Origin of the sequence: Pantoea sp. B65 (assembly GCF_047308185.1) — a bacterium.
GTDB lineage: Bacteria > Pseudomonadota > Gammaproteobacteria > Enterobacterales > Enterobacteriaceae > Erwinia.
The window spans coordinates 261,265-318,662 of record NZ_JAHXPU010000023.1; the positions used below are offsets into that span (position 1 = coordinate 261,265).

Genomic DNA, 57,398 nt, shown 5'->3' on the forward strand with positions numbered 1-57,398 from the left:
AGCGGCTGCCAAAGCGCTGGAAGAGTTCCCACGTTTCAACAGTTCGCTGTCGGAAGATGGCCAGAAACTGACGCTGAAGAAATACATCAATATCGGTGTGGCAGTTGATACACCTAACGGTCTGGTAGTTCCGGTATTCCGTGACGTCAACAAGAAAGGTATTGTTGAGCTGTCGCGCGAACTGGCGGTGATCTCGAAGAAGGCCCGTGATGGTAAGCTGACTGCTTCTGATATGCAGGGCGGTTGTTTCACCATCTCCAGCCTTGGCGGTATTGGCGGTACGGCATTTACCCCAATCGTCAATGCGCCGGAAGTGGCGATCCTCGGTGTGTCTAAATCATCGATGAAGCCGGTCTGGAACGGTAAAGAGTTTGTACCGCGCCTGATGCTGCCTCTGTCACTCTCCTTCGACCATCGGGTGATCGATGGCGCAGCGGGTGCGCGTTTTGCCGCTTACATCGGCACCATCATGGCTGATATTCGCCGCCTGGTGATGTAAGTTAACCGGCCGGCGCCTGTGCCGGCCGCAGCATAGGTTCCCGGATGGGAAGTGACATCCGGGAAACCAAGCGGTTTGCAGTCTGTTAACAATTCTGTAAACTCGTGCGATGAATATGTCCCGGTGGAACAAGGGCAATAATAAGAACGTCTGACCCGCCGGATCGCTAATCAAAGAGGTCATGATGAGTACAGAGATTAAAACTCAGGTCGTGGTAGTTGGGGCTGGACCTGCAGGTTACTCTGCAGCCTTCCGTTGCGCTGATTTAGGTCTGGAGACCGTCATCGTAGAGCGTTTCAGTACCCTCGGTGGTGTTTGTCTGAACGTCGGCTGTATCCCTTCTAAAGCGTTGCTGCACGTCGCGAAAGTGATTGAAGAAGCGAAAGCGCTGGAAGAACACGGTATCGTTTTTGGTAAGCCAACGACTGATATCGACAAGATTCGTACCTGGAAAGAGAAAGTCATCAATCAGCTGACCGGTGGTCTGGCGGGGATGGCGAAAGGCCGCAAAGTAAAAGTGGTCACCGGTCTGGGTAAATTCACCGGTTCTAACACGCTGGTGGTTGAAGGTGAAAATGGTGCGACTACCATTAACTTCGACAATGCCATTATCGCTGCGGGCTCACGTCCAATTCAGCTGCCATTTATCCCGCATGAAGACCCACGCGTTTGGGATTCTACCGATGCGCTGGAACTGAAACAGGTTCCTGAGCGTCTGCTGGTGATGGGCGGTGGGATTATCGGCCTGGAAATGGGTACCGTCTATCATGCGCTGGGTTCGAAGATCGACGTGGTTGAGATGTTCGACCAGGTGATCCCGGCGGCTGATAAAGACGTGGTGAAAGTGTTCACCAAGCGTATCAGCAAGCAGTTTAATCTGATGCTGGAAACCAAAGTTACTGCGGTAGAAGCTAAAGAAGATGGCATCTACGTAACGATGGAAGGCAAAAAAGCGCCTGCAGAGCCACAGCGTTATGATGCGGTACTGGTTGCTATCGGTCGTGTACCAAACGGTAAACTGCTGGATGCCGGCCAGGCGGGCGTTGAAGTTGACGAGCGCGGCTTTATCCGCGTCGACAAGCAGATGCGCACCAATGTACCGCATATCTATGCTATCGGTGACATTGTTGGTCAGCCAATGCTGGCACACAAGGGTGTTCACGAAGGCCATGTTGCGGCAGAAGTGATCTCCGGTAAGAAACACTACTTCGATCCGAAGGTCATTCCGTCTATTGCTTATACTGAGCCAGAAGTTGCCTGGGTCGGTCTGACTGAGAAAGAAGCCAAAGAGAAAGGCATCAGCTACGAAGTTTCCACCTTCCCGTGGGCAGCTTCTGGTCGCGCCATTGCTTCTGACTGTGCAGACGGTATGACCAAACTGATTTTCGACAAAGAGACGCACCGGCTGATCGGTGGCGCGATTGTCGGTACTAACGGCGGCGAGCTGCTGGGTGAAATCGGTCTGGCGATTGAGATGGGTTGTGATGCGGAAGATATCGCCCTGACCATTCATGCGCACCCAACGCTGCATGAATCTGTTGGTCTGGCGGCTGAGATTTTCGAAGGTAGCATTACCGACCTGCCAAACCCGAAAGCGAAAAAGAAATAACTTTTCGTTTCCGGCTGAAAACGGCTCCCTTTACGGGGGCCGTTTTTTATTCCGCTGGCAAATCCTGAAATTGAAAGTCAGCGTCGCGCTGATCTACACTTCCTGTATCAGATCGGGGGTAAATTTACTGTATAACGGATAGTTATTACTTCCCCGTCCTGCCACTTCAATTGTCTGGCCACGAAAAGCATGGTTATTACCGTCAGCACTGTCACCTTTGGTAATTAATACACTGAAGCTTGCGGTTAATTCGGCAATACCGGCGACCTGCGGCAGAGACGGACCATAACGGCTGGTAAAACCGGCCTGTAACGCCGGCTCTTCACCAAAGGTGGTGGTATTTAAATGGCTGATACCGGTAAGCGCGATAAACTTACCGCTGTTATGCTGCTGCTGATAATGCTCAATCACCCTGCTGGCATAAAAGTTTTGCATCGCGGGATGATCAAAATGATCGGCGTTATCGCCAGGCAGATAAGCATTCTGTCGGTTGGCCGGCATATAGGTCTCTTCTTTTAATGCCGTGGCGGCACAACCAATGGCGACAATGTTTATTCCTGCCTGATGCGCGGCTTCAACGACCTGACGAAAGCTGTTTTCGGGCAGGCGTTGCTCGTCATTACTGACATGTCTGTTATATTTTCTCGTGAGATCATCAAGATAACTGGCGAGCTCGTCTGGTATGGCATGGGCCGGATCGGCATACGCGTCAAGGTAATCCTGATGTAACTCTCGTATCAGATGTTCCATATACAGCGTTTTGACGCCGGCATCGGCAAATGCCTGCATATTTTTAATCAGAAACTGGTGGCACTGTTTGGTCTCGCCATTGCTGGCGAAAACCATGCCATTACCCGCCTTAGTGGTTTCACCGATCATTTCCTGCGTGTTATGAACATTCGGTACTTCTCTGGAAGAGGGCGTCCAGTGGTTGAAATACTCTTTTGCCTCCGTGAGTAGCAAGTCCCGCCGCAGGCGAATCTCTTGCGCCAGTGCCCTGATTCCGGTGTCGGAATTCGCATGGGAAAAACAGAAGTAATCATTGCTGTTCATCTCTTTTTCCAGTCTGTTTACCAGTTTGGCGTCGGTTATTTCATACCGGTCAAATTTGTTGCTGGCTTCGGCAGATTTACCGGCCGCGCTATTATGATATGCAACCACCGGAGGCGTGGTTGATGATATTGTAATATCACTCATAATTAACCCTCTTATTATTAATATGAAAGGTGTTATCAGCAGTAACGATGGTATTATCTGCAGAGAGTGGCTTGGTAACATGATGATAAATACGGATGGCTAGCCCTTCGCTTATAGTTATCGCTTAATTATATACTCTGGCTGCAGGTCTTGTAGCTGGAACTCAGCGCCCCAGAAACGTTTCGTTTCCACTTTATCCGGTGGCACAATGGTGTAGATGGTGACACTGTATTTCTGATATGGCTCAAAATGGTACTCTACCGGGATGCACTGCCCCGGCACCACTACCTTAATGGGATAATGGAGATCGTTGCTGCTCCATACCTCATGCATATCTCCATCTTTAAAAAGCTTATGTACAACGATATCCAGTATTCGTGACTGATTATTAGCAGTTACCGACTCTTTTTTAACTTTGAAGCAAGGTTGCCCATCTGTTTTAAGTGATATAATGGCGGATCTGATTGGCATTGGATGAATAAAACAACCCGTCAATATAGTGCAGCATAATATAATAGAGGTCTGTTTTATTTCCACAAGCATCTCCTGTCTCTGGGGTCGTTAAGAAACCAGATTAATATACTTTTATACTTATTAAGTAAATCAGGCCCAGCAATGCCATTGAATAATTTATTTCTTAGCCATACGTTTAAGCCAAAGTCTCTGAGAGTAAAGTAGTCAGCAATGATTGATGCTTGCTGCTCCATAGGATAGTCTGCTAAGGTATAATCGAGCGGTAATGAGTATTTGTATTCTACTGCCCAACTTATCAGGCCACGCGTTCGTACATTCATGCCCATTTGATATTGCCAGACATGTGTCATCTCATGGATAAACCACCACTGGTATTTATATGTGTCATCCTGACTTTTAGTAAAATCTTCCTTATAGTGTTTCGTTGGCCAGTACATTTCACCATTCGGTGTCACGGCGGTATCCGCATTTTGCAGCCCAAAGGGAAAGTAGCCGCCGTGATGAACTCTGACCCGGCGGTAATCAATGGCATTCTGAAATAATGATCCGGATATGTTTATTTCTCCATGCGTCAGGCGGCGGGAAGTTCCTTCTTCCGTGATCATCGTTTTTATCTCCCTGAAGTGATGTTCTGCAGGAATAATAGCACAGGTAAAATTTAATTAAGAGTGGAATAACAGAAAAGTGTGATGGTTATTTAAAAAATATCTGATAATTATTTTTAGAGATATAATTTTACTGGAATGTATTTATACAGAAGGCATCGCCTCCCGCAGCTGACTAATAGCGGATTAAAATCACTGACCGAATTTACGCATATACAGCTGTTTCATACCCAGGCTTAGCCGGGTATAACCTGGCAGCCGGATTTACTCTGGCTGCAGATCTTGTAGCTGGAATTCAGACCGCCAGAAGCGCTTGGTTTCTACTTTATCAGGCGGCACCATCGTGTAGATGGTGACGCTGTATTTCTGATAAGGCCGAAAATGATAGCCGACCGGAATGCATTGTCCTGGGATGACCATTTTTATCGGAAATTCGTGCTGACGTTCACTCCATATCTCGTGCATATGACCGTCCGCAAACTCTTTATTGACGACAATGCTGAGTATGCGAGACTGATTATTCGCCGTGACCGACTCTGTTTTTATTTTAAAACAGGGTTGTCCGTCGGTTTTTAGCGAGGTGACAGCGGTTCTGAATGGCATTGGATGAATAAAACAACCCGTCAATAGACAGCAAGTTAGGGTAATTATCGCTTTTTTCATTTCCACCGGCTTCTCCTGTCTTTTGGGTCGTTAAGAAAAAAGATCAATGTTTTTTCATATTGATTAACCAGGTCCGGTCCAATAATTCCAGTGAATAATTTACTATCATTCCATTTGTTAAATCCGAAGTTTGTAAGGATATAGTAGTCGGTAATTATCGACGCCTACTGCTCCATAGAGAAATCAGCCAGAGTACACTATGGCATTCTGAAATAATGATCCGGATATATTTACTTCTCCCAGCGTCAGGCGGCGGGAAGTTCCTTCTTCCGTGATCATCGTCTGTATCTCCCTGAAGTGATGTTCTGCAGGAAAAATAGCACGGGTAAAATTTAATCAAGAGGGGAGTGACAGAAAAGTGTGATGGTTATTTAAAAAATATCTGATAATTATTTTTAGGAATATAATTTGACTGGAATGTTTTTATACGGGAGGCATAGCCTCCCGTAGCTGACGAATAGCGGATTAAAACCACTGACCGAATTTACGCATATACAGCTGTTTCATACCCTGGCTGAGCAGGCAATAACCCAGCAGGATCGTCAGTAGCCATGGGAAGTAACTCAGCGGCAGCGACTGCAAACCAAACCAGCTATTGATCGGTGAAAACGGTAAACCAATCCCGATTATCACCACCAGCAGCGTGGTCAGCATAATTGGCCATGTGGCGCGCGCCTGGATAAACGGAATCTTCTGGGTGCGTAACATATGGACAACTAAGGTTTGTGATAACAAGCCTTCAATAAACCAGCCGGACTGGAACAGTGCCTGATGATCGGCACTGTGGGCGCCAAAGATATGCCACATTAACGCGAAAGTGGCGATATCAAACACCGAGGAGGTTGGCCCCATCCACAGCATAAAGCGTCCGATGTTTTTGGCATCCCATTTGCGCGGTTTGCGCACAAATTCTTTATCCATTTTATCCCATGGCAGCGCCAGCTGGGAGATATCATAAATCAGGTTTTGCAGCAGCAACTGAATCGCCAGCATCGGTAAAAAAGGAATAAAGGCGCTGGCGACCAGGATTGAAAAGACATTACCAAAGTTAGAGCTGGCGGTAATATTGAGATATTTAATAATATTGCCAAAGGTCTGGCGACCCACCATAACGCCTTGCTCCAGTACCAGCAGGCTCTTTTCCAGCAAAATAATATCTGCTGATTCTTTAGCGATATCCGTCGCGCTGTCGACAGAAATACCGACGTCCGCCGCGCGCAGCGCCGCAGCATCGTTAATGCCATCGCCAAGGAAGCCGACGGTGTGCCCGTTTCCCTGCAGCAGGGTAACCACCCGCTCTTTTTGCGACGGGGTCAGTTTGGCAAAGATGGTGTGCAGCTCAACCCGTGACTTCAATTGTGCATCGCTAAGCTGCTCGATCTCATCACCCAGCAACGGCACACCAGGGTCCAGCGCTAAATCCCGGCAGATTTTTGCCGTGATCAGCGGGTTATCACCGGTCAGCACTTTAATCTGCACGCCATTATCCTGCAGGGCGCGAATGGCCTCCGCCGCACTCTCTTTCGCCGGATCGAGAAACGTCAGCATGCCGCACAGGATTAAGTCACGCTCATCGTCGGGCGTCAGGCGCTGGTGCCAGCCGCGCGCTTCCAGCTGACGCGTGGCGATTAACAGTACACGGTAGCCCTGCTGATTAAGCTGCGCCGCGCGCTGCATAATTTCTTCACGCCAGCGCTGATCCATCGCCACCACCTGATCGCCCTGCTGCAGATGGGTGGCGATCGCCAGCATCTCTTCTACCGCCCCCTTACAGATCAACTGGTGCTGCCCCTGGTCATCACTCAGGGAAACGGAGAGGCGACGTCGGGTGAAATCGAACGGTAATTCATCGACTTTGCGCAGATTATGCGGTAAATCATCATGCCGACGGGCAAACTCCAGCACCGCGCGGTCCATCAGATTTTTCAGTCCGTTCTGATGAAAACTGTTCAGCCACGCCAGATGCAACACCTGACGGCTGGAGCGGCCGAAAATATCCAGATGATGCTCCAGCGCAATATGGTCCTGCGTCAGCGTGCCGGTTTTATCGGTGCAGAGTACATCCATGGCGCCGAAGTTCTGGATGGCATTGAGCCGTTTTACCACTACTTTGCGCCGCGCCATCACCATCGCGCCTTTCGCCAGATTGGTGCTGACGATCATCGGCAGCATTTCCGGGGTTAAACCGACCGCTACCGCTACCGCAAACAGCGTGGCATCCAGCCAGTCGCCTTTGGTCATGCCGTTAATCACCAGCACCACCGGTACCATAATGAACATAAAGCGGATCAGCAGCCAGCTGACGCTGTTGACGCCACGGTCAAAGGCGGTAGGCGCGCGTTTGCCGACGATATTTTTCGCCAGCGAACCAAACCAGCTCTGATTACCGGTGGCGACCACCACCGCCGTGGCGTGACCGCTGACCACGTTGGTCCCCATCAGGCAGATATTCGGTAAACCGGGCAGGGCGCCTTCACCGATGCTGTGCGGCGTTTGCGCCTGTTCCGCAAGGCAGAACTTTTCCACCGGCAGCGCTTCACCGGTTAGTGCGGCCTGGCTGACCAGCAGATCGTGCGATTCAACCAGCTTAATATCGGCGGGAATAATATCGCCAGCTGACAGCGAGATAATATCTCCCGGCACCAGTTGTTGCTGGTTGACGTAGATCCATTGTGGTTTGTTGCTATCGTTATGACGGCGGCGGGTGGTGACCTGAGTACGCACCAGGGATTTCAGGGCATCAGCCGCTTTATTGGTACGGAACTCCTGCCAGAAACGCAGCACGCCGCTCAGGGTGACCATCGCCAGCATAATGATTACGCCGGTCAGATCGGTTTCTTCACCGCGCTGTGCGGGCAGCCAGTAGTCGGTGAAGAAACTGATACCAGCGAGTCCCACCAGCACAAAAATAAACGGGTTGTTAAAGGCCATTAGCAGCTGAATCATGGCATGGGGCGCTGTTTCCTGGGCGACCTGATTCAGACCAAACTGCTGCAGACGTGCCTCTGCCTGCCGGCTACTCAGTCCCTCCGGGCTGGTATTCAGGGTGGCAAAAGTGCTGTCGAGGCTGACCTGTGCCTCATTGGCGATCGGCCACTCTTTGCTGCGGTTTTTAGCCTGGCGGGGCGCTTGTTGCGCGATATCGATCATCTGAGTCATCTCTGATTACTCCAAACAGTGCGCACGGCAACCTCTCACAAGGCGAGATCGTCGTGAAAAAAATGAGATGCGTTGCAGATGGGAAAGGAACTAGCTCACTGCTCCCTCGCAACGCGGATTACGTTGCGTACTGGGGTGCTCGTCCATAGGGACTCCTTAATTATCAGTAGCTGATAATGGTAAAAGCGTGAAAAACGGCATCGCTAACCCACCGCAGTGCCAAAGGCGCAGCAGCGAGCAGGGGGGCATCAGCCCGGAGGAAAAAGGGTATGGGTAAAGTTCAGCATTTTGATGACTCGTCTGGTTATTAAATGGAGAAGCAGACGAGTGATAACATCGCTGCTTGCCAGGGCGGCAAGCAACAGGCTTGCCTTAATTAGATCGATGACTGTCCAAAAAAGGTTTCTCCAAAAGAATTTGCGAGACGCACTATACAGCCGACTCGTTATGCTGTAAATCGGGCTTTCTTAACCACACTTCAACGACGTTCAATTAGTTTTTAAGTCGCTGCTGATTGTACTGCTGCAGCCAGCTAATAAAGTGGCGCAGCGGGGTGGCAAGGTATTTGCGGCCCGGATAGTAGAGCGATAAACCGCCCATCTCAATGCTGAACTCCTCCAGCAGGGCGACCAGCTGGCCCGTCGCCAGCGCCTGCCTGACCGATTCCCGATGCAGAAAGGCAATACCGGCTGCGGCGCAGGCCGCCGCGATCATCGTGTGGTCATTATCCAGAATCAGATCGCCGCGTACCGCGATCTCCAGTTGCTGTTGCTGGCGGACAAACTCCCATTTGTATAGTTTGCCGCTGGCGAACCGGCGCTGAATACAGGGGAAATGAAGCAGATCTTCCGGTTGCGCTGGCCGTCCGTAAGCGGCAATAAAATCGGGGCTGGCAACGGCAATCAGATGTAAAGCCGGGCCAAAGGGGATGGCGATCATATCCTGAGCAATCTCATTACCGTAACGTACCCCGGCATCAAACCCCTGCTCGACAATATTGACGAAGCCATCGTTGCTGGCGATCTCCAGCGTAATATCGGGATACGCCTGTTTAAACGGCAGCAGTAGATCGCTGAAGTACAGTGCTTCCGCTGCACGCGGCATATTGAGCTTTAATGTGCCGCGCGGTTCGGCACGCCAGCTATTCAGATCGTCCACCGCATCGGTAAGGTCGTTGATCGCCGGCTGGATCCGCAGCAAAAACGCCTGTCCTGCCTCGGTCAGCGCCACACTGCGTGTGGTGCGTTGCAGCAGACGCAGGCCAATACGTTGTTCCAGCTGGGTCATGGCATGGCTAAGCGTCGACGGAGTGACGTTACGCTCTTCGGCGGCTTTGCGAAAGCTCAGGTGCCGGGCGATAGCGGCGAAAATCTCCAGTTCCTGCAGGGTGGCGCGATTTTTCATATTGGTGATTTTTATTCACTAATGCACTTAATAAGCATCAATTGTTGAAAATTACCCAGGGAAGTATAACTGCTCTGTCGCCACTTAACAGGATAAACATCATGAAGCGCAGAGTATTGGGTAGTGAAAACTTTGAAGTATCAGCCATTGGCCTCGGCTGTATGGGCATGAGCTTTGCCTATGGTAAATCCGATGAGCAGCAGGCGATTGCGACCCTGCATCGTGCATTTGATCTCGGCGTCGATTTTCTCGATACCGCAGAAGTCTATGGCCCCTTCACCAACGAAACGCTGATTGGTAAAGCGTTAAAAGGGCGTGGCGGTAAGATTAAAGTGGCGACCAAATTTGGTTTCGATATTACCGAACACGGCGAAGGCTGGCAGCGGATTGTCGGGGTGAACAGCAAGCCGGAGAGTATTCGCCAGAGGGTTGAAGCTTCGCTGCGGCGGCTGGATATCGACGCCATCGATCTGCTGTATCAGCATCGAATCGATCCCGCAGTGCCGGTTGAAGACGTGGTTGGCGTCATGGCCGATCTGGTCCGTGAAGGTAAAGCACTGCATCTCGGCTTATCGGAAGTTTCCGTCGCCACCTTAACCCGCGCCTGCGCGGTGCATCCGATCAGCGCCGTGCAGAGTGAGTACTCGCTGTGGAGTCGCGATCCGGAACAGGGCATTCTGGCGGCCTGCCAGCAACTGAATGTCGGCTTTGTTCCTTACAGTCCGCTGGGACGCGGTTTTCTGTCAGGTAAAATGCCCGATCCGTCTACCCTTGATGCTGACGACTATCGCCGCGGTTTGCCGCGTTTTCAGCAGCAGGCGCTGGAACATAACCAGCGTCTGGTGCAGCAGTTAAGTGAAATGGCACTCGGTTACCACTGTTCCGCCGCCCAGCTGGCGCTGGCGTGGGTACTGGCGCAGGGCGCGCATATTGTGCCGATTCCGGGCGCGCGGCAGATTGCCCATCTGGAAGATAACTGCCGCGCGGTGGAGTTAACCCTGGCTACGGCGGATATCGCTACCCTTGATACGCTGTTCAGCCCCGGTAATGTGATGGGCGAACGTTATAACGCGCTGGAATTCTCGCTGGTGGATCATGACTAATTAAGACGCGAATTTTCCCCTTGATCAGCATCTTGCCGATGGCAGTGAATTGATGTTGTGCGCGTTTATTGATTCTGCCGCGTGGTAATAATCTTTTCCGCCATCGGTGAAGTTGATTGGCACCAGCGCCTCAAAGTGCTGCCCGCTATTCAGAATATGCACCTTGCGGGCGCAGGCGGCCTGAGAACCGAGGACATCAAGATATTCCCGGTCGCCGGCAAAGCTGTGGTTAATCACCGCTAACGGACTCAGATTCATGCGGATTAAATCCTGATTGAGTAGTTCAATCACCGCCGCCGCCGCACCCTGTGTCGCGTCGTTCTCGTGGCCAAATGCCATATAGCCATCCTCCTCAAAGCCGCTGTTATGGCACAGCCAGCCGAGTTCAATCAGTCGTTGCCGGTAGTAATTGACCTGGGCATTAATCGCATCGCTCTGGCTGTAGTCACCGGTAGCGTGCTGCAGCAGTGCGATCAGCAGGCAATTGCGAAATTGCGTGCCGGTATCAGCATTATTTGGCACGCTAATCAGCCCCTGCGTCAGCATCACTTGCTGCATCAGTTGTGAATCGACAGTCTGTGCGGTTGCCCAGGCGCTTTCGGCGACCACCAGTGGCGATAATGGCGTGGCGATGTTGTGGCTTTCATTTTCCTGGTCGCTAATCCAGCTGGTGGCCGGTGAGGCGACATTGCTAAACAGCTCTCTTACTACCTGCGGGGTGGCGGCTCCCAGCTGGTAACGTACCGTTTCGGCGGCAAGGATCTCGGAAATCGCAGGGGAGGGCGCTCGGCTGAAGAGCTCTCTCACCGCTGCCGGAGTGGCGGCTCCCTGTTGGTAGCGGTCAATTTCGCGGTTAATAATGTCGGTGATCTCCTCCGGTTCACTGGCAGTGGCGGAATGATAGCGGGCGGACAGGGCTTCCTGCTGCAGCAGAATCGCCACGTCTTTATGCTTTAATCCGCGAATCAGCCTGATCAGGCGGGTTCCCCACTCCCCCGGCGATTCATGGTCATCGCGCCGGTAGATACCGGGATTGGCCCCAGCCAGTTTCACCTGCAGCATCCGCCCGGCGGGAGAAAGTCGCGGTGTGTAAAACGTCATGCGCCCGCGCAGCGAAGAGGCATTGCATCCGGTCAGGATCATGCAATCTTCCAGCGTCAGCAGCGGCACTCGCTGCCGAAGCCGTACCGCCCAGTCAAGCGGGAGTTCGTGCTCGCTCCGGCGGTATATTCCCGGCCAGGGGGAGTCAAGGATCGCCCTGATTTTTCTGCCGGCGTCGGACAAGCCGCGGGTGAGAAACTCGGGGCGGTTTTTCAGCGATGAAGCATTTACCTGAGTAATGGCAATGGCGTCATTGCGGGTTAATTGCGGTTCCAACTCCTTCAGTTGCAGTGCCCACCGCAGTGGATTGTTGTTTATCTTCGCTGTGTACTCACTGCAGGGATCGTGATGCAGGCTGTGCAGGATTTTGTTACCGATCGCGCTTAGTTTATGGTTTCTGAATACCGCACAATTAGCCAGTGAACCGGGATTGGCGCCGGTCAGCAGCGCGGCGTCGCGGACAGGAAGCTGCTTAAAGCGCTGTTTAAGTTTTACCGCCCGCTGCACATCGTTGTTATCTGCGCCTCTGGCATATTCCCGGCCTTCAGCGCTGTTCAGAAAAGCCTGCACTTCCACACCGGCGGCAGAGAGCGGCTCATGATTAAACGCTTTAATATTACGCAGGCTCGACACCGAGGCGCCGGTAAATAGTGATGCTTCATTGCGCGATAACATTGGCCGGAGCTCTTTTAATCGCGTCGCCCATACTCTGGCTGGCTCAAACGGTTTGCGCTGGAAGTCACCGGGATGATCGGACTCGAGAATGCTCTGGATCTCGCGTCCGACTTCGCTTAAAAACAGCGTATTAAAATCCAGCTGCCGTTGTAATTGCGTCGCATCTGCGCCGGTCAGCGCCAGAATGATATGCAGGGATAATGCCGGCAGCAGTATACTGAGGCGGAATGCCCATTGTTCCAGCGTCTCGTTTTTTCTTTTCGCATATACCCGTGCCGTCAGCCGGTTTTTTCTGGCGATCCGCGCGGCAAAAGATCGCGGCGCAGCGGGCGGCTGCGGCGCGATGCGTTGCGGGCTTTGTGATACGGCAATCAGTTGCCTGGCGAGCAGGCCGCCATTGCGGCTCTCTTGCGCGCTGAACAGCTGGCTGCAAGTGATGTCTGCCGGCATGCTGTTTATCATTGCAACTCCTTTGCCGCAATCAGGTGTGGAGATTTCCGCAGATGATCATACCGCGGTGGCCCGCGCCGGGTCTGGTCGCCGAATCAGGGCTTCATAATGCTGGCCGGTATTGACGATATGCACCACGCGCGCATTTTCCGCCTGCGAACCAAGCTGTTCGGTAAATTCCTGACCGGCGGCAAAACTGTGGTTAACCACCCGTAATGGGCGTTCTCCCTGTGCCAGCAAATCGTTATTGATCATATTGATCAACGCGGCGGCGGCGCCCTGAACCTGCTCCCCATGGTTGCCAAAGGCCATATAGCCGTCATCAGTAAAACCGCTGGGATGATACTCCCAGCCAAAATAGCGCAGCCATTGTCGATAGTTATTTGCCGCTCTGGCGATATGGGCATTGATAGCCGGATTATGCAGCCAGTAATAGCCCGTGGCATGCTGCAGTAGCGCAATCAGCAGACAGTTGGCGTATCCGTCTCCGGTTGAAGAATTGTTCGGAATACGCTGGAATCCCTGATTCCTCAGTTGCCAGTCGATAAACGCCGGATCGGTCCATTGGGCGCGCGCATAGTCGTTCTCGTACCGCGGATAAACCGTGACGGGGGTAACCAGCCAGGAGGTTAACCCGGGAGCTGGACGTAGTTCGCTGCCGGCGGTTTTGGCCGCCGGGTCGGGGGGGCCTTGATTACTGAGTAACTTCGTGGCTGCCGCTCCGGGCGGCGAAGGTTTATGGCGGCGCAGTTCTCTGCGTACCGCAGGAATCGACATTCCGCTGCGCCGCGACAGCTCAAGCACCGTGAGACTGGGGTGCATTCCTCGCAGCCGCAGCATAAACATTTCCTGCGTTTCATCATCATATCTGGCGTAATGCCCGGGGATATCGGATTGCTGAATCGTCATAATGGTGTGTTCCAGCTGCGACATCCGCGTGGTATAGAACTCCGGCTCCAGGCGTAAACTATTGACCAGCTCGCCCGTCAGCTTCGCGGCATCCGCGATCGGCAGTTGCGGCTCCAGTTCACGTTTTATGCGTTTAATCCAGCTGATATTGTCTTCCTGCGCGGCTGGCTGGTAAGCGCCCGGATGTTCTGAAGCCAGTATCCTCTGGATCCGCTCACCGACCGCGGTCATGGTGCGGATAAATTCCGGGATGTTCGGCAACATAGCGGGATCCACTTTCGCCAGGATGGAGATTTCCCGATTGGAAAGCTCCGGAAGTAATTTACGCAGCCTTCTTAACCAGACCACCAGCGATTCGGTTCCTCTTTTATAGAGGCTGGCTGCCGGCGAGGCCATCAGCTGCTGAATTTCCTGCGCCCGTGCGGAAAGCTGCCACGGGGTAAATGCCCAGTTATTTTCCAGGCTGCCGAGCGGCGCGTGGGTGAGGATCGAAGCATCCGCTGCGCTCAGTTGGGGGTGCCGTTCTTTGATCCACACGGCAAAGGCGAGGTTATTACGAAACCCCGCGCGCTGGTATTCGCCGGCGGCGATCTTTTTCTGCACCTCCCTGCCGCTGGCGGACAACGGCTGGGTAATAAATTCTGATACGTTGCGCAGATTACCGCGCCGTTCGCCGGTGATTAATAAGGCATCGGTGCGCGTTAAATCGCTAAACTGGTTTTTCAGTCGGCGGGCATGCTCACGGCGACTCTCATTCTGTTGTCGGGCGTAGTCGCTCCCCGCAGCGATGACTAATTTTTGCACCTTCAGACCTGCTTCTGACAGTTTCAGATCTCTCAGCTTAATCTTCTGCAGTAGCAGGCTGAGGTCCGCTCCGCTCAGACGGGCCAGATCGCGGTGGGTAATGCCGCTGGCCAGTCTGGCGAGGCGCTTTGCATGGTCGAGCGGCGTCTGGTCGGGTTCTTTTTTATACTGGCCGGAGATGATTCTCTCCCAGGTCGCTTCGCCAACCGGCGTCAGTCCGGCGGGGATATCGGGCTGGATAGTCACCGGCGCAGGCTGGCACTGCGCCGGTGCGGGCAAGCTGAGCGGCGTTTGCCTAATCCGGGTTAGGTTACTTACCAGCATGCGTTGCCGGGCAGCTGCCGGCGGGATGTCAGCCGGTGAGCCGGAGCAGCTGCGGTGGATACTGTTGGTCATCGTTGCCACTCCATGGCGATAAGGTTTATTGTGGATTGCCAGCCAGCCAGGCCCCGTCCGTTTTTTATCGCAGGCAGATGGCGAAAATTCAACCAAAATAGCGCCATTTGTCGCTGGCGCGTGGCGACGCTGAACGGCGAACCGATAACCAAAAGTAAGTAAATACTTTATGACAAACGGTTAAAGGTTATGGTCAAATCGATAGCGCGAACCTGCCGTATGCAGGTGTGTCCGGGCCGCATGGGACCAGCGATCCGCTTGTTTATCCGGTAATTGTTGCAGCGCACCAGATAATGTTGCTTTTTTGTAAACAGATTAACAAGCGAACGAAATCCTGATATGCTGGCCCTCGCGAAACCGGGCACCTTACCCTATGCAAAACCCGGACAAGGATTGTTACTCACGTCGACGTGAAAAAAGGTGGCCGGAAAGCCAAATACAATGAGAGCGAGGAGAACGTCGTGCTAGAAGAATACCGTAAGCACGTTGCCGAGCGTGCTGCCGAAGGGATTGTTCCTAAACCGTTAGATGCTTCCCAAATGGCCGCGCTGGTTGAACTGCTAAAAAACCCACCCGCAGGTGAAGAAGAATTCCTGTCCGATCTGTTAATTAATCGAGTGCCGCCAGGCGTTGATGAAGCGGCCTATGTGAAAGCCGGTTTCCTCGCGGCTATCGCCAAACGCGAAGCTACCTCTCCTCTGGTTACGCCTGAAAAAGCGGTAGAACTGCTGGGTACCATGCAGGGTGGTTATAATATCCATCCGCTGATCGATGCCCTCGATGATGAAAGCCTGGCGCCGATTGCTGCCAAAGCGTTATCCCACACGCTGCTGATGTTTGACAGCTTCTACGACGTTGAAGAGAAAGCCAAAGCTGGCAACCCGCATGCCCGCCAGGTAGTACAATCCTGGGCTGATGCCGACTGGTATCTCTCGCGTCCGCCGCTGGCTGAAAAGATTACCGTTACCGTATTTAAAGTCACCGGTGAAACCAATACCGATGACCTCTCCCCGGCGCCCGATGCCTGGTCTCGCCCGGATATTCCGCTGCATGCGCTGGCAATGCTGAAAAATGCCCGTGAAGGTATCGAACCCGACGATGCTGGCAACGTCGGCCCGATTAAGCAGCTCGATGCGCTCAATACTAAAGGTTTCCCTCTCGCTTACGTCGGTGACGTGGTGGGTACCGGTTCATCACGTAAATCCGCCACCAACTCGGTGCTGTGGTTTATGGGCGATGACCTGCCGTTTGTGCCAAACAAGAAGGGCGGCGGTGTGGTGCTGGGCGGTAAAATTGCGCCAATCTTCTTCAACACGATGGAAGATGCCGGTGCGCTGCCAATTGAAGTCGATGTCGACAAGCTGAACACTGGCGACGTGATCGATATCTGGCCGTACCAAGGCGAGCTGCGTAACCATGACACCAATGAGTTGCTGGCAAACTTCGAACTGAAAACCGAAGTGCTGCTGGACGAAGTGCGTGCCGGTGGCCGTATACCGTTAATTATCGGTCGCGGTCTGACCACTAAAGCCCGTGAATCACTGGGTCTGCCGGTGAGTGAAGTATTCCGTGTGGCGAAAGATGTGGCCGAGAGCAGCCGCGGCTACTCGCTGGCGCAGAAAATGGTCGGTCGCGCCTGTGGTACGGCTGGCGTACGTCCTGGTCAGTATTGCGAACCTAAAATGACTTCAGTCGGTTCGCAGGATACTACCGGTCCGATGACGCGTGATGAGCTGAAAGACCTCGCTTGCCTCGGTTTCTCTGCGGACCTGGTGATGCAGTCATTCTGCCACACCGCAGCCTATCCGAAGCCGGTTGACGTCAGCACCCACCATACGCTGCCAGACTTTATTATGAACCGTGGCGGTGTTTCACTGCGCCCGGGCGACGGGATTATCCACAGCTGGCTGAACCGTATGCTGCTGCCGGATACCGTTGGTACCGGTGGCGACTCCCATACCCGTTTCCCGATTGGTATCTCATTCCCGGCGGGTTCCGGTCTGGTGGCATTTGCCGCCGCCACCGGCGTGATGCCGCTGGATATGCCGGAATCGGTACTGGTGCGTTTTAAAGGGAAAATGCAGCCGGGCATCACCCTGCGCGATCTGGTGCATGCGATCCCGCTGTATGCGATCAAAGCGGGTCTGCTGACCGTGGAGAAAAAAGGGAAGAAAAACATCTTCTCTGGCCGCATTCTCGAAATCGAAGGTTTGCCGGATCTGAAAGTTGAGCAGGCATTTGAGCTGTCCGATGCGTCCGCCGAGCGTTCTGCTGCCGGCTGTACCATTAAGCTCGACAAAGCGCCGATTATCGAATACCTGAACTCCAACATTGTGCTGCTGAAGTGGATGATCTCCGAAGGCTATGGCGATCGTCGTACGCTGGAGCGCCGTGTCCAGGGCATGCAGAAATGGCTGGAAGATCCACAGTTGCTGGAAGGCGATGCCGATGCGGAATACGCCGCGGTGATCGATATCGATCTGGCGGATATCAAAGAGCCGATCCTTTGCGCGCCCAACGATCCTGACGATGCGCGTCTGCTGTCTGAGGTTCAGGGTGAGAAGATCGATGAGGTGTTTATCGGTTCCTGTATGACCAACATTGGCCATTTCCGTGCCGCCGGTAAACTGCTGGACGCCCATAAAGGCCAGTTGCCAACCCGTCTGTGGGTGGCGCCGCCAACCAAGATGGATGCGGCGCAGCTGACCGAAGAGGGTTACTACAGCGTGTTTGGTAAGAGCGGTGCGCGCGTTGAGATCCCCGGATGTTCACTCTGCATGGGTAACCAGGCGCGTGTCTCCGATGGCTCAACGGTGGTTTCCACCTCGACCCGTAACTTCCCGAACCGTTTAGGTAACGGCGCTAACGTCTATCTGGCGTCAGCGGAGCTGGCGGCGATTGCTTCACTGCTTGGCAAGCTGCCGACGCCGGAAGAGTACCAGCAGTTTATGGCGCAGGTGGATAAGACGGCGGTAGATACCTATCGTTATCTGAACTTTGACCAGCTGGGCCAGTACACTGATAAAGCTGATGGTGTGATTTTCCAGACCGCGGTTTAATCCTGTTATGCTCTCCCCCACTTGTTGGGGGAGAGCATAAGTTCAAACCATCATCTTGCGTAAAAATCCCAGCTGACTCTCCTGCTGTAAATTCCCCAGTCGTTGCCAGATCTCTTCAAAACCGCGTAACCGTCCGCAACAATCGGCAAATTTTTGCTGCTTATCTGTCGCACTGAAAGGCTCCGTCAACGAACCTTTGGCACTCAGGCGTTGCGCGCTGAGCTGGCGGCCATCTTTCAGCATAATAGTGACAATATGCGGCAGATTGGGCTGTTCAGCTTCCTCGGCGGCACTCCAGCTGCTCATCGAAACCCGCGCCAGTTTTGCCGCATCGGCCTGCTGCCGCACCTGTTGCCGGGTAAAGTCAGCGACGCTGAGGGCGCCTTTTTCCAGCATGACCGCCACGCAGTAATTCATTGAGAAACGGGCCTGCATCTCATCCTGCGGCTGCTGATAGGCGAGGTTGCGCAGATTGGAGATGCCAACCTTAGTGGTTACCGATTCCACATCGCTGGCGCTGAACGCATGCAGCGCCTGCAGATCGGCAATGGCATCGAGAATGCGGTGCGTTGAGCCGCAGCAGGGGTGCTTTTTCGGCATTACGCCGACAGTTTCAATAATATGCAGCGGCTGCGTCAGCCAGCCCGCCATGCTTTCCGGCTGAAAACCGGCGCCGGCAAATAGCTGATAAAATCCCATTTCACCTTCAATAATATCCAGCCGGCCGGTCATCTCACTGGCTGCCAGCTGGGCAGCATCAATAGCATTACGTGCCGCCATCCCGGCATGAAACGGTTTCAGCGGGGTACCAAACTGCCCCTTTACTCCGCTGGCGAGGCTGACGGCGATGGTCAGTGCGCGGGCAATCCCGGCTTCATCAAGCCCTTTTAACCAGGCGACGCCGGCGGCGGTACCGATGCAGCCGATGGTCGACGTGCCGTGCCAGCCGGCCGTATAGTGGGCGCTGCTGACAACCTCGCCGATCAATGCCTGCGCCTGTAAACCGATCAGGTAAGCTTCAATCAGCGCGCGACCATCGCGCTGCTGTTCCAGCGCCACCGCCAGCAGCGCGGGTACCAGTACTGCCGAGGCGTGGCTCATGCCGGGGCCAAAGTTATCATCGTAATCAATGGCATGGGCAGCGGTACCATTCAGCAGGGCAATTATCGCCGCGGGCTGGCTCTCATAGTGCGCCCAGGCGTGCTGTACCGCCTGAGTGGAGAAATCGTCGCGCCCGGCATACAGACAGGCCAGGGTATCGCTAATTGCGTCTCTGGCCAGCTGACTGGCGCGGGCGCTGAACGTCGGGTGGCGCACGCACCAGGCGGCAATGGTTTCAATTACGGTCATACAACACCTCCGGCGGCAGATTCATCCAGTAACAACTGCAATAATTTCCCAATCTGAAAACGGTTCACTTCGCGGGCGGGCTGGTCGGTATCGACGCGATGCACCACCACCATATCCAGTGTTGGCAGTACCAGACAGAAATGGCCGCCAGCGCCGCGTGCGGAATAGCTGCCCGCAGGCAGCGTCGCCTCCGGCCAGGCGATGCCGTCGCGCGTTACCCACCACATATAGCCGTAGGCACCCCGATCGCCGGCGTGTGAAATCGGCGCGGTACTGGTTTTCACCCAGGCCGATGGGATCACGCTGTTGCCCTGCCACTGACCCTGCTGCAGAAACAGCTGGCCAAAGCGTGCCAGGTCGCGCGTTGACAGGCGAAACGGATAGGCGGCATGGTCAGACGCTGGACCCGGCTCCATCCAGCCATCCGGTTGCGGGCGGAAATCCTCCATTCCGATCGGGCGCGCAATTCGTTGATCGAACGCCTGATGAATATCTTCGCCGGTCAGTTGTCGCCAGGCGCTGCCAAGGGCATTAAAATCCCAGTTGTTGTAGCACCAGTTTTCACCTGGCGCGTGGCGGTGGCGCGCGGGTTTAATCCGTTTCATCCAGGCGGTCTCATAATTTGCCGGATGATAGATGCCGGAGCGCGCAGTGAGCAGATCATAGAGACAGGCCTGTTTTTCCACCTGCGACAGGCCGTCGCGATCATCAATGCCCAGTTCCTGCAGCGTCAGCGACAGATCGAAACGATCTTCCGCTACGGCGATACCGGTCAGCGCGCTAAGAAAGCTTTTGCGCATTGAGTGGCACTGATAGCGCTGGCTGAGATCGCCAGTGGCAAATACGCATTCACCGTGTTGCACTACCATCATCGCATCGGTATTGATCGTCGGCAGATAACGACGCAGTTTGCTAAACATGCTTCAACTCTCTCCTTAGCATTCACTGGCGGCGAGAAAACGCCGGGTATAGTCTTCGCGCGCATTCCCCTGGCGCAGGGCATCGGCGCTGAGCTCTTCCAGCAGCAGCCCCTGATGCATAATCGCCACCCGCTGACACAGATGGGTCACGACCGCCAGATCGTGCGTCACCATCAGATAGGTCAGATTGCGCTGTTGGCGCATGCTGACCAGCAAATTGAGGATTTCCGCCTGTACCGAGACATCGAGCGCCGAGGTGGGCTCATCCAGCAGCAGTACCGATGGTTCGATAATCAGCGCGCGCGCAATGGCCACGCGCTGGCGCTGACCACCGGAAAGCTGATGCGGGTAGCGATAACGAAAGGCATCACTCAGGCCGACGGCATGCAGTACCTCGCTGATGCGTGATTCGTGGCGATCGAGGCCGTGCAGTTGCAACGGCTCGCGCAGCGCATTCCACACCATCTTGCGTGGATGCAGCGAGGCGTAAGGATCCTGAAATACCATCTGCACCTGGCGATAAAAATCTTTATCGCGCACCGGCCGCTGCTCTTTGTTATCAAACAGAATTGCCCCCTGGTAGTCGCTGTTCAGACCGGCGAGGGCGCGCAGAATGGTGGATTTACCACAACCGGACTCACCAATCAGGCCGTAGCTTTCACCGCTGGCGAGGGTGAAGCTGACGTCGCTGACCACCTGGCGTCGCTGGCTGCCGTGGCCAAAGGCGATATTCAGATTAACCGCTTCGACACTGCGGAGTTGCGTGGGGATCGGGGTTAGGTTCATAAGACGACCCCATTACGCCAGGCAGGACCGTGCAGCCAGGCAGGGTCGCGGGTCGGGACACTGAGGGTTTCCACCGGCTGATGCAGCCGCGGCTGACTGGCGAGCAGCGCGCGGGTATAGGGATGACAGGCATGCTGCAGCCGATCGGCGCGGATCTCCTCCACCACCCGTCCGGCATACATCACCAGCACCCGGTCGCAGAAGCGTGACACCAGGTTAAGATCGTGGGTAATAAACAGCATGCCGGTATTACGGCGCGCCAGCAGTTCGTCAAGGATACTGAGCACCTGCTGACGCACGGTGACGTCCAGCGCCGAAGTCGGTTCATCAGCGATAATCAGGTCCGGTTCCGGGATCAGCATCATGGCTATCATTACCCGCTGCCCCATGCCGCCGGAAATTTCGTGCGGATAGAGCTGATAGACTTTTTCCACTTCGCGAATATGTACCGATTCCAGCATCGCCAGCGCCCGCTCGCGCGCCACGCTTCTGCTGGCCTGGCTATGCAGGCGATACGCTTCGCTAATCTGCTCGCCGATGCGCATCAGCGGATTCAGCGAAAATTTGGGGTCCTGCAAAATCATTGAAATGCGCCCGCCGCGAATGGTGCGCATCTGCTTTTCACTGGCAGCCAGCAGATCGATGGCGCCGAACTGCATTTTATCCGCCGTCACACGGCCAATTTTGGGGGTCAGCTTCAGCAGCGCGCGGCAGGTTTGTGATTTCCCCGATCCGGACTCGCCGACAATCCCCAGCTTTTCCCGTCCGACATGGAAAGAGACGTTGCGCACCGCGTGGTGATCCTGATGTGCGCCCTTAAAGATAATATTCAGGTTTTCCACCTGCAGCAGGGTGTCATTCATGACGGAGATCCATTACGTCGCGCAGGCCGTCACCGAGCAGGTTAAAGGCCAGACTGGTAAAAAGAATCGCTAAACCGGGGATGGCGGCAATCCAGCCATTGTTCAGCATAAATTCGCGCCCGGAGGCCAGCATCGCGCCCCATTCCGGACTCGGCGCCTGCGCGCCGAGTCCGAGAAAGCCAAGCCCGGCGGCGGTAAGAATAATCGCCGCCATATTTAGCGTGACGCGCACCACCACCGACGGCAGGCACATCGGCATGATATGGCGCAGAATAATGTGCCAGCAGGTCGCCCCCTGTAGCCGTACCGCCGCGATATAATCCATCTTGCGGATCGACAGGGTTTCCGCGCGCGCCAGACGGGCAATCGGCGGCCAGGAGGAGAGAGAAATGGCGATAATCGCGTTATCAATGCCCGGACCCAGTGCGGCGACAAACGCCAGTGCCAGAATCAGGCTGGGGAAGGCGAGGAATATATCCACCAGGCGCATCAGCACGGTATCCGCCCAGCCGCCAAGATAACCGGCGGTGGTGCCGATAATCAGGCCGAGTGGGGTGATGATCAGCGCGGTCAGTCCGGCGATATACAGAGTGATGCGCGCGCCATGCAGCAGACGGCTGTAGATATCGCGTCCCAGCTCATCAGTGCCGAGCCAGTGTTGAGCATCGGGTGGCTGCAGACGATTTGCCAGGTTCTGCGTATAGATATCGTGGGTGCTAAGCCAGGGCGCGAACAGCGCCGCCGCCAGCACAATCAGCAGTACCACCAGACCAAACAGCGCGGAGTGGTTGGCGCAAAAGCGCAGCCACTGTAGCCACAGCTGCTGCATCCGCGCCTGAAACGGCGAGGCGGGGACCGGCGCGCTGAGCCAGCTGCGCAGTGCTGAACGCCGCCGTGCCGGCAGCGATTTATTTACCGAATCGGTCATTGTCCCTCCTGACGCGTGCGCGGGTCGAAAATACGGTAGAGCAGGTCGCAAATCAGATTGAGCAGGACAAAAATACCGCCGATCAGCAGCGTGCAGCCGACCACCGCATTCATATCGCCAGCCAGCAGCGCATTGGTGAGGTAGCGGCCAAAGCCGGGCCAGGCAAACACCGTTTCGGTCAGCACCGCGCCTTCCAGCAGCCAGGCCCAGGAGAGCGCCACTACGGTTAAGGTTGGCACCGCCACATTACGCAACGCGTGGATCCAGACGCAGCGCGCCCAGGAGAGCCCTTTGACGCGGGCGGTGATGATATATTCCTGTGAAAGCTGCTCAATCATAAAACTGCGTACCATGCGGCTGATATAAGCCAGTGAGCTGAGGCCAAGAATCGAGGCCGGCAGAATGATATGGCCGAAAACGTTCTTAAATACCTGCCACTTACCCGCCAGCAGGCTGTCAATCAGCCAGAAGCCGGTCACCGGCTGCAGATCGAATTCATAGATAAAGTCGATACGTCCCGGTCCGCCGATCCAGCCAAGTGAGGCATAGAACAGCAGCAGCCCCATCAGTCCGAGCCAGAAGTGCGGCGTGGAATAACTGAGTAAGCCGATAAAGCGCATCAGGTGATCGAACCATGAATTGCGGTACATGGCGGAGAGTACCCCCGCCGGAATACCGAGGCCGACGCCAATTATTGCCGCCAGCGTCGCCAGTTCCAGGGTGGCGGGAAACACGCGGGCGATATCCTGCGCCACCGGATGGCTGGTGGTTAGCGCAACGCCAAAGTCGAGATGCGCCAGTTGCCAGATATAATCAAGAAACTGTTTCCATAACGGCTGGTCCAGCCCCAGCTGACGGAACATCTGGTCGTACGCTTCCTGACCGGCGTTATCGCCGATCACCGCTACCACCGGGTCGATCGGCAACAGGCGGCCAATAAAGAAGGTCAATGCCGCCAGCCCCAGCAGCGTACAAAGGATGGAGACCGTGCCTTTCAGCAGCGCCCGCAGGCGGCGCCAGAGTGCTGAGGACTCCCGGGACAGGTGTTGGTGCGGATAGAGCTGCGACATTGGCGGCCTCCGTTATTTGCTCGCGGTGTTGTACCAGACGCGAAAACCATTCCAGGTCCAGTTTTTTACCGTCGGGCTGATGCCGGCGGTGTTGTACATCTGGAACATGATGGCCATCGGCCCTTTCTGCATCACTTCACGCTGCAGATCGGCGTACATGGCGCTGCGCTTGCTGTCGTCCGGCTCCAGCAGTGCGGCTTCTACGGCTTTATTCATCTGCGGGTCGTAGTAAGCGGCGCGCCAGCTTGGATATTGTGTCGCCCGCGCTTCTTTGCTGTTGTCCGGGTTAAATACCAGCCGTGAGGCGTTACCGTAGGCGTCCGGTACGGAGGTTTGCCACGCCATCATCACACTCTGGAATTCACGACCGCGGGCGCGGCTGAACAGCTGAGCATTAGCCATCCGTTCCAGCGTCAGTTTTACCCCGACTTTGGCGGCATTTTGCTGAATGCTCTGGGCGATCGGCGCCGAGTGCGGCAGGGTGCCGAAAAATACCGAAGAGGTGAAACCATCCGGGTAACCGGCTTCGGTCAGCAGTTGTTTGGCTTTGACCAGGTCGAGTTTGAATGGCTGTCCCTGTTTTTCATCCAGTGCGCCGAATGCGCCAAGCTGGGCAAAACTGGCGCGTGGCACGCCGAGGTAGGGCATCACGCTACTGGCAAGGCCGTCATAGTCGATCAGATAGCGCATCGCCAGACGCACTTTTTCATTTTTGAAAATCGGGTCTTCGTTGTTAAAACTCCAGAAGAACAGCTGTGGCTTCAGTGTCTTCTCAACTTTTACTTTGCCGCCCTGATCGAGGGTTTTCAGATCGTCTGCCGACAGGTCGCGGGCAATATCCACATCGCCCTGCGTTAGCAGCAGGCGCTGGGTACCGGTTTCCGCCACATGACGAATCAGAACGCGTTTCAGTTTCGGCTGTTGGCCCCAGTAATTTGCCGTCGCCTCTAACACCACCCCTTCACCCGCGTTCCAGCGCACCAGTTGATATGGCCCCACACAGGCGGTATGGGTGGAGAGATATTTATGACCAAAGTCGCCATCCACGGCCTGCTTCTCAAGCAGTTTGCGGTCGACCAGCGATGAGACGTTGTTGGCGGCAATCGCCTGCAACACCAGGTTGGTGGGGTAAGCTTTGTCGAAGGTCATTACCAGCGTGTGGTCATCGGTAGCGGTGATAGTCTGATCAACGTTTTCTTTGGTAAAACCGTACTCTTTAATGGCGGCGGCGTTGCCATAGCCCAGCTTAACCACCCGTTGTAATGACCAGGCCAGATCGCCGGCGGTGGCCGGCGATCCATCGGCGAACTTCATCTTGTTTTGCAGATGAAAGGTGATCTTTTTGCGATCGTCAGAGACATCCCAGCTCTGCGCCATATCCGGCACCACTTTTTTCTCATCCTTAACATCAAAATCGACCAGCGTGTCGCAGGTGTTGGTGTAAATTTCATTGGTCACCACTTCACCAATTTGTGCCGGATCCCAGGTACTGATGGCGTCGATATTCCACGCCATCACCAGAGAATCGGCTGGGGTGGCGGCCTGACCGGCCGCGCTAAAAGTACCCGCCAAAACCAGTGCGGCGGCAACAGAACTCAGTTTGGTCATGCTTATGGCTCCAGAGGAAAAAAGGATCAGATGCCAGCCGGACGCGGCTGAACCGGTGGTTTAACTTCAGCCGGGATCGGGCATTGATAAGGGGTCTCGCTAACCTGCTCGAAATGCGCTTTTTTCACCTGCGCCAGCAGGACTTTGTCGGTCAGTACATCAATGGCGGTCGAGGCCATCACCTTGGCAACGTGCGTCAGACCTTTATGGGCCGCCGGCATTTTCCCCTGCGCGGTCAGCTGCCACGAGTGGCCTGGGGTGGCAATAGCCATGGTGGGCACATGCGCCTGTACCGTCGGGATCACCCAACTGACATCGCCAACGTCGGTGGAGCCCATCATCACTTCGCCGTGGGTATCCAGCGGGATAATAAAGTCGCTGAGCGGTTGCGGGTTGGCCCGTTTAATGCCGGTTTTGCGGATATCGCTGGCGATCTCTTCCGCGCTCAGCGTCGCCTGAATCTCGGCGGCAAAGGCGAGGTCGGCGTCATCAAATTTCACCGTACCCAGCGCTTCAAGATTGCGCTGCATCGCCTCTTCCAGCGGGCGGTTGCCGAGCAGGTTGGAGACCGCGCTCATAATGCTGATCTCAACTTTGGTATCGGTCATCAGCGCGGCGCCCTGCGCCACGCGTTTTACCCGTTCGTTTAGATCGAACATCGCATGCACATCGCGCGCCCGGATGGCGTAACGCACTGCGGCTTTCGCCTGTACCACGTTTGGCGCAATGCCGCCGGAGTCGAGCATTGCGTAGTGGATCCGGGAATCCTGCGGCACATGTTCGCGCAGGTACTGTACGCCAACATTCATCAGCTCGGCGGCATCCAGCGCGCTGCGGCCGAGATGGGGCGAGGCGGCGGCATGAGAGGAACGACCGGTAAAGAAGAAGTCCATGCGCGTATTGGCAAGGGATTGCGCTTTCGCGACTTCGTGATGGGCGCTCGGGTGCCAGGTGATCGCCACGTCTACGCCATCAAAGGCGCCAGCGCGAGCCATAAACGATTTCGCCGCGCCGCCTTCTTCTGCCGGACAGCCATAGTAACGTACGCGCCCCGGAGTGCCGGTGGCGGCCAGCCACTCTTTCAGCGCCGTCGCGGCCAGCATTGCCGCCGAGCCTAACAGGTTATGGCCGCAGCCATGTCCCTGCCCGTTGCCCGGCAACGGCGACGGATAAGCCACGCCGGACTCCTGACTGAGGCCGGGCAGGGCATCGTATTCCCCGAGAATGGCAATAATCGGGCCGCCCGACCCGGCTTCGCCCATTACCGCCGTCGGGATATCGGCGATATTTTCGCTGACGCGAAAACCTTGCTGTTTGAGCATCGCGGTATGCTCGGCCACCGAGCGATATTCGGTATAACAGATTTCCGGCATCCCCCATACACGGTCGCTCAGCTCGCAGAATTCGGTTTTATGTTCATCCACCAACTTCCAGACTAACTCTTTGTTTTGCATTACGGTCCCCAGGAATCGTTGTCGGGTGAGAGGCGGGCGCAGGCGCGGCCCAGGACCTTCAGAATGCGCGTGGGCGCCGACAAAATGCCAATGAGCATTTCGCCTGCCCCATTCCAAAAACGCATAGTTTTAGCGACGATATCGCGACAGAGGGCGGAATCGATCCCGCCGCGCTGAACAGGTAACGGGCGGCATTAATCCCGCCCGTGGTGGGGGATCAGGCGGCGGAAACGCTGGTTTCCCCTTTGGCGCTGAGCCAGAAGGCTTCTTCCTGATGATTACGCAGATGGGGCTGACGATACAGACGGATATCCAGCGGCATATCCCAGTGGCGATCGCCGGCGCGTACCAGTATGCCGCGGCTAAATTCTTCCTGAACCAGGCTTTCCGGCAGCCAGGCGACGCCGCTGCCTGACAGCGCCATGGCTTTCAGGTTGATTGACATACCGTTCTCGTAGATGGTTGTCAGCGGCAATGGCTTGCGACTAAACATCTCCGCCAGCGCGTGGGCGAAGAAAGTGTGATGTCCGTAGCTGAGGTACGGGATCGGATCGCGCCCAAAGCCGATAGGATAGAGCGGTTTGCCGTCGCTGTCGGGACGACACACTGCTATAGCACGTTCGGTACCCAGCCGCAGCATCGGAAAACTGCTTAGCTGCTGGATCAATGAGACGGAATCATGGGCGTAGGTCAGCAGAAAATCGGTTTCACCGCTATGTAACAAGGTGATGAGTTCGGAAAAGGTCGGTTTTTGATCGCATAACCGAATATAGCCCAGCGGTTGCTGCAGGCTGATCTGTTTGATCCAGTCAGGGAAAAAGGTTAACGACAGGGTATTCAGCATGGCGAAGCGCATCACTGCGGTACGCTGGCTATAGCGCAGATGCATATCATTACGCAGGTGCGACATGGCAAAAACGGTTTCACTGGCGGTAGCGAGAAACGCCTGTCCCTCAGGCGTGAGCGTTACCGGATAGGTTTTACGATCAAATAGCGGCACGCCGAGCCAGTCTTCCAGCTGACGGATACGACGGCTTAGAGCGGACTGGGTGATATGACGTTCCTCTGCCGCCCGGGTAAAGCTATAACAACGGGTTACACTGAGAAAATCTTCGAACCATTTCAGTTCCATAATAAAGGCCTCTGTCTGGACGAAAGGAGTGATGTGTTCAGCCGATCTGTAAACATCACGCAAAAAACGCGCCACAGTGTTAAATGGACCGGAAATCTCTTTTTTTCGCCTCACAGGCTGCGATAATGCCAGCCAGCACACATTCATAACGCACGCTGTGCGGAAAATGCACTACAGCAGTGCGTGACTGAGCCGCCAGGCTTGCAGAGGAAAGTACGATGGAATATGAATTTTTACGTGACGTCACCGGCGTGGTGAAGGTGCGTATGTCGATGGATCATGAAGCCGTCGGCCACTGGTTTAATGAAGAAGTGAAAGAGAACCTCGCACTGCTGGATGAAGTAGAGGCGGCAGTGAAAGCGATTAAAGGCAGTGAACGCCAGTGGCAGCATGTCGGCCATGAGTACAGCCTGTGGATGGATGACGAAGAGATTATTATTCGCGCTAATCAGCTTAATTTCGACGACGACGGTCTGGAAGAGGGCATGAACTACTATGACGAAGAGAGCCTCTCTTTTTGCGGCGTTGAGGATTTTCTCGCCGTGATTGCCGCCTATCGACGATTTTTGCAGGGGAAATAAAGCCGGGGCGCTATGGCCGTTGCCCCCGGCGTCAGCAGATTGCTATACCGTGGCGATAGGTGTGGCTGGCGAACCCACCGCACCCGGTAACCGTAGCGGCGGCGCGGTTAATAAAAAGGCATGGCGCTGGTGGGCATGCAGCCAGTCGGCCAGCTCACTCAGGTGCCACAGTTCCCCCAGATAAGCCCCCAGCCGGAACAGGCAGAGATCGTGCAGCGGGTGCGAAGGATAGAAATCATCACTGAGCGGGTGTGCCGGCAGGATCTCTACCGCCGGATTATCGGCAATCAGCGCCACCACACCGCTGTCGACCACCCACTGTCTTAGCGCCGGATCGCTACCGTCAAGCCCGGCGAAATGTGAGCTTAGATAAGCCGCGTCAGGCTTCCCGGCCATTTGATACAGCGCTTCATCCATACCGGTGCGAAAACAGACCATATCGCCAGGGCGAATGGCAATGTTATCGGCGCGCAGGATCTGTTGCAGATGCTGAAAACCGAAAGCGATGCGTTCAATACCAAAATGTTTTTTGATATCAATCATTACCGCCCGTCCCTGCAGGCCATGCCGCGCCATATTTTCAATGCCCAGCGCTTTGGCGCCGAGATGGCTGCCATGTGAGCAGCCGCAGCCGGCGCGAAAATCGGTTTCGCCAACAATATCTACCCCGGCCTTATAGCCGTTGTAAAACACCATTTCCCGCTGGCCATTACCATAGACGTCAAACCACTGTCCCATATGGGCAAGGCTGTCCCACTGGGTGGAGTATTGCAGAGCCAGGGTAACGCTATCGTCGCAGATGATATCGCTAAGCCGGCCATCATCGCGCGAAAGCGGATAGGTCATATTAGGAAACTCACCACGCCGGGTGGCATTAAGCTGTGGTGGCTGACGGCGCGGGTTGAGCGCCGTACCGCCCGGCAGATCGAGCGGTAGCGACAGGCAGAAAGTATCGCCAGTAGTGACCTCGCGTATCCCTTCCAGCACTTTTTCCCGGGTTAACAGATTCAGCCGGCCCAGCTGATCGTCAGGGCCAAAATCTCCCCATGTGGACTGGGCCGGGCGTTGTGTCCAGCGTGACTGTTGCATCTTCTTTCCTCTTATTACGCGGCCTGCTGCATGGGTTTCACCGTCGGCAGCCAGAAACCGTAAATCAGTGCGCCAAACAGGCCGACAATCCCCGCCAGCACCAGTGGAATTACAAATGAGTGCGTAAACTGCATCAACACCCCGATCAAAATTGGCGAGATGATGCCTGCCAGATTGGCCGCCATATTCTGAATACCGCCGATGGTGGCGACGTTCGCACGATTCGCCGCGACATCTGAAGGCAGCGCCCAGAGTGCCGCCGAGGCGAAAGTGGCGGCAAAGTTGGCGAAACAGAGTGCTGAGAGCGCCAGCGTAACGGTGGGAGAAAAAGCAGCGAGGCCGATCACTGCACTCCCCAGCATGCCGCCGACCAGCGGAATTTTACGGGCGATGGTCAGTGATACACCGCGGCGCACCAGACCATCCGAGAGCAGGCCGCCACACCAGCCGCCGATGATCGCGGCAATACCCGGCAACATCCCCAGCAGGCCAAACTTCATCAGTGACAGATGAAAGGTTTCCACCAGGTAGGTTGGGAACCAGGTAAAGAAGAAATAGGAAACGAAATTGATGCAGAAAAAACCGGCCATCATCGCCTGCACGGTGCGCTGGCGTAGCAACTGGCGGATACTCATCGCTGCGCCGGTGTCCGGATCCTGATTCGCTTCGATAAATTCCACTTCTTCGCGGGATACGGTTTTATGTTCACGGGGATCGCGATACCACAGATACCAGCTTATCGCCCAGATAATGGCAATCACGCCAGAGATAACAAAGGTCATGCGCCAGCCAACCAGCGCAATCAGAAAAGAGATGATTGGGATCGCCAGGGTTCCGCCGATTTTACTGCCGTTATTGAATGTGGCGGCGGCAAAGCTGCGTTCCTGGCGGGGGAACCAGCGGGTTACCGTTGATGAACTTGCCGGATAGCAGGGGGCCTCTACGGCGCCGAGCGCAAAGCGAAAACCGACCAGTGCGCCGACGCTATTTGCCAGCCCGCAGGCGGCGGTAGCCAGGCCCCAACCGAAGCTGCTTAACGCAAAGGTGATGCGTGGCCCGATTTTATCGACCAGCCAGCCCCCGGGTAACTGAAATAAAACGTAGCTCCAGAAAAAGGCGGATAATAATAATCCGCTATCGGTGCTGGATAATTGTAGATCGTGGGACATAAATGGCATGGCTACGCTCATTGCCGCCCGATCGACATAGTTAATTGCGATACCGACAGAAAGGACGGTTAAAATAATAAAACGCATCTTTCCTTTTGCGGTTTTTTTATTCTCACTTGCCATCACGACACTATCATGTGAATTAAGCGACATTAACGCCTCCGGTGATTTTTTGTTTTTATTTCAGCTGCGGACTAAATAATCACACCTCATGGCTGAGGTGTGATGGCAGAGATTGATAATAACTATGGCGGTTAATGTTGTCCGACCGAAGCCCGATGTACTTGCGAGTTGCTTGCTTCCACAATAGGCTCCACTTTACCCATCAGGAACAGATAGTTAATGATGCCCAGCACCACCAGTGCCGCTGAGAAAACCAGCGCAAAAGTGAAGGAGCCGGTGGCGGCGACAATCGCGCCAGTCACGATTGGCCCAATGGCGCCGCCGAGGTTGGAGACGGTGTTCTGCAAGCCGGCGACAATGGATACGCTGTTTTTCGGCGCGACATCCCCCGGCAGTGCCCATACCTGTGAGGCGGCCACCGTGGTGCCGGATTTCGCTACGCACAACAGGAATACGGTCATAAATACCGAGTCAGTAAAGGGGGCGAAGCCGATACAGAGAGCCATTAGCAGACCAATAGTCAGAAACAGCTTACGGGTGGCGGTAAGCGACAGTCGTCCGCTGTGTACCACACGGTCGGATGCCCAGCCCGCCACCACTTCGATCACCATCCCTGACAGCAGCGGCAGGGCGGCAACCATCCCCATCTTAATGAAATCCATCCCTTTTTCCTGTACCAGATACGTCGGTAACCAGGTGATAAAGAAATAGGAGGTATAGTTGATGGTAAAGAATCCCAGGCACATCGCCCAGATATTGCGGTAACGCAGCAACTTGTACCATTTCATCGGCAAAACGGATTTATCACCATGCTTCTGGATCTGGCCATTGCGAATATGGCTGACTTCCAGCGCACTGATCTTTTTGTGATCTTCCGGGTTTTCTGCATAGATAAAATACCAGGCAATGACCCATAACAGCCCGACAGAACCGATAATCAGGAATGTCAGCCGCCAGTCGAACATGTAGATCATCCAGACAATCAGCGGCATGGCAACGGCGCCGCCAAACTTTGAGGCGCTGTCAAACAGACCGGAAACCGTGGCGCGTTCGCTATCAGGGAACCAGCGCGCGGTGATCCCGGCGTTACTGGGGTAGGCTGCGGCTTCACCCACACCCAGCGCCAGACGCAGTGCCAGCAGCGATTTAAAACCGGTTGCCAGCCCCATCACCGAAGTGGCCACTGACCACCAGGCCACTGCCAGTCCCAGCCCTTTTTTCTGACCGAAACGGTCAGCAAACCAGCCTGCCGGAATTTGCAGTAGTGAGTAAGACCAGAAAAAAGCCGCCATAATAAAACCCATCATTTCCGGATTGAGGCTAAGCTCACTAATTAAATGTGGTGCGGCAGCAGAGAGTACCGTACGGTCAATATAATTAATGGCAATCGCCAGCCACATCAGACCAGCAATCCACCAACGAATCCGGGTTTTACTTCCCATTGCATTCATAATAATAGCCCGATACAGAGTAAGATTAATCGGCTGAATAGCAGTGCTTTCAGCCTGTAATAGTCAGGGGGACAGTTATTCCCCCTTTGCAGGATATATTTACAGGGAGTTCATAATATTTGCCGGTCGCTGTTTTTCGACCACGCACTGAATAATTTGCTGTACACAGCGTTCGCCAATCGCACTGATTGCGCCGTCGGTATAGCCGGCAATATGCGAGGTGGGAATAAAATTATTCAGGCTAAAGAGCGGATGAGTCGTTAACGGTTCATGCTCAAATACATCCGCCGCGGCGCCTGCAATTACATTATCGGTTAGCGCCTGCCAGAGATGGCTTTCATTAACCACGCCACCGCGTGACACGTTGATCAGAAACGCTGATTTTTTCATACGTTTTATCCGCGCGCTGTCAAACAGGTTACGAGTTTCACTGGTCAGTGGAGTATGCAGGGTAATAAAATCGCTCTGCTCAGTCAGTTCATCGAGGCTGACAAACTGGATATGATGCTGGTCGGCAAATGCCTTATCGGGATAATAATCGAATGCCAGTACGCGCATATTGAAACCTTTGGCGCGCAATGCGACCTGTTTCCCAATATTGCCCAGACCAATAATCCCCAGCGTTTTACCGTAAACATCGGTAGCGAAGATACGCGGCCAGTGACCCGCACGGGTTTCATTTGCGGCCTGGTTCAGCTGACGCGCACTGTTCAGGATCAGCGCGAAGGCGAAATCCGCTACCGCATGCTTATTGGCATCCGGCACGTTGGTGACGTAGATCCCCCGCTCACGTGTCGCTGCCAGATCGATATTATCGACGCCGACACCATGCTTGCAGACAATCTTCAGTTTTGGTGCCAGGTCCAGCAGCGCAGCATTGACCTCGGTAAAGGCGACAATCATCGCCACGGTATCCGCCAGATGTGCTGCCAGTGCCGACAGTGGCGCATCTGCGGGCAGCATAATCAGTTCAAAGCCCTGGTCTTTCAGCGTAGCGATGGGGGTATCATCGTATTTGGCGAAAGAAGGCGAGGTGCAGATTACTTTCATCATTCGTTTCCTGGTATTGGTATGAAGCGGCGCCGCAACGCCGCAAGATGATTTATTGCAGGTATTGATTCACGATCTGACGAATACGTTGTTCGTCTTCAGCGCTGAACTGCACCGCATAGCGGCTTTCGCCGACGTCGTGGCCCATCAGCGCCAGCGCTTTCTTCACGGCTGCCGGAGAGAAGGCGACGCTATACAGATCGGTCCGCAGGCCGGTAACACTCTCCTGCGCCTTGCGTGACGCCTCGATATCGCCGGCGTTAAAGTGCGCCCAGATAGCGTTAATTTCGTCTGGCGCGACGTTGGCCAGCCCGGAAATACAGGCGGAGCAACCATCGACAAAACCCTGGTGAATCAGCGAGTCCGGACCATTCAGCACGTTAAAGTTTTCGATACCTTTGACCGCCTGCAGGAAACCACTCAGACTTTCATAGCTGCCCGCGCTATCTTTAATCCCGATGATATTCGGGTGTGCCGCCAGCGTGCGTACCGTATCCGGTTGCAGGGTATTACCGGTGCGTGCCGGAATGTTGTAGAGAAATACCGGTACCTCAACGGCATCCGCCACCGCGCGATAGTGCGCGATCAATTCATGCTGTTTCAGCGGCACAAAGTACGGGGTAATGACTGATACTGCATCGACGCCCAGCTTTGCCACCTGTTTACCCAGACGAATAGTTTCGCGGGTCGAGATTTCGCCGATATGGGCGACAACATTGGCGCTGCCCGCCACTTCATCGACGCAGGTTTCCGTCACGGCCAGCTTCTCCTGCTCGTTCAGCACAAAGAATTCGCCGTTCGTGCCGCCGCAAAAGATACCGTTGCCGGCTTTCAGCTGGCGGCGAATCTGCTGGCGCATGGCGCTGGCGTTATAAGCACCGTCGCGATCGAAGGCGGTGACGATGGCGGTTAATACGCCGTCAATTTTCTTGCTCATCTTATCCTCGTAATCCATTAGTGATTGAGTGTCGGAAACAGCGTCATATAAATATCGCGCACCTCATTGGCGCTGACCGCTGCCGGAACGTTTTTCATCAGGCGCTGCACATCGAGCGCGGCCTCCACCAGGTAGGGCAGGTGGTCGGCATTAATCCCCAGTTCATCAAGGCTGGCTGGCAGCTTCAGGCGTTTTACCAGCGCGGCGAAGTAGTCGACCAGCGCATGCGATTTCGCCTCTTCCGTCAGCGCGTGGTCGGAAGAGGGCAGCAGATCGTAAACCTGGGCAAACTTGCCGACCGCTGCCGGGCGCACAAAGCGCATGCAGGGGGCCAGCAGAATGGCATTCGCTACGCCATGGGGAATATGGTATTTGCCGCCCAGGGGATAGGACATGGCGTGTACCAGGTGGGTACCGGCATGGGCAATGGCCGCGCCGCCATAATAAGAGGCCCACAACATCTCGAGGCGGGCGCTGAGGTTAGCCGGTTCGGCAACGGTAGTTTCCAGGCTGGCAAACAGCTTTTTCATGCCGATCAGCGCGTAGTTATCACTTACCGGGTTCGACACGGTGGCGGTAAAGCATTCAATCAGGTGACAAAGAGCGTCAATACCGGTGGAAGAGGCAATATGCGCCGGCATGCTGGTGGTCAGCTCCGGTATCAGCGCGACAAAATCGGGCAGCATCACCGGCGAGATAATCCCGACTTTGGTCTGTTTCTCCGGGATCGCCAGAATGGCGTTAGGGGTGGCTTCGGAGCCGGTACCGGCGGTGGTCGGGATCAATAGCGTGGTGGTGCGCGTTTGCGGCTTCTCGCCTGCCAGCAGCGCCTCCAGCGTTGGGGCCTGTTCTACGCTCAGCACCGACAGCAACTTGGCGACATCCAGCACACTGCCGCCGCCAATCCCGATCACCATATCAATACCCTGCGTTTCCAGCGGCGCCAGTATGGCGGCGACATCGTGCTGGCTTGGCTCTGGCGGCACGTTGTCGACCATTTTCAGGCTGCGGACATGGGACTTCACCTGCGCAATCAGCTGTTGTACTGCCGGGATCGCCACAATATTTTTATCCGTGACCAGCAATACGCTCTGCTTATCCTGCAACAGATAGCTAATGTCATTAAGCGCCTGATAACCGCTGATAAGGGTGCTGTTGATATTCATTATTTCTGCCTTTTCTCCTGACGACCGCTTGCGCAGACCGCTGGTGATTGTAATTCGTCATTTCAACGCGACGTTTGTCACATCTGCTGGCTAATTTTATAAGATATATTGATTTTGATTAATTTGATCTTGCTCACATATAATCAATCATGATTGAATATAATCATTATCGGGTTGTGTGGCATGATGACTGACGCAATCTTTCAACCCTGATGGAGAATAAATGACGCAGTGGAAAACCCCGGTATGGGTGATTGCCGATGATTTTACTGGTGCTAATGACGCCGGTAGCGGACTGGCCCGGGCCGGTGCGCGAGTGAGTGTCCTGTTTAACAGTGCCACGGCAATCAATAGTGCTGAGACGGATGTCTGGGTGATCAGTACGGACAGCCGGGCGCTGAGCGCGGAGCAGGCCGCTGAACGTACCCGTCAGGCGATGAGTGCAGGCGTTGAGATGGTGCGGCAGGGTTGGATTTTCAAAAAAATCGACTCCACTCTGCGCGGTAATCCCGGCGCTGAGATTGAAGCGGCGCTGCTGACCAGCGGCCGGCAGCTGGCGCTGGTGGTGCCGGCGGTGCCACGGCTGGGGCGCACCACGCGCAATGGTTGCTGCCTGATTAATGGTCATCGGTTAACCGAAACCGAATTTGCCAGCGATCCGAAAACCCCGGTGACTGATTCCAGCGTGCTGGCGCGCTTGCAGGCGCAGAGTCAGCTGCCCGGCGCGGTGCTGGCGCTTGATACGGTGCGTTCTGGCGCGTTAGTGGCGTGCCTGCAACAGCATCTGCGCCAGGGAACACGCTTGCTGGTGGCCGATGCAGAATCAGATGACGATATCCGGCGCCTGATGCTGGCGGCGGCGCAGCTGGCGGAAAAACCGTTACTGGCCGGTGCCGCCGGATTAAGCGATGCGCTGGGCGCCTTACTGGCCGACCGCACATCCTCCCCTCTGCTGGCGGTGATTGGTTCGATGAGTGATATCGCCCGTCAGCAGATTGCGCGTATCGACGCCCGGCATCGCCTGACGCTGGTGGATGTCGATATCACTCAACTGTTTCAGCACCCCCGCTGGCCGCAGCGTAATCAGTGGCTGCAGCAGGCCGTGACGGCGCTACGGCAGGGAGAGCACTGCGTGATCCGCACCTGTCAGCAGCCCGAACAGCGCCATGCTATCGCGGCCCTGTGCCAGCAACATCAGATTTCACGTCAGCAATTAGGTGAACAAATTTGTCAGTTGCTCGGCGACCTGACCGCGGCGATTTTGCCGCAGGCAGAGCCAGCCGCGCTCTATCTTTCCGGCGGTGATGTGGCGCTGGCTGTCGCCCGGCGGCTGGGCGCCAGCGGATTTCAGATTAATGGTCAGGTGGCGGGCTGTGTGCCGTACGGCCACCTGCTTAATACCTATCAACACATGCTGGTGATGACCAAAGCCGGTGGTTTTGGCGATGAAAACACCTTGCTGGAAGTTATTCGTTTTATTGAGGAGAAGTCGAGTGAGTAAAATTATTGCGGTTACTATGGGCGACCCGGCAGGTATTGGCCCGGAAATTATTATCAAATCCCTGGCTGAAGGGGAGCTTTCCGGCGCCCCGGCGGTAGTGGTGGGATGTGCCGCCACGCTGCGCCGGATAATGAGTCTGAATATTACGCCGCAAGTGGAATTACGGGTGCTGGACAAGGTGTCCGATGCGCGCTTTGCTCCCGGCATTATTAATATTATCGACGAGCCGCTGGCAGATCCGCAGGTATTAAAGCCCGGCCTGGTTCAGGCGGCGGCCGGCGATCTGGCCTATCGCTGCGTGAAGCGTGCAACAGAACTGGCGATGGCGGGCGAGGTGCATGCTATCGCTACTGCGCCGCTGAATAAGGAAGCGTTGCACTTGGCCGGGCATATTTATCCGGGCCATACCGAACTGCTGGCGAAACTCACCAACAGCAAAGATTACGCCATGGTGCTGTATACCGAGCGGTTGAAAGTGATTCATGTCACCACCCATATTGCGCTGCGCAAGTTCCTCGATACCCTTGGCCGCGAACGGGTGGAAACGGTGATTGGCATGGCGGATACCTTTATGAAGCGCGTCGGCTTTCCTCATGCGCGTATTGCGGTCGCCGGGGTTAATCCGCACGCCGGGGAGAATGGTCTGTTTGGCGAGGAAGAGATCACCATTGTCGGCCCCGCCGTGGAGGCGATGCAGGCAAAAGGCATTAATGTGTATGGTCCGTGCCCGCCGGATACGGTCTATCTGCAGTGTTACGAAGGGATGTATGACATGGTGGTGGCGATGTATCACGATCAGGGGCATATTCCGCTGAAGCTATTAGGCTTCTATGACGGCGTTAATATTACCGCCGGACTGCCGTTTATCCGTACTTCGGCTGACCATGGTACGGCGTTTGATATTGCCTGGACAGGTAAAGCGAAGTCTGAGAGCATGGCGATTTCCATCCAACTCGCGATGCAACTGGCATAAGGAAATATGAAGGGACAAAGCCGCCTCGATCAGATTATGGATTATCTGAAAAGTCATAATCTGGTCACTGTTGAACAACTGGTCGCCGCGATTTCCGCGTCGCCAGCCACTATTCGCCGCGATCTGATTAAGCTTGATCAGGAGGGGGTAATCAGCCGCAGCCATGGTGGCGTCACGCTGAATCGCTTTATCCCGGCGCAGCCGACCACGCTGGAGAAATCACAGCGCAATCTGGCCGAGAAGCAGGCGATAGCGCAGCAGGCGGCGAGCCTGGTAAAGGCCGGTGATGCGGTGGTACTGGATGCCGGTACCACTATGCTGGAACTGGCGCGTCAGCTGACGCATCTGCCGCTGCGGGTGATTACCGCCGATCTGCATATTGCGCTGTTTCTGTCAGAATTTAAGCAGATTGAAGTGACGATTATTGGCGGTCGTATTGATGACTCCAGTCAGTCCTGTATTGGCGATCATGGCCGGCGTTTTCTGCGTACCATCTATCCGGATGTCGCTTTTGTTAGCTGTAACTCATGGAGTCTGGAGAAAGGCATTACTACCCCGACCGAAGAGAAAGCCGGACTGAAGCAGGATTTACTGGTGAATGCGCGCCGCCGCGTATTGCTGGCTGACAGCAGTAAGTATGGCTCCTGGTCACTGTTTTGCGTTTCGCCGCTGCAGGGTCTGACTGATATTATCACCGATAAGCATCTGGAAGCAGACGCGCGCGCCGCGCTGGGTGGGCAGGCGTTTCAGCTGACGCTGACGGTCTGAAATGCCGTCATTATGGCCGCTGCAGGGCGATATCGCGGAAACGGGGGGAGCCATTGCTGGCTCCCGTTCTGCGGCCGTTACAGCGTTTTTAATCCCACGGCAGGAATATTGCGACCGTAGTAAATTTCACGCATCTCTTTCCACAGCAAATCGGTGATACGTTTATGCTCTTGCGGGCTTAACTCTTCCGGTTTGGTGTTAAACAAGTAGTGCTTTAAGTCGAACTCTTTCAGCAGCATCTTGGTATGGAAGATATTCTCCTGATAGACATTCACATCCATCATGTCGTACATCGACTTCATATCGTCAGACATAAAATTCTGAACTGAGTTAATCGCATGATCAATAAAGTGTTTTACCCCGTTAATATCGCGGGTAAAGCCACGTACGCGATAGTCGATGGTAACGATGTCCGATTCCAGTTGATGAATTAAATAATTCAGCGCTTTTAGCGGAGAGATGACGCCGCAGGTGGAGACCTCAATATCGGCGCGGAAGGTACACAGTCCACCCTCCGGGTGACTTTCCGGGTAGGTATGGACGCAGATATGACTCTTATCCAGATGGGCAACTACCGAATTAGGCAGTGGGCCAGGATGTTCAGAGTTATCGATATCACGCGGGTCAATCGGCTCTTCGCTTACCAGAATGGTGACGCTGGCCCCTTGTGGTTCATAGTCCTGACGAGCGATATTCAGCACATTAGCGCCAATAATCGAGCAGGTTTCGCTCAGGATTTCAGTCAGTCGATTGGCGTTGTATTGCTCATCAATGTAGGCAATGTATCCGTCGCGCTCGGCAGCGGTATTTGCATAGCAAATATCATAGATACAAAAACTCAGGCTCTTTGTCAGGTTGTTGAAGCCATGTAGTTTCAGCTTTTGCAATTTAGTTCACCCCCTTATAAATGCCCGGTCAGCTTGCGTCTGACAGTGCATTCAGCAGATATTGCGGCAGGGCAAAGCTGCCAGTGTGGATTGCCGGATTATAGTAACGGCAGGTTAAGCCTGCTGCAGCAAAACGCGCTTGCAGGGTTGCGCTATCAATCTGGCGCAAAGCCGGATTATCGCTCGCCCAGGCGAAGGTCATGATACCGCCGTAGTAGGTCGGGATCGCTGCCTGGTAAAAGCTGACGTCGCTAAAGTAATGGCCCAGTTTGCGGTGACTGTTAATGGCTTCATCCTGCTGCAGGAAGCAAACGCCATTCTGCGCGACAAAGATGCCATTCTGATTAAGGCTGCGATGGCATCCAGCGTAAAATTCGGACGTAAACAGACTTTCCCCAGGACCGATAGGATCGGTACAGTCGGAAATAATGACGTCAAATTTCTCACTGCATTGATTGACGAAGTTAACTCCGTCATCAATCACCAGTGTGAAGCGCGGATCCTGATAGGCTCCGGCACTGTGGTTCGGCAGATACTGCTGACAAAAGCTGACCACGCCGGCGTCAATTTCGACCATCGTGATCTGTTCAATATTCTTATGGCGCCTGACTTCGCGCAGCATGGCGCCGTCGCCACCGCCAATAATCAGCACCTTCTTTGCCGCACCGTGCGCCAGTAACGGCACATGGGTCATCATCTCGTGGTAGATGAACTCGTCGCGCTCGGTGGTTTGTATCACGCCGTCCAGCGCCATAACGCGACCCAGAGCGGCATTTTCGAAGATAATCAGATCCTGATGTTCGGTCTTCTCACGATACAACTCTTTATCGACCGTGAAATACTGTCCGAAACCGGCATGAAGCGTTTCATACCACATTTCATTTTGGGCCATGGGGGAGTCTCCTCAAAATAGCCATGAAAAATGGGCGGCACATCATAGCTAACTCTGACCGTGGTTGCACGGTCAAATGACCAGCAGAGAATCAATCGCGGCGGGTTACTTTACGTAGGCAAGCAGGCTGAGGGAATCACGTGCCAGAGATTTACACTTTTTATCGTTGGTGATGGCGATACCACTCAGATCGCGGTAGCTGTCTTCGCCCAGCGCTTTCATATTGTAGCTGCTGTAATTGGTTAAATCCCAACGGTTTTGCTGGGCAAAAAACATCAATGCCTTGCGGATTTGGGCATCGGGTAAGTCCTGATAGCCACAATCATTTTTCAGATAGACAAAGACTGCGGTCAAATCCGCAAGATCTTCCGCTTCGGATTCGCTTAGCGCGAAGCTGGAACAGGAGAAACCCAGTAGCCCGGTCAGAAACAGAGCCTTGATGCCTTTGTTCATAATTCTTCTCATAAAGTTGCAATATCCTGACGTTAGCACAGTTAGACTCAGTGTTCAGACAATTTTGCCGCTTAACCTGCCTTCAACAATCAATTTCATCAGTTTTTAGCCGTATGATGAATCTGATTGAACTTGACCTTACCGCCAGGTGAAGGTTTAAGCTGCGCGATAACTTTTTACTGTAAAGGATGCGATGATGTTACGCCGCGATTTTCTTAAGCTGAGTGCCGCACTCAGTGCTGCCGGTGTGTTACCACTCTGGAGCCGCTCACTTATGGCTGCGACCCATCCGGTGCTGCCGATCCCTGAGTTGCTGAGTGCCGACCCGCGCGGCGAAGTCACGCTAACCGCCCGCAGTGGTTTCTCACTGTGGAACGGCAACAAAGTGCCAAGCTGGGGCTATAACGGCGATCTGCTTGGTCCGGCTTTGTTGCTGGAGCGCGGTAAACCCATCAGTGTCAATATCGAGAATAAGCTGCCGCGCGCCACAACGCTGCACTGGCACGGTCTGGAAGTGCCGGGCGCGGTGGATGGCGGTCCACAGGCGCGTATCGAGCCAGGCCAGCGCCGTACGGTGAGTTTTACTCCCGATCAACCGGCGGCTACCTGCTGGTTTCACCCCCATCAGCATGGCGAAACCGGCTATCAGGTGGCGCAAGGGCTGGCGGGACTGGTGATCCTGCAGGATAGCGACAGCGAAAAGTTAATGCTGCCAAAACAGTGGGGGGTGGACGATATTCCACTGATTTTGCAGGACAAACAGCTGAGCGCGGATGGCAGTAAAATCGATTATCAGCTGGATGTTCTCAGTGCGGCGGTGGGCTGGTTTGGCAATCTGATGTTAACGAATGGCGTGCAGTATCCGCAGCATGCGGCGCCGCGGGGCTGGTTGCGTCTGCGGCTGCTTAATGGGTGTAACGCCCGCTCGCTGCGTATTGCGGCCAGCGATCGGCGCGCGTTGTATGTGATTGCCAGCGACGGCGGTTTACTGGCTGAACCGGTTAAAGTCAGCGAGCTGGAACTGCTGCCGGGCGAGCGTTTTGAAGTGATGGTGGATACCAAAGACGGCAAGCCTTTTGATCTGGTGACACTGCCAGTACAGCAAATGGGCATGGCGCTGAAGCCATTTGATCAGCCCTTACCGCTGCTGAATATATTGCCGCTGATGGTTCAGGCCAGCGGTCAGTTGCCGGATAAACTGGTCGATCTGCCGCCGTTGCCAGCGACGGACGGCATCACTAACCGCTGGCTGCAACTGATGATGGATCCGCAACTCGACCGGCTCGGTATGCAGGCATTAACGCGTAAGTACGGTAATAAAGCGATGGCCGGTATGGCGATGGATGCTCATGACAATATGGATGGCGCCGGCGGTATGGACCATAGCGCGATGCCCGGCAGCGATAATACGGCAGGCGCGGCGGGTTACGATTTCCATCACGGCAATAAGATCAATGGTCTGGCTTTTGATATGAAAAAGCCGATGTTTGCCGCAAAATTAGGCGACTATGAAAAGTGGACCATTTCCGGGGAAGGCGATGCCATGCTGCATCCTTTTCATATTCATGGCGCTCAGTTCCGTATTCTGTCCGAAAACGGTAAACCGCCGGAAGCCCATCGCAGCGGCTGGAAAGATATGGTGCGGGTTGAAGGCTGGCGCAGTGAAGTGCTGGTGCGCTTTAACTATGTCGCCGATGCGCAGCATGCCTATATGGCGCACTGCCATCTGCTGGAGCATGAGGATAGCGGGATGATGCTCGGCTTTACCGTGAGTTAACCCGCTGGTTGCTGCGTGGCGGGCTCCCTGTCCCGCCAGTACCGCTATGCGTTTATTTTGTCTTTACCGATTGATCGATAACATTCAGCACCTGATGCAGGCTGGCGACATCAACCTGACCGGGTGCAGAGGCTTCACCGATCATGCCGAAGGTGAGATCGGAGGCAAACACTTCACCAGACAGGCGTGAAATCGCCCCGGCGCCACCCATTGCCATCGTCAGTAGCGGTTTGCGCGAATATTTCTCGCGGACCTGATCGGACGCTGAGAGCAATGTCAGCACATCCGCCGCTGAATGCGGCATAACGGCGATTTTCAGGATATCGGCGCCCAGCGCATCCTGCTGGCGTAAGCGGGCGATAATTTCCGCGCCGGAGGGGGTTTTCTGAAAGTCATGGCTCGACATTATCACTTTAATCCCGGCCTGATGCGCGGCCGCCACCAGCTGATGGACCACGGCGGCGTTACGGAACATCTCCACATCCAGCAGATCGATAAAGTGACCTTTAATCAGCGCCAGATATAATTTGCCGTAATCTGCATCGGCGATGGCTTTTGCGCCGCCTTCTGCTTTGGTGCGAAAGGTCAGGAGCAGTGGTTTACCCTGTGCCGCCTGCGCCACTTGCTGGCCCAGCGCCGTAACCGCTACCGGGTCAGTGGCAAAATTCAGATAGTCGATGCGGTACTCAATCAGGTCGGCGTCCGGGTTATTACCTATCACTTTGGCCTGGGCCAGCACCGTATCGGCACTATTGCCGGTAGTGGGAACGATAATTTTCGGCATTCCCTCGCCAATAACGGTATTACGAATCGTGATGGGTTGTGCATGGCGTGCCGCCACTACCGCTGCAGGCGCGCTGGTTGCTGCCGCCTGTGCCGCAGAAATACCGCAGGTCATTAACAGGGTGGCAGTTAACAAAGCGTGTGTTGTGTTCATTTTCTTTCTCTCTGATACCCGGCGGACGCGTTCAGCGCCACCGGGAGGCGGGATGGATAAATTTAGTGGGTTGCGGCAGGCAGACTCAGTGGTGATGTTGCCCAGTCACTATTGGTTGCGGTCGCGGTAACATTGGCAACCTTCAGGTCGGCAGACAGCGTCTGCTGATAATGAAAGCTGGCTTTGCCGCTGGCATTTAACGGCACCATCTGATAGCCAAGGAAGTGTTCCGCTTCATTTTCGTCAGCGCGGCTGTTAGAGAAAAACTCGATTCTGTACAGCGTATTAGCCACGCCTGATACCTGGCCGTCGACGCTGAGCTGGTCGTTATGCCGGCTGACTTTACCCAGTGTCGGGGCGGTCTGGCCTTCGTTGCCGGCAGGCTCGCAACCGGCAGACTGACCATCAATGGCGCAGATTTTCTCCAGTTTACTGGTGTCATTACTGATACCGCCGCCACGATTACCAATAAAGTCGGCGTGTTCCAGTCCCGGCACATTAAATACAATCGCCCCGGCCTGATTTGGCAGGCAATCACCACCGGCAAAGCAGCGCTGAATATCTTTGCCGTTATCGATCATGATATTTTCAGTAATGCGGTTGTTGGATGGCCCGGTGATGCGATTAATACCAAAACTACCATTTTTACCTGGTTCACCCTGTGGACGAACCGAAACGGCGACCCGGTTGCCGATCATCGTATTGCCATCAACGATATTGCCGCTGCCGCTTATGGTGACGCCAGACGACAGGTTGCTAAAGGTATTGGCGGCAATATAGTTTCGGTTACCCCAGTTCAGCTGTACGCCATCGGAGTAATTTTCAAAATGGTTACGAATAATTTCGTTATCATTACCCCATAGCAACTCTATCCCCTGGGAGGGTTCTTTATTACTTTTATCAGTAGTAATAAAGTTATCCGCTATCAGATTAAATGATGCGCCACGGGTGGCTTCCATCGCATCACCATTGTTGATAAAAGTATTACGGATAATTTTATTTCTTTGCGTGGTGGTAGTGGTTGAATTACCTTTACCATCATCGCCGGTTAACATAATACCGGCCCCGCCATGGTTGCCGACAATGCGGTTATCCTCCAGCACATTATCGCTGGCGCGGTTAATCAATACCCCGACACAAAAGTTTTTAATCTCCAGACCCTGTAATGTCACATGATCGGTATCGCGTAACACCAGACCCGGTAAGCTGGTGGTTCGCACATTGGCGCCATACTGGCCGGCTACGGCGCCCGGACAGGCTTGCGGGTCAACCGGTGTGATATAGCCTGAACCGTCGATGGCAACATAATTATTGTCTTTATGCCAGTCGGTGTTAATGATTTCTACCGGCCCCCTGATGGGGGGTAATGGCTGTGTTAGCTTAATAACAAAGGGTTTTTTACCGATAGCATGTAGCTCAATACGGTAATGACCCGCTTGCTGATTGTTTTTTTCCACTGCCCAGCGCAACGTTCCCTGACTACCATCATCCGCATAAGAGGTGACCGGTAAAACCTGCCGGGGTTGCTCACCGTTTTCCGCCGCCTGAAGAGCAGGAGGCAGCAGACAGGAAAGCAGTATGACCAAAGTTATTTTGTTCACTTTAATACCACCTTGATTTTTCTTACCATAATTCAAGGCAAAGGCGCCCCTGGTGCCATTTGACCTTTCAGATATATACAGCTGATATTTCAGGCTGCAGCATCCCATTTTTATCTGAAGTATTGTTGAAGTAATTATTCTGTTTTTTATTTTTGAAAACGTGGTTAATGTACTGCGATTGCCTGTAAAAATAATGATTCAGGTCAATAAAATAGCACTGAATAATATAATAAATTTTGTATTTAATATTATTTTTCACACACAAAAACCCCCACTGCGATTATTATCGCAGCGGAGGAAAATATAAATATAATCTAAGTTTAATTACATATCCAAGCTATCAGGGTAATTAATGATGAATTAATTTATCCTGCCATTAATATATGCTGGTGCTGCCGATTAAAAAATACTACTCCATAACGAAGATATCGGCATTGCTAATACTAAAGCTGGCAACATATTGGCGACCGGGAAGATCTTGATACCACAGATACGGAAACCAGTGGCAAACATCAGCACGCCGCCCACTGCGGAAAAGTCCGCCTGCATTGCCGGTGTCGTCAGCGGCAGGATAAATATGGCGCCATAGGCCAGCAGTAACTGAATAATCAGTTGGGGCAGCGCGACAATCGCCACCGCGAAACCGAGGGTGGTGGCAAAGATAGCCGCAGTAAATAGATCGAGGAAAGACTTGGCAATCAGGATACTGTAATCACCGGTCATACCCTCGTGCATGGAACCAAAGATCCCGGTGCCACTGGCGCAAAACAGCACAATAATCGCCACATAGCTCTGTAAAAATTGCGCCTGTGACTCTTCGCTGCCCGGTTCTGAACGCACCAGCAATTCAACCAGCCCGCGCGCTTTACCGCCCAGCTTACCGATGCCTTTTTCGAGATAGACTAACTCTCCCAGTAACGCCCCGAGGATCACCGACAGCACCATCACCGGCATATGGGAAACTTTATTCACCAGGATGATCCCCATACACATTGAGGCGGCGCCAAAAATCAGCGGCATCGAGGTGCGGATGCGTTCGGGCAGTTTGTTACTCAGTAGTGCCCCGACAATACCGCCAATCAGTACGGCAGCGCCATTAATATACGGTCCAATAATCACGACTCTTCACTCCCACTCAATAAGGCCACGGTCTCACCCCAGCGCGGTAGTTCCGCGCAATCAATACCAAACAGACTCAGCGCCCGTGCCACGCTGTGGGAGATGATCTCCCCGACACTTTGTGGCCGGGCATACAGCGCCGGTACCGGCGGGAATATAATCGCACCACATTCAGTCACTTGCTGCATATTTCGCAGATGACCGGCATGTAATGGCGTTTCCCGCACCATCAATACCAGCCGTCTGCGCTCTTTCAGTACCACATCTGCCGCCCGGGTCAGCAGATTATCGGTTACGCCATTGGCGATGGCAGCCAGGGAGTGCATGGAGCAGGGCGCGACCAGCATGCCGCTGGTCTGAAATGACCCACTGGAAATTGCCGCGCCGACCGCACGGATAGGATGCACCACATCCGCCAGCGCCATCACGTCTTCCGCACTCAGACTGGTTTCATGTTCCCGGTTCAGATGAGCTGCTGGCGAAATCACCAGATGGCTTTCCACCCCCGCCTGACGTAAGAAACGCAGTGCCTGGACACCATAAGAGAAACCCGAGGCTCCGCTGATGCCGACAATCAGACGCGATTTTTTTAGCGAATTTTCCGACCCTGACATACCCTCTCCTGCTTACTTGTTAAAACCGGGAATAAAGCGATTTACATCGACTTCAAGGAACTGGCTGCGCTGGAAATTCGCTTTCATACTGTAGGGGACGGTACAGTCGAAAATGGTTTTACAGGCAATACCATGGCCGCGAATCGAGGGGCTGAAGGCCGGATCCGATGACGGATCAAGTGGATGGCAACGCAGACCCGGGATAAAGGTGGTGCTGACATCTCCCTGATACCGGGTGGTCATCGCCCACATCACGTCGCTGAGATCAAAAATATCAACGTCTTCATCTACCAGCATCACATGCTTCAGTTCCGAGAACGCCGAGAAGGCCAGCAATGCCGCCTGGCCCTGGCGGCCTTCGTCCTGCGCGGTGCGTTTTTTCACCTGCAGCACGGCGAGGTATTTACCGGTACCCGGAGACGGACAATGCACATTCTGGACAAAACCCGGTAATGCGCGTTCTACCATTTGCAGAATGCTGGCTTCGGTAGGAATACCCGCCATATTGGTATGTTCGTCGCTCGGGCCGATACAGGTTTGCAGAATAGGGTGGCGGCGGTGGGTGATCGCTTTGACTTTAATCACCGGCACCTGTGCCTGTGCGCTACCGGTATAGCCAGGGAATTCCGGCATCGCCTTACCGCTATTGGTGTTCTGATCTTCGCGTACCCGGTAATTTGGCAGTAATTCACCTTCAATCACCACTTCGGCATTCGCAATACCGCGTGCTTTTACGCTGATGCAATCCACCAGTTCGACAGCCTGACCGCGTAAGCTACCGGCAATAGAGAGCTCATCAAAACCCAGTGGCGTGGTTGGCGGTTCAAAGCAGGCGCCAATTTCAATCGCCGGGTCTACGCCAATACTGATAGAGATTGGCAGCGGTTTACCCGCGGCTTCGGCTTTCTGGCGGAACACATCAAGGTGACGGCCCGGCACAAAGTACATGGAAATTTCATCCTTACTTTGTACGCACAGGCGGTGAATGGTCACATCGTGTTCACCGGTTTCCGGATCGGCGGCATAACACATACCAAGGGTAAAGTAGGGACCGGCATCTTCCGGGGTATTGGTTGGCGCGGGCAGCAGGCGCAGAATATCAAAATCAGCATCGGTCGCCAGATGAACCACTTCCTGACACCGCGCGTTTTCACGCGGGATAACGATCGGCGCGATTGGCGTATTAACCGAGTCTTTCAGCATAAATGCCAGATTTTCCGGCGTGGTGCCAAACAGGCGCGCCACGCGCTGACGGGATGACAGCAGCCCAATCAGCACGCGCATATCATCATAACCTTTGATTTTATTGAAAATCATCGCCGGCCCCTGCCGGGTTGGACGTTGCACGGTGCCGTTGGCGCCGACATAACGATAGACGCCCGAGAGTTCGGCGATCGGGTCGACCGGTTCATCGGTGTAAATTAACTCATCATCATATTGGCTCAGCACTGCCAGCGCGGAACGCAGGTCCGTCACTTTCGGCGGAGCATCATGTTTTTTCGTTTCAGACATACAAATGAACCTCAAAATCATCTTATCGGCAAAGCATCAGCATCTCCCGCCACTGACGCTATCGAGGCAACAACGCGCTGGAATTTGTCGGTTACAGCCAGTCTCGGCGTTGCTGTCTCTGCAGTCTCAGCAAGTCAGTGATTTAAGTCCAATAATAAATACCGGATTTTTAATAAGGGATTTTTATAAGTTTTTGTCACATAATGGCGCGGCGCAGCGGCAAAAACCGGCGCTATAACCCGGCTGATGGATTGATACGGAGACATTATGGATCACCGACAACTGCACTCTTTTCAGGTGCTGGCGGAAGAGTTGCATTTTGGCCGAGCCGCCAGCCGGCTGAATATCGCCCAGCCGGCGCTAAGCCAGCATATAAAGGCACTGGAGCAGGAACTGGGGCTGATGCTGTTTCTGCGCAACCGGCGCAATGTGGCACTGACCCACGAAGGTTCACAGCTACTGGCTGATGCGCGGCTGGCGGTTAGCCATTATGAGAAGATTCGTGAAACTGCCCGCAGTCTGTGCCGCGGTTTTAAAGGTCAGCTCAGGATGGGATATGTCGGATCGTCGATTATCGATCCGGTGCTGGCGATGTTAATCAGTGGTTATCGAAAAAAAAATCCCCATGTCGATATTGCCATTGAGGAACATGATGTTAACCAGCAATTAACCTTGTTGCTCAATGATCAACTGGATATTGCCCTGATCCGTACCCCGGTTCCCCATCAGCAGCAGCTGGAATATATGAAGGTGACGACACGTCCGCTGATCGCGGTGTTGCCGCATCACCATCCGTTACTGCATAAGCAGCGGATTGCTTTATCCGATCTGGCAAACGACGCTTTCCTGATTCAAAAAGATCCGCCCGGCGTCGGCCTGGGGTGGTCAACGCTCTCGGCCTGCCTGCGTGCCGGTTTTACGCCACAAAAGATTCAGTTTACCCGCGATGTCTCGGTCGCCATTGGCCTGGTGGCTATTGGTATGGGGGTGACGCTGGCGCCGGAAACGCAGCTTTCACTGATGATACCGGAGGTGGGGTATTGCCATCTGGACGATCCGCTGGCGACCACGACGCTGGCGCTCAGCTGGCAGAGCCATTTGCATAATAGTTCGGTACGCGATTTTATTGATTATGCCCGGGAATTGCTGTGCTGATGATAAAAACGTGCTAATTATCTGACCGCGCCTGAAATCCTTTTTCATCCGGTTTTGCACCACGTGTCAGCAATAAAGGGTTTCCGTCGGCGGTTATTCTTAAAGTAGTGAATCGCCGGCTGATTGAGTGTTTGTTTATGGTAAGGATTATTAATCTGCTCTAGCATGGCCCCGCCAGTATGGAATTGTTTATCGCAATACAGGATTACTATTATTGGTTAAACAATGCCAATAGTTGTCGGATAAATAAATTGAGAGGGATATCGATGATGAAAAAAATGCTTCCAACCTTGTTGCTTGCGCTGGGTTTTGCCAGCTCGGGCGCCGCCAGCGCAGCAACGGTCGATATGTGGCGTGAGCCGCAGCCGGTGGTAAAGGAGGGGAAATATTACAGTCTGATTGTTGATCGTGGCGAATTGCAGAAAGCGGTCAGAAATAGCAGGAATGAATATATTTTTTCGGAAAAAGGCGCGGGAGTTAAACCGCTGGTATTAATTGGCACCCCGGTGGAGATCAGCACATTTCTTCTGCAGCATGAAACGCGTGGTATTGAGAATCAGATCGCTGAGTTGCCGGATATTTATATGGGCATCACGAAATATGTCCCGAGGAAACGCTTTATTGGTCTATTTCCGCTGAGTGATTTGCTGATTACAACAGTGGAGCAGGCGCAGAAATTTCTGCCGTTCGGCACTATTATTACTGATGCCGCTGGTATGCCGGGCGATCTGAAAAGCCTGCATGATGCGCTGGAGAAATTGCAGGAAACCGAAAAGGGCAGTGGTCAAATTCTGTATGTGAAATTCAGTTATCTGCCGGAGGATGGGATGACCAAAATTGGCAGTAAAACTATCAGTTTTGGCAAGATACTGAAAATTATGCAGAATAAAGCCTGATTTTAGCATTCTGACCGGTAATATCCCGTTGGCGGCCGATGATAGCTACCGCCAACGGAGCGTGCCTGATTCAGGCGAGTTCCAGCGCCAGACGCAAATCCTCAATTAAATCGTCTTTATCCTCGATACCTATCGATAAACGAATGGTTGATGCCCGGATACCAATGCGATCGCGCACCTCAACCGGTACGCCGGAATGGGTGGTGCTGGCAGGGTGACTGGCAAGTGATTCCGTGCCGCCAAGGCTGACCGCCAGCTTAAACAGCTGCAGCGCGTTGAGAAAACGGAAAGACGATGCCTGCCCACCGCGTAAATCGAAAGAGAAGGTTGAACCCGCGCCACTGCACTGCCTGCTAAAGGTTTGCCCGGCAGCGGATTGCGCATCAAGAAACGACAGATAGTGAATATTTTCCACTTTGGCATGGTCGCGCAGAAATTCTGCCACCGCCTGTGCATTACTGTTCGCCCGCTCCATGCGTAGCGATAGTGTCTCCAGCGAGCGGCCAATCATCCAGCATGAGTGGGGATCAAGCTGGGTGCCAATGGCGCCGCGCAGCGACTTAATCTGACCGACTAATGCCTTGCTGCCGAGTACCGCGCCGGCAATCAGGTCCGAGTGGCCGCCTACGTATTTAGTTAATGAGTAAATAGAGAGATCGGCGCCATGTTCCAGTGGCCGCTGGAACACCGGCCCCAGCAGGGTGTTATCACAGGCGATGATTGGGCGATGCCCCTGTCGTTGCGCAATAACATCGGCGACGCGACTTATCATCGCCACATCCACCAGGCTGTTGGTGGGATTGGCCGGTGACTCAATCAGGATCACCGCGATACGTCCCTGTTGCAGAGCGGCATCGGCGGCGGCCTGCACCGATGCCTGATTAACACCGTCATCAAAACCCTGGGTGGCGACACCGAGGTTGCGGAAGGTTTTGCTCAGCAGGGTTTCCGTGCCGCCATACAACGGCTGAGAATGCAGAATCGCATCCCCCGGTTTGACCAGCGCCAGCAGAGTGGTAGAGATCGCTGACATGCCCGAAGAGAACAGCGCGCCACTTTCACAACGTTCATAGATTGCCAGCCGATCCTCAACGATCTCGCTATTGGGGTGATTAAAGCGCGAGTACACCAGCCCTGATGAGCTGCCCGCTGGCGGTTCGCGGCGGCCGGAGACATAGTCGAAGAAATCACGCCCTTCTTCAGCGCTGTTAAATACAAAAGTTGAGGTGAGGAAGACCGGTGGTTTTACCGCCCCTTCAGACAACGCCGGGTCGTAGCCATAGTTGAGCATTTGCGTTTCTGGCCGCAGTTCACGGTTGCCGATATGGGTTTTCTTCGAGTGTGGCGACGTCATGCGATCTCCTGCCATTGCGGCAACTGTTAATACGATATTTTGAGCATACGCTAGCATGCAGGTGATCGTGTCGGTAAATGAATTAACGTTCTATGGTTAAAACCGTTCGCGATATTAAATATTATCTTTGTTATTTTTAGCAGTCTATCCGTCTGGATGGGTTTTTGCCGCCCGCGTGCGATTGAGGTTGCGCAACAGCATGCTTCAACGGCGAAATGTGATAGACTGCGTTGCTTTCCTCCCGCAACCAATCTGAATGCTATGAAACATACCGTAGAAGTGATGATCTCCGAAGCTGAGATCAAATCCCGCATTGCCGAACTCGGCAAACAGATCTCTGAACACTACCGTGACAGCGGCAGCGATATGGTGCTGGTTGGCCTGTTACGCGGTTCGTTTATGTTTATGGCCGATCTGTGCCGCGCTATTGATGTCTCTCACGAAGTCGATTTTATGACTGCCTCCAGCTACGGTAGCGGCATGTCCAGCACCCGTGATGTGAAGATCCTGAAAGACCTCGATGAAGATATCCGCGGTAAAGATGTGCTGATTGTCGAAGATATTATCGATTCTGGTAATACCCTTAGCAAAGTGCGTGAAATTCTTAGCCTGCGGGCACCGAAGTCACTGGCGATCTGTACGCTGCTGGATAAGCCGGAGCGTCGCGAAGTGGCGGTGAATGTGGAATATGTTGGTTTTTCCATTCCCGACGAGTTTGTGGTCGGCTATGGCATCGACTATGCCCAGCACTATCGCCATCTGCCGTATGTCGGCAAAGTCGTGATCCTCGAAGAGTAATTCCTACAGCACAATCGACCAAGGCCGAACTCACCGGCCTGTTATATCCTTGCGGCACTGTTGAGACGGGCGGCATGCATGCCGCCCCGGGATTAGCGGTGACTGTCGGGGCTGGTTAGCAGATTGGACATACCGTGGCGGTAACGTTGCTCGAGGATTTCACGATTGGTGGCGCTGACTTCAAGATCGCGCAGGCAACCGTCGTGGATACCATATACCCAGCCATGAATAGTCACTTTCTGGCCGCGCTTCCATGCAGATTGCATGATCGTCGAGTGTCCCAGGTTGTAGACCTGCTCAATCACATTGATTTCGCACAATTTATCAAAGCGTTTTTCTGGCGGCAGTTCACCCAGCAATGAGCTATGTTTGTACCACAGGTCGCGGATATGCAGCAGCCAGTTGTTGATCAGCCCCAGTTCCGGGTTTTCAACCGCTGCCTGAACGCCGCCGCAGCCATAGTGGCCGCAGATGATGATGTGTTCGACTTCCAGCACTTCAACCGCGTACTGCACCACAGAAAGACAGTTTAAATCGGTGTGAATCACCAGGTTTGCCACGTTGCGATGCACAAACAGCTCACCGGGTTCAAGACCTGTTAAACGCTCAGCAGGCACGCGGCTGTCAGAACAACCAATCCACAGAAAGCGGGGTTTTTGCGCATCAGCCAGGCGCTCGAAAAAACCAGGATCTTCTTCCACCAGCAATTTGGACCATTCGCGGTTGTTGCTGATGAGGGTATCTATGTCTTTCATGAATATTAACGACCTGTAACAAGTCAAAGAGCGTTGCAGTACTATAGGCCAACGCCACGAAATTTAAAACGGCAAACAAGAAAACCATCCAAAACAGGGTACGCTTTTACCTATGACTTATGCACTGGAACTTGAAAAACTGGCCAAGACTTACCCTGGCGGCGTTCAGGCGCTAAAAGGGATCGATCTGAATGTTGAAGCTGGTGATTTCTATGCGCTGCTCGGCCCCAACGGAGCGGGAAAATCCACTACCATCGGTATTATCAGTTCGCTGGTAAATAAAACATCCGGCAAAGTGCGGGTGTTTGGTTATGACCTGCAGCACGATGTGGTCAATGCCAAACGCCAGCTCGGACTGGTGCCGCAGGAGTTTAATTTCAATCCGTTTGAGACCGTGATGCAGATCGTGGTGAATCAGGCGGGCTATTACGGTGTTGAGAAGCGTGAGGCGATAGCCCGTGCGGAAAAATACCTGAAGCAGCTTGATCTGTGGGAGAAACGTAGCGAACGTGCGCGCATGCTCTCTGGCGGGATGAAGCGTCGTCTGATGATTGCCCGGGCGTTGATGCATGAGCCGAAACTGCTGATCCTCGATGAACCGACGGCAGGCGTTGATATTGAGCTGCGTCGTTCGATGTGGGTGTTTCTGAAAGATCTTAATGCCAAGGGCACCACCATTATTCTGACCACCCACTATCTGGAAGAGGCTGAGATGCTGTGCCGCAATATCGGCATTATTCAGAGTGGCGAACTGGTGGAAAACACCTCGATGAAGGGGCTGCTTGCCAAACTGAAATCTGAGACCTTTATTCTCGATCTGGCGGCAAAAAGCCCGTTGCCAAAGCTTGAAGGTTTCCAGTATCGCCTGGTGGATACCTCGACGCTGGAAGTGGAGGTGATGCGTGAGCAGGGGCTTAATAGCGTGTTCAGTCAGCTTAGCGCGCAGGGTATTCAGGTGCTGAGTATGCGCAATAAAGCGAACCGGCTGGAAGAGCTGTTCGTGGGACTGACGCAGAAGAAAGGAGTGAAGGCATGACACATTTATACTGGATAGCGCTAAAGAGTATCTGGGAAAAAGAGATCCACCGCTTTGCGCGTATCTGGGTTCAGACGCTGTTGCCGCCAGTGATCACCATGACGCTCTATTTTATCATTTTCGGTAATCTGATTGGTTCCCGCATTGGCGATATGCATGGTTTCAGCTATATGCAGTTTATCGTACCGGGTCTGATTATGATGGCGGTGATCACTAATGCCTACGCCAATGTCTCTTCGTCGTTTTTTAGCGCGAAGTTCCAGCGCAATATTGAAGAGCTGCTGGTTGCGCCGGTGCCGACCCATATTATTATTGCCGGTTATGTTGGCGGCGGCGTGGCGCGCGGTATTTGCGTCGGGGTGCTGGTCACGGCCATTTCACTGTTTTTTGTGCCGTTTCATGTGCACTCCTGGGGGATGGTGGCGATTACGCTGTTGCTGACGGCGATTCTGTTTTCACTGGCCGGGCTGTTAAATGCGGTGTTTGCCCGGACTTTTGACGATATCAGCCTGATTCCGACCTTTGTACTGACGCCACTGACCTATCTTGGCGGCGTGTTCTACTCACTGACGCTGTTGCCGCCGTTCTGGCAGGTGGTGTCGAAGCTTAACCCCATCGTGTATATGATCAGCGGATTCCGCTATGGCTTCCTCGGTATCAATGACGTACCACTGGTATTTACGCTGGCGGTGCAGATTGCCTTTATTGTGGTGTTTTATGCGCTGGTATGGTCACTGATTCAACGTGGACGTGGCCTGCGGACGTAGGCGAGTAGAATCCCCCTCCCCATTTATCCGGGGAGGGAGAAACATTCTTAAATTATCTATACCGAAATTGCCATCAATAGCCATAATATATGTGGTTTGTTGATTGTCATAGTCGTCAAACACGCTATTTCCTGAACACATTACCGTCCAATTTAGATGGTTTTTGTAAAGGTCTTTTCTGAGGGTGAAAAATCGATACCTAATCTTATCGCTTGTTTAGCATTAGATACACCCAGTTTTTTAACTGCATTACCCATATGAAACTTTATTGTGCTAATTGTTACATCAAGAATAATTGATATCTCTGGGTAAGTTTTCCCCATGCTGGCCCAGTACAAAACTTCATTCTCTCTTGCTGAGAGAAGCTCTTTATTATTGTCATATTTACTACTGAGGTTATCGTTTTCTTCGTTATAACGATTGAGTAATTTGGTGTGTGTGTCGATAAGTAGCATCTGTAATTTTTCTCTGTTACCGACGAGATAATTTGTGAGCTCATTTTTGTTAGCGTCATCAATCAGGATGGTCAGGGTAACCAGATTGTTTTTGGCATCATGAACCACCAGAGTATAACCATTAACAATATTATGCTTTTTAGCAATATCAAAAACCTTTTTTAACTTAACTCCATTTTTAATTAAAAGTTCTTCACTCCAGATAAAAGGTGAAATATTATTTAGTGCCGTAATGGTGACGGGGTCAATATATTGATAAGAGTTTTTAATATATATATCAGCCCACTGGTCTGGATAATTTGATAAGCCGAAAAAATCACTGGGGTTGTTTTTCTTCATAATTACGTATGCGTAACGTAAATCACCAAATTTTAGAAGTTCTTTACTTAACCATGATTTAATATCATTGTTTATTATTTCGTTATTGAAATATATACTTGGCAAAGTATGCTCCTTAGCGAAAATTATAACGCCGCATAATTATTTTTGCGTATTGAAAGGGGGGCGAATGTCTCAACAAGACAAAAAGTTAAGATGATATTACCATTAGAGATGATAAGTTAGTAGCTTCAGGATTTGTCATACCCCATCGTGTATATGATCAGCGGATTCCGTTATGGCTTCCTCGGTATCAATGACCTGCCGCTGATTTGCACCCGCCATGATGACGGTATGTACGCCGCCCGCGCCAATGATTTGCACCGGCCGTGATGACGGTGTTTATGTTACGGGAGCCATAAATGGCTCCCCTACAATATTTCAGATATTCCCTGTAGGGGCGGCATTTATGCCGCCGCGCCAATGATTTGCACCGGCCGTGATAACGGTGTTTATGTTACGGGAGCCATAAATGGCTCCCCTACAATATTTCAGATATTCCCTGTAGGGGCGGCATTTATGCCGCCCGTGCCGCTGATTTGCACCGGCCGTGATAACGGTGTTTATGTTACGGGAGCCATAAATGGCTCCCCTACAATATTTCAGATATTCCCTGTAGGGGCGGCATTTATGTACAACCGCCACATGGGTTACAGATCTGACCGGCCACATGGGTAACACATTTAGGTCGGGTCGATCCGGATGATACTCTGCTCAACTCTGTCGTAGTAAGCAAGTATCATCCGGTCGAACAGGATCGCGTCCAGTCCGTCATCCACCTCCAGAACCCTTACGTACTCCCCCTGTAGCGCTTCGCTCAGGAACAGCCCTCCACCGATTTTTATCGCCCCCTTCGGTGACACCAGACAGAGCGCTGAGCTTTCCGGATACTCCACATCCGGCACTTTTCCGTCCCAGATTCGTAATGAAGGGACCCATACCGATGAGGGCGGTTGCCCGCCATGCGCCTCATGTGGCCTCTCATG

At 53.7% G+C, this 57,398-nt stretch carries 49 protein-coding genes and 2 pseudogenes (1 of these 51 running past the window's edge); 15 read left to right on the forward strand and 36 right to left on the reverse strand.

Annotated features, from left to right (window positions below; genetic code table 11):
* Both aceF and lpdA read left to right on the forward strand, forming a co-directional pair.
* Positions 1-499, forward strand: partial view of a dihydrolipoyllysine-residue acetyltransferase gene (gene aceF / locus JWF83_RS11200; RefSeq protein ID WP_413650281.1) — the end only. The gene continues 1,103 nt to the left of window position 1, outside the view; the window shows 499 of its 1,602 coding nt (coding positions 1,104-1,602); the start codon falls outside the window, past its left edge; the stop codon is at positions 497-499.
* A 184-nt stretch (positions 500-683) separates the two neighbouring features.
* The gene (lpdA, locus tag JWF83_RS11205) at positions 684-2,108 is read left to right on the forward strand and encodes a dihydrolipoyl dehydrogenase (RefSeq protein WP_413650339.1); all 1,425 of its coding nucleotides are present in this window, start codon (positions 684-686) and stop codon (positions 2,106-2,108) included.
* A 93-nt stretch (positions 2,109-2,201) separates the two neighbouring features.
* Here the strand turns inward: lpdA and JWF83_RS11210 are convergent, their stop codons facing one another.
* From JWF83_RS11210 to JWF83_RS11235, 6 genes are all read right to left on the reverse strand, one after another.
* Positions 2,202-3,305, reverse strand: a complete 1,104-nt coding sequence (locus tag JWF83_RS11210; RefSeq protein ID WP_413650282.1) for a membrane-targeted effector domain-containing toxin — start codon at positions 3,303-3,305, stop codon at positions 2,202-2,204.
* A 117-nt stretch (positions 3,306-3,422) separates the two neighbouring features.
* The gene (locus JWF83_RS11215) at positions 3,423-3,848 is read right to left on the reverse strand and encodes a putative T6SS immunity periplasmic lipoprotein (RefSeq protein ID WP_413650283.1); all 426 of its coding nucleotides are present in this window, start codon (positions 3,846-3,848) and stop codon (positions 3,423-3,425) included.
* Positions 3,833-4,384, reverse strand: a complete 552-nt coding sequence (locus JWF83_RS11220) for a hypothetical protein (RefSeq protein WP_413650284.1) — start codon at positions 4,382-4,384, stop codon at positions 3,833-3,835. The genes JWF83_RS11215 and JWF83_RS11220 overlap by 16 nt, the downstream gene beginning before the upstream one ends.
* Before the next feature lie 264 nt (positions 4,385-4,648).
* Entirely contained in the window at positions 4,649-5,047 is a 399-nt protein-coding gene (locus tag JWF83_RS11225) for a putative T6SS immunity periplasmic lipoprotein (RefSeq protein ID WP_413650340.1), read from the reverse strand.
* Positions 5,048-5,512: 465 nt separating this feature from the next.
* Positions 5,513-8,206: a magnesium-translocating P-type ATPase gene (gene mgtA, locus JWF83_RS11230; protein ID WP_413650285.1), complete on the reverse strand. Its 2,694-nt coding sequence runs from the start codon at positions 8,204-8,206 to the stop codon at positions 5,513-5,515.
* 492 nt (positions 8,207-8,698) lie between these two features.
* Positions 8,699-9,610: a LysR family transcriptional regulator gene (locus JWF83_RS11235; RefSeq protein WP_413650286.1), complete on the reverse strand. Its 912-nt coding sequence runs from the start codon at positions 9,608-9,610 to the stop codon at positions 8,699-8,701.
* A 101-nt stretch (positions 9,611-9,711) separates the two neighbouring features.
* On the opposite strand from JWF83_RS11235, the gene JWF83_RS11240 reads away from it, so the two are divergent.
* Entirely contained in the window at positions 9,712-10,713 is a 1,002-nt protein-coding gene (locus JWF83_RS11240; RefSeq protein WP_413650287.1) for an aldo/keto reductase, read from the forward strand.
* A gap of 24 nt (positions 10,714-10,737) precedes the next feature.
* On the opposite strand, the gene JWF83_RS11245 is transcribed toward JWF83_RS11240, so the two are convergent.
* Both JWF83_RS11245 and JWF83_RS11250 read right to left on the reverse strand, forming a co-directional pair.
* Entirely contained in the window at positions 10,738-12,951 is a 2,214-nt protein-coding gene (locus tag JWF83_RS11245) for a hypothetical protein (RefSeq protein ID WP_413650288.1), read from the reverse strand.
* Positions 12,952-12,996: 45 nt separating this feature from the next.
* Entirely contained in the window at positions 12,997-15,048 is a 2,052-nt protein-coding gene (locus JWF83_RS11250; protein WP_413650289.1) for a hypothetical protein, read from the reverse strand.
* 461 nt (positions 15,049-15,509) lie between these two features.
* Between JWF83_RS11250 and acnB the strand changes: the two genes are divergently transcribed.
* Positions 15,510-18,107: a bifunctional aconitate hydratase 2/2-methylisocitrate dehydratase gene (gene acnB / locus JWF83_RS11255; RefSeq protein WP_413650290.1), complete on the forward strand. Its 2,598-nt coding sequence runs from the start codon at positions 15,510-15,512 to the stop codon at positions 18,105-18,107.
* A gap of 42 nt (positions 18,108-18,149) precedes the next feature.
* Here acnB and JWF83_RS11260 read toward each other — a convergent pair whose 3' ends face one another.
* The 9 genes from JWF83_RS11260 to JWF83_RS11300 form a co-directional block, all read right to left on the reverse strand.
* Entirely contained in the window at positions 18,150-19,457 is a 1,308-nt protein-coding gene (locus JWF83_RS11260; protein ID WP_413650291.1) for an MmgE/PrpD family protein, read from the reverse strand.
* Complete coding sequence (locus JWF83_RS11265; protein WP_413650292.1) at positions 19,454-20,377, reverse strand: serine hydrolase domain-containing protein; 924 nt, start codon at positions 20,375-20,377, stop codon at positions 19,454-19,456. The genes JWF83_RS11260 and JWF83_RS11265 overlap by 4 nt, the downstream gene beginning before the upstream one ends.
* A 15-nt stretch (positions 20,378-20,392) precedes the next feature.
* On the reverse strand, positions 20,393-21,163 hold the full coding sequence (locus JWF83_RS11270; RefSeq protein WP_413650293.1) for an ABC transporter ATP-binding protein: 771 nt from the start codon (positions 21,161-21,163) through the stop codon (positions 20,393-20,395).
* Positions 21,160-22,026: an ABC transporter ATP-binding protein gene (locus JWF83_RS11275; RefSeq protein WP_413650294.1), complete on the reverse strand. Its 867-nt coding sequence runs from the start codon at positions 22,024-22,026 to the stop codon at positions 21,160-21,162. Before JWF83_RS11275 ends, JWF83_RS11270 begins: the two co-directional genes overlap by 4 nt.
* Entirely contained in the window at positions 22,019-22,954 is a 936-nt protein-coding gene (locus tag JWF83_RS11280; protein WP_413650295.1) for an ABC transporter permease, read from the reverse strand. Before JWF83_RS11280 ends, JWF83_RS11275 begins: the two co-directional genes overlap by 8 nt.
* Entirely contained in the window at positions 22,951-24,024 is a 1,074-nt protein-coding gene (locus JWF83_RS11285) for an ABC transporter permease (protein ID WP_413650296.1), read from the reverse strand. The genes JWF83_RS11280 and JWF83_RS11285 overlap by 4 nt, the downstream gene beginning before the upstream one ends.
* 12 nt (positions 24,025-24,036) lie before the next feature.
* Positions 24,037-25,632, reverse strand: coding sequence for an ABC transporter substrate-binding protein (locus JWF83_RS11290; RefSeq protein ID WP_413650297.1), 1,596 nt, complete (start codon positions 25,630-25,632; stop codon positions 24,037-24,039).
* 26 nt (positions 25,633-25,658) lie between these two features.
* Entirely contained in the window at positions 25,659-27,086 is a 1,428-nt protein-coding gene (locus tag JWF83_RS11295) for a M20 family metallopeptidase (protein WP_413650298.1), read from the reverse strand.
* Positions 27,087-27,303: 217 nt separating this feature from the next.
* Entirely contained in the window at positions 27,304-28,218 is a 915-nt protein-coding gene (locus tag JWF83_RS11300; RefSeq protein WP_413650299.1) for a LysR family transcriptional regulator, read from the reverse strand.
* Positions 28,219-28,436: 218 nt separating this feature from the next.
* Between JWF83_RS11300 and yacL the strand changes: the two genes are divergently transcribed.
* A complete protein-coding gene (gene yacL / locus JWF83_RS11305; RefSeq protein ID WP_413650300.1) occupies positions 28,437-28,799 on the forward strand; it encodes a protein YacL in 363 nt (120 codons plus the stop codon).
* 42 nt (positions 28,800-28,841) lie between these two features.
* On the opposite strand, the gene JWF83_RS11310 is transcribed toward yacL, so the two are convergent.
* From JWF83_RS11310 to JWF83_RS11335, 6 genes are all read right to left on the reverse strand, one after another.
* Complete coding sequence (locus JWF83_RS11310) at positions 28,842-29,888, reverse strand: cyclase family protein (RefSeq protein WP_413650301.1); 1,047 nt, start codon at positions 29,886-29,888, stop codon at positions 28,842-28,844.
* 14 nt (positions 29,889-29,902) lie between these two features.
* Positions 29,903-31,210 carry an MFS transporter gene (locus tag JWF83_RS11315; RefSeq protein WP_413650302.1) on the reverse strand — a complete coding sequence of 436 codons (1,308 nt, stop codon included), beginning with the start codon at positions 31,208-31,210 and terminating at the stop codon, positions 29,903-29,905.
* A 101-nt stretch (positions 31,211-31,311) separates the two neighbouring features.
* On the reverse strand, positions 31,312-32,631 hold the full coding sequence (locus JWF83_RS11320; protein WP_413650303.1) for an MFS transporter: 1,320 nt from the start codon (positions 32,629-32,631) through the stop codon (positions 31,312-31,314).
* A 99-nt stretch (positions 32,632-32,730) separates the two neighbouring features.
* Positions 32,731-33,681: a phosphoglycerate dehydrogenase gene (locus JWF83_RS11325; RefSeq protein ID WP_413650341.1), complete on the reverse strand. Its 951-nt coding sequence runs from the start codon at positions 33,679-33,681 to the stop codon at positions 32,731-32,733.
* Positions 33,682-33,733: 52 nt separating this feature from the next.
* Complete coding sequence (locus JWF83_RS11330; RefSeq protein WP_413650304.1) at positions 33,734-34,618, reverse strand: dihydrodipicolinate synthase family protein; 885 nt, start codon at positions 34,616-34,618, stop codon at positions 33,734-33,736.
* A gap of 17 nt (positions 34,619-34,635) precedes the next feature.
* Positions 34,636-35,784 (reverse strand): iron-containing alcohol dehydrogenase, encoded by a 1,149-nt coding sequence (locus tag JWF83_RS11335; RefSeq protein WP_413650305.1) that lies wholly within the window; start codon positions 35,782-35,784, stop codon positions 34,636-34,638.
* Between the two features lie 223 nt (positions 35,785-36,007).
* Here JWF83_RS11335 and dtnK point away from each other — a divergent pair, with 223 nt between their 5' ends.
* Genes dtnK through JWF83_RS11350 form a run of 3 tightly spaced genes read left to right on the forward strand, consistent with a single transcriptional unit; the run spans position 36,008 to position 39,026 of the window.
* On the forward strand, positions 36,008-37,285 hold the full coding sequence (gene dtnK, locus JWF83_RS11340) for a D-threonate kinase (RefSeq protein ID WP_413650306.1): 1,278 nt from the start codon (positions 36,008-36,010) through the stop codon (positions 37,283-37,285).
* A complete protein-coding gene (locus JWF83_RS11345) occupies positions 37,278-38,258 on the forward strand; it encodes a D-threonate 4-phosphate dehydrogenase (RefSeq protein WP_413650307.1) in 981 nt (326 codons plus the stop codon). Before dtnK ends, JWF83_RS11345 begins: the two co-directional genes overlap by 8 nt.
* Positions 38,259-38,264: 6 nt before the next feature.
* Positions 38,265-39,026 carry a DeoR/GlpR family DNA-binding transcription regulator gene (locus tag JWF83_RS11350; RefSeq protein WP_413650308.1) on the forward strand — a complete coding sequence of 254 codons (762 nt, stop codon included), beginning with the start codon at positions 38,265-38,267 and terminating at the stop codon, positions 39,024-39,026.
* Positions 39,027-39,103: 77 nt separating this feature from the next.
* Here JWF83_RS11350 and speD read toward each other — a convergent pair whose 3' ends face one another.
* From speD to JWF83_RS11365, 3 genes are all read right to left on the reverse strand, one after another.
* Positions 39,104-39,913, reverse strand: a complete 810-nt coding sequence (gene speD / locus JWF83_RS11355) for an adenosylmethionine decarboxylase (RefSeq protein ID WP_413650309.1) — start codon at positions 39,911-39,913, stop codon at positions 39,104-39,106.
* Between the two features lie 28 nt (positions 39,914-39,941).
* Positions 39,942-40,805 (reverse strand): polyamine aminopropyltransferase, encoded by an 864-nt coding sequence (gene speE / locus JWF83_RS11360; protein WP_413650310.1) that lies wholly within the window; start codon positions 40,803-40,805, stop codon positions 39,942-39,944.
* 105 nt (positions 40,806-40,910) lie between these two features.
* Complete coding sequence (locus JWF83_RS11365) at positions 40,911-41,258, reverse strand: YacC family pilotin-like protein (RefSeq protein WP_413650342.1); 348 nt, start codon at positions 41,256-41,258, stop codon at positions 40,911-40,913.
* A 196-nt stretch (positions 41,259-41,454) separates the two neighbouring features.
* Between JWF83_RS11365 and cueO the strand changes: the two genes are divergently transcribed.
* Positions 41,455-43,035, forward strand: coding sequence for a multicopper oxidase CueO (gene cueO / locus JWF83_RS11370; RefSeq protein ID WP_413650343.1), 1,581 nt, complete (start codon positions 41,455-41,457; stop codon positions 43,033-43,035).
* Between the two features lie 52 nt (positions 43,036-43,087).
* Here cueO and aroD read toward each other — a convergent pair whose 3' ends face one another.
* The 5 genes from aroD to JWF83_RS11395 all read right to left on the reverse strand — a co-directional run bounded on the left by aroD (position 43,088) and on the right by JWF83_RS11395 (position 48,818).
* Positions 43,088-43,972 (reverse strand): type I 3-dehydroquinate dehydratase, encoded by an 885-nt coding sequence (gene aroD, locus JWF83_RS11375; RefSeq protein ID WP_413650311.1) that lies wholly within the window; start codon positions 43,970-43,972, stop codon positions 43,088-43,090.
* Positions 43,973-44,034: 62 nt separating this feature from the next.
* Positions 44,035-45,573 (reverse strand): nitrous oxide reductase family maturation protein NosD, encoded by a 1,539-nt coding sequence (locus tag JWF83_RS11380; RefSeq protein WP_413650312.1) that lies wholly within the window; start codon positions 45,571-45,573, stop codon positions 44,035-44,037.
* Positions 45,574-45,972: 399 nt separating this feature from the next.
* A complete protein-coding gene (locus JWF83_RS11385; protein ID WP_413650313.1) occupies positions 45,973-46,692 on the reverse strand; it encodes a DUF554 domain-containing protein in 720 nt (239 codons plus the stop codon).
* Entirely contained in the window at positions 46,689-47,306 is a 618-nt protein-coding gene (locus JWF83_RS11390) for a UbiX family flavin prenyltransferase (protein ID WP_413650314.1), read from the reverse strand. The genes JWF83_RS11385 and JWF83_RS11390 overlap by 4 nt, the downstream gene beginning before the upstream one ends.
* Before the next feature lie 12 nt (positions 47,307-47,318).
* Positions 47,319-48,818, reverse strand: a complete 1,500-nt coding sequence (locus JWF83_RS11395; protein WP_413650315.1) for a UbiD family decarboxylase — start codon at positions 48,816-48,818, stop codon at positions 47,319-47,321.
* Between the two features lie 267 nt (positions 48,819-49,085).
* Here JWF83_RS11395 and JWF83_RS11400 point away from each other — a divergent pair, with 267 nt between their 5' ends.
* The gene (locus JWF83_RS11400) at positions 49,086-49,973 is read left to right on the forward strand and encodes a LysR substrate-binding domain-containing protein (RefSeq protein ID WP_413650316.1); all 888 of its coding nucleotides are present in this window, start codon (positions 49,086-49,088) and stop codon (positions 49,971-49,973) included.
* 269 nt (positions 49,974-50,242) lie between these two features.
* Positions 50,243-50,869, forward strand: a complete 627-nt coding sequence (locus tag JWF83_RS11405) for a hypothetical protein (protein ID WP_413650344.1) — start codon at positions 50,243-50,245, stop codon at positions 50,867-50,869.
* A 70-nt stretch (positions 50,870-50,939) separates the two neighbouring features.
* Here the strand turns inward: JWF83_RS11405 and JWF83_RS11410 are convergent, their stop codons facing one another.
* Positions 50,940-52,223 (reverse strand): cystathionine gamma-synthase family protein, encoded by a 1,284-nt coding sequence (locus tag JWF83_RS11410; RefSeq protein WP_413650317.1) that lies wholly within the window; start codon positions 52,221-52,223, stop codon positions 50,940-50,942.
* A 261-nt stretch (positions 52,224-52,484) separates the two neighbouring features.
* Between JWF83_RS11410 and hpt the strand changes: the two genes are divergently transcribed.
* Entirely contained in the window at positions 52,485-53,021 is a 537-nt protein-coding gene (gene hpt, locus JWF83_RS11415) for a hypoxanthine phosphoribosyltransferase (RefSeq protein WP_413650318.1), read from the forward strand.
* A gap of 92 nt (positions 53,022-53,113) precedes the next feature.
* On the opposite strand, the gene can is transcribed toward hpt, so the two are convergent.
* Positions 53,114-53,776, reverse strand: coding sequence for a carbonate dehydratase (can, locus tag JWF83_RS11420; protein WP_413650319.1), 663 nt, complete (start codon positions 53,774-53,776; stop codon positions 53,114-53,116).
* A 112-nt stretch (positions 53,777-53,888) separates the two neighbouring features.
* Between can and JWF83_RS11425 the strand changes: the two genes are divergently transcribed.
* The gene (locus tag JWF83_RS11425) at positions 53,889-54,812 is read left to right on the forward strand and encodes an ABC transporter ATP-binding protein (protein ID WP_413650320.1); all 924 of its coding nucleotides are present in this window, start codon (positions 53,889-53,891) and stop codon (positions 54,810-54,812) included.
* Positions 54,809-55,579, forward strand: coding sequence for an ABC transporter permease (locus tag JWF83_RS11430; protein ID WP_413650321.1), 771 nt, complete (start codon positions 54,809-54,811; stop codon positions 55,577-55,579). The genes JWF83_RS11425 and JWF83_RS11430 overlap by 4 nt, the downstream gene beginning before the upstream one ends.
* Here the strand turns inward: JWF83_RS11430 and JWF83_RS11435 are convergent.
* Both JWF83_RS11435 and JWF83_RS11440 read right to left on the reverse strand, forming a co-directional pair.
* The gene (locus JWF83_RS11435; RefSeq protein WP_413650322.1) at positions 55,544-55,720 is read right to left on the reverse strand and encodes a hypothetical protein; all 177 of its coding nucleotides are present in this window, start codon (positions 55,718-55,720) and stop codon (positions 55,544-55,546) included. The two genes, JWF83_RS11430 and JWF83_RS11435, sit on opposite strands and share 36 nt — an antisense overlap.
* A gap of 11 nt (positions 55,721-55,731) precedes the next feature.
* On the reverse strand, positions 55,732-56,478 hold the full coding sequence (locus tag JWF83_RS11440; protein ID WP_413650323.1) for a LuxR family transcriptional regulator: 747 nt from the start codon (positions 56,476-56,478) through the stop codon (positions 55,732-55,734).
* Between the two features lie 126 nt (positions 56,479-56,604).
* Here JWF83_RS11440 and JWF83_RS11445 point away from each other — a divergent pair.
* A pseudogene (locus tag JWF83_RS11445) lies at positions 56,605-56,691 on the forward strand (ABC transporter permease); the annotation flags it as partial.
* 404 nt (positions 56,692-57,095) lie between these two features.
* On the opposite strand, the pseudogene JWF83_RS11450 reads toward JWF83_RS11445, so the two are convergent.
* Positions 57,096-57,398 (reverse strand): annotated as a pseudogene (locus JWF83_RS11450) (transposase); the annotation flags it as partial.

Bases quoted from the DNA above. Each gene is read 5' to 3' on its own strand.
- lpdA (WP_413650339.1), top strand. From the start codon at position 684: ATGAGTACAGAGATTAAAACTCAGGTCGTGGTAGTTGGGGCTGGACCT.
- JWF83_RS11210 (WP_413650282.1), bottom strand. From the start codon at position 3,305: ATGAGTGATATTACAATATCATCAACCACGCCTCCGGTGGTTGCATAT.
- JWF83_RS11215 (WP_413650283.1), bottom strand. From the start codon at position 3,848: ATGCTTGTGGAAATAAAACAGACCTCTATTATATTATGCTGCACTATA.
- JWF83_RS11220 (WP_413650284.1), bottom strand. From the start codon at position 4,384: ATGATCACGGAAGAAGGAACTTCCCGCCGCCTGACGCATGGAGAAATA.
- JWF83_RS11225 (WP_413650340.1), bottom strand. From the start codon at position 5,047: ATGAAAAAAGCGATAATTACCCTAACTTGCTGTCTATTGACGGGTTGT.
- mgtA (WP_413650285.1), bottom strand. From the start codon at position 8,206: ATGACTCAGATGATCGATATCGCGCAACAAGCGCCCCGCCAGGCTAAA.
- JWF83_RS11235 (WP_413650286.1), bottom strand. From the start codon at position 9,610: ATGAAAAATCGCGCCACCCTGCAGGAACTGGAGATTTTCGCCGCTATC.
- JWF83_RS11240 (WP_413650287.1), top strand. From the start codon at position 9,712: ATGAAGCGCAGAGTATTGGGTAGTGAAAACTTTGAAGTATCAGCCATT.
- JWF83_RS11245 (WP_413650288.1), bottom strand. From the start codon at position 12,951: ATGATAAACAGCATGCCGGCAGACATCACTTGCAGCCAGCTGTTCAGC.
- JWF83_RS11250 (WP_413650289.1), bottom strand. From the start codon at position 15,048: ATGACCAACAGTATCCACCGCAGCTGCTCCGGCTCACCGGCTGACATC.
- JWF83_RS11260 (WP_413650291.1), bottom strand. From the start codon at position 19,457: ATGACCGTAATTGAAACCATTGCCGCCTGGTGCGTGCGCCACCCGACG.
- JWF83_RS11265 (WP_413650292.1), bottom strand. From the start codon at position 20,377: ATGTTTAGCAAACTGCGTCGTTATCTGCCGACGATCAATACCGATGCG.
- JWF83_RS11270 (WP_413650293.1), bottom strand. From the start codon at position 21,163: ATGAACCTAACCCCGATCCCCACGCAACTCCGCAGTGTCGAAGCGGTT.
- JWF83_RS11275 (WP_413650294.1), bottom strand. From the start codon at position 22,026: ATGAATGACACCCTGCTGCAGGTGGAAAACCTGAATATTATCTTTAAG.
- JWF83_RS11280 (WP_413650295.1), bottom strand. From the start codon at position 22,954: ATGACCGATTCGGTAAATAAATCGCTGCCGGCACGGCGGCGTTCAGCA.
- JWF83_RS11285 (WP_413650296.1), bottom strand. From the start codon at position 24,024: ATGTCGCAGCTCTATCCGCACCAACACCTGTCCCGGGAGTCCTCAGCA.
- JWF83_RS11290 (WP_413650297.1), bottom strand. From the start codon at position 25,632: ATGACCAAACTGAGTTCTGTTGCCGCCGCACTGGTTTTGGCGGGTACT.
- JWF83_RS11295 (WP_413650298.1), bottom strand. From the start codon at position 27,086: ATGCAAAACAAAGAGTTAGTCTGGAAGTTGGTGGATGAACATAAAACC.
- JWF83_RS11300 (WP_413650299.1), bottom strand. From the start codon at position 28,218: ATGGAACTGAAATGGTTCGAAGATTTTCTCAGTGTAACCCGTTGTTAT.
- yacL (WP_413650300.1), top strand. From the start codon at position 28,437: ATGGAATATGAATTTTTACGTGACGTCACCGGCGTGGTGAAGGTGCGT.
- JWF83_RS11310 (WP_413650301.1), bottom strand. From the start codon at position 29,888: ATGCAACAGTCACGCTGGACACAACGCCCGGCCCAGTCCACATGGGGA.
- JWF83_RS11315 (WP_413650302.1), bottom strand. From the start codon at position 31,210: ATGTCGCTTAATTCACATGATAGTGTCGTGATGGCAAGTGAGAATAAA.
- JWF83_RS11320 (WP_413650303.1), bottom strand. From the start codon at position 32,631: ATGAATGCAATGGGAAGTAAAACCCGGATTCGTTGGTGGATTGCTGGT.
- JWF83_RS11325 (WP_413650341.1), bottom strand. From the start codon at position 33,681: ATGAAAGTAATCTGCACCTCGCCTTCTTTCGCCAAATACGATGATACC.
- JWF83_RS11330 (WP_413650304.1), bottom strand. From the start codon at position 34,618: ATGAGCAAGAAAATTGACGGCGTATTAACCGCCATCGTCACCGCCTTC.
- JWF83_RS11335 (WP_413650305.1), bottom strand. From the start codon at position 35,784: ATGAATATCAACAGCACCCTTATCAGCGGTTATCAGGCGCTTAATGAC.
- dtnK (WP_413650306.1), top strand. From the start codon at position 36,008: ATGACGCAGTGGAAAACCCCGGTATGGGTGATTGCCGATGATTTTACT.
- JWF83_RS11350 (WP_413650308.1), top strand. From the start codon at position 38,265: ATGAAGGGACAAAGCCGCCTCGATCAGATTATGGATTATCTGAAAAGT.
- speE (WP_413650310.1), bottom strand. From the start codon at position 40,805: ATGGCCCAAAATGAAATGTGGTATGAAACGCTTCATGCCGGTTTCGGA.
- JWF83_RS11365 (WP_413650342.1), bottom strand. From the start codon at position 41,258: ATGAACAAAGGCATCAAGGCTCTGTTTCTGACCGGGCTACTGGGTTTC.
- cueO (WP_413650343.1), top strand. From the start codon at position 41,455: ATGTTACGCCGCGATTTTCTTAAGCTGAGTGCCGCACTCAGTGCTGCC.
- aroD (WP_413650311.1), bottom strand. From the start codon at position 43,972: ATGAACACAACACACGCTTTGTTAACTGCCACCCTGTTAATGACCTGC.
- JWF83_RS11390 (WP_413650314.1), bottom strand. From the start codon at position 47,306: ATGTCAGGGTCGGAAAATTCGCTAAAAAAATCGCGTCTGATTGTCGGC.
- JWF83_RS11395 (WP_413650315.1), bottom strand. From the start codon at position 48,818: ATGTCTGAAACGAAAAAACATGATGCTCCGCCGAAAGTGACGGACCTG.
- JWF83_RS11400 (WP_413650316.1), top strand. From the start codon at position 49,086: ATGGATCACCGACAACTGCACTCTTTTCAGGTGCTGGCGGAAGAGTTG.
- JWF83_RS11405 (WP_413650344.1), top strand. From the start codon at position 50,243: ATGAAAAAAATGCTTCCAACCTTGTTGCTTGCGCTGGGTTTTGCCAGC.
- JWF83_RS11410 (WP_413650317.1), bottom strand. From the start codon at position 52,223: ATGACGTCGCCACACTCGAAGAAAACCCATATCGGCAACCGTGAACTG.
- hpt (WP_413650318.1), top strand. From the start codon at position 52,485: ATGAAACATACCGTAGAAGTGATGATCTCCGAAGCTGAGATCAAATCC.
- can (WP_413650319.1), bottom strand. From the start codon at position 53,776: ATGAAAGACATAGATACCCTCATCAGCAACAACCGCGAATGGTCCAAA.
- JWF83_RS11425 (WP_413650320.1), top strand. From the start codon at position 53,889: ATGACTTATGCACTGGAACTTGAAAAACTGGCCAAGACTTACCCTGGC.
- JWF83_RS11430 (WP_413650321.1), top strand. From the start codon at position 54,809: ATGACACATTTATACTGGATAGCGCTAAAGAGTATCTGGGAAAAAGAG.
- JWF83_RS11435 (WP_413650322.1), bottom strand. From the start codon at position 55,720: ATGTGTTCAGGAAATAGCGTGTTTGACGACTATGACAATCAACAAACC.